At 53.6% G+C, this 57,671-nt stretch carries 43 protein-coding genes and 1 pseudogene (2 of these 44 cut by a window edge); 19 read left to right on the top strand and 25 right to left on the bottom strand.

Annotated elements, in window-relative coordinates; translation table 11 throughout:
• The 5 genes in view from CBE72_RS14590 to CBE72_RS14570 are tightly spaced (at most 9 nt apart) and all read right to left on the bottom strand, a layout consistent with a single transcriptional unit that may run on beyond the window.
• A protein-coding gene (locus tag CBE72_RS14590; protein ID WP_100144490.1) for a bifunctional molybdopterin-guanine dinucleotide biosynthesis adaptor protein MobB/molybdopterin molybdotransferase MoeA crosses the window boundary here: on the bottom strand, window positions 1-936 show its 5' portion. The gene continues 870 nt to the left of window position 1, outside the view; 936 of the gene's 1,806 nt are visible here — the first part of the coding sequence; its start codon is at window positions 934-936; its stop codon lies beyond the left edge, outside the window.
• Window positions 937-945: 9 nt separating this feature from the next.
• Window positions 946-1,539, bottom strand: coding sequence for a molybdenum cofactor guanylyltransferase MobA (gene mobA / locus CBE72_RS14585; RefSeq protein WP_100144488.1), 594 nt, complete (start codon window positions 1,537-1,539; stop codon window positions 946-948).
• Entirely contained in the window at window positions 1,523-2,230 is a 708-nt protein-coding gene (locus CBE72_RS14580) for an ABC transporter ATP-binding protein (RefSeq protein WP_100144486.1), read from the bottom strand. Before CBE72_RS14580 ends, mobA begins: the two co-directional genes overlap by 17 nt.
• Before the next feature lie 8 nt (window positions 2,231-2,238).
• Window positions 2,239-2,946: an ABC transporter permease gene (locus CBE72_RS14575; protein ID WP_100144484.1), complete on the bottom strand. Its 708-nt coding sequence runs from the start codon at window positions 2,944-2,946 to the stop codon at window positions 2,239-2,241.
• On the bottom strand, window positions 2,943-3,755 hold the full coding sequence (locus tag CBE72_RS14570) for an ABC transporter substrate-binding protein (RefSeq protein WP_100144482.1): 813 nt from the start codon (window positions 3,753-3,755) through the stop codon (window positions 2,943-2,945). The genes CBE72_RS14575 and CBE72_RS14570 overlap by 4 nt, the downstream gene beginning before the upstream one ends.
• 280 nt (window positions 3,756-4,035) lie before the next feature.
• Here CBE72_RS14570 and CBE72_RS14565 point away from each other — a divergent pair, with 280 nt between their 5' ends.
• Window positions 4,036-5,418, top strand: a complete 1,383-nt coding sequence (locus CBE72_RS14565; protein ID WP_373289283.1) for a sigma-54-dependent transcriptional regulator — start codon at window positions 4,036-4,038, stop codon at window positions 5,416-5,418.
• A gap of 2 nt (window positions 5,419-5,420) precedes the next feature.
• Entirely contained in the window at window positions 5,421-7,529 is a 2,109-nt protein-coding gene (locus tag CBE72_RS14560; RefSeq protein ID WP_100144560.1) for a sensor histidine kinase, read from the top strand.
• 663 nt (window positions 7,530-8,192) lie between these two features.
• Here the strand turns inward: CBE72_RS14560 and CBE72_RS14555 are convergent.
• Both CBE72_RS14555 and CBE72_RS14550 read right to left on the bottom strand, forming a co-directional pair.
• Window positions 8,193-8,882, bottom strand: coding sequence for a DNA-3-methyladenine glycosylase I (locus tag CBE72_RS14555; RefSeq protein WP_025889011.1), 690 nt, complete (start codon window positions 8,880-8,882; stop codon window positions 8,193-8,195).
• A gap of 140 nt (window positions 8,883-9,022) precedes the next feature.
• Window positions 9,023-9,892 (bottom strand): NAD(P)H-binding protein, encoded by an 870-nt coding sequence (locus CBE72_RS14550; protein WP_100144478.1) that lies wholly within the window; start codon window positions 9,890-9,892, stop codon window positions 9,023-9,025.
• A gap of 106 nt (window positions 9,893-9,998) precedes the next feature.
• Between CBE72_RS14550 and CBE72_RS14545 the strand changes: the two genes are divergently transcribed.
• Window positions 9,999-10,904: a LysR family transcriptional regulator gene (locus tag CBE72_RS14545; RefSeq protein WP_100144476.1), complete on the top strand. Its 906-nt coding sequence runs from the start codon at window positions 9,999-10,001 to the stop codon at window positions 10,902-10,904.
• Window positions 10,905-10,996: 92 nt separating this feature from the next.
• The gene (locus tag CBE72_RS14540; RefSeq protein ID WP_025009091.1) at window positions 10,997-11,650 is read left to right on the top strand and encodes a glutathione S-transferase family protein; all 654 of its coding nucleotides are present in this window, start codon (window positions 10,997-10,999) and stop codon (window positions 11,648-11,650) included.
• An 8-nt stretch (window positions 11,651-11,658) separates the two neighbouring features.
• On the opposite strand, the gene CBE72_RS14535 is transcribed toward CBE72_RS14540, so the two are convergent.
• Both CBE72_RS14535 and prlC read right to left on the bottom strand, forming a co-directional pair.
• Complete coding sequence (locus tag CBE72_RS14535) at window positions 11,659-12,189, bottom strand: thioesterase family protein (RefSeq protein ID WP_025009092.1); 531 nt, start codon at window positions 12,187-12,189, stop codon at window positions 11,659-11,661.
• Window positions 12,190-12,303: 114 nt separating this feature from the next.
• Window positions 12,304-14,343 carry an oligopeptidase A gene (prlC, locus tag CBE72_RS14530; protein ID WP_100144474.1) on the bottom strand — a complete coding sequence of 680 codons (2,040 nt, stop codon included), beginning with the start codon at window positions 14,341-14,343 and terminating at the stop codon, window positions 12,304-12,306.
• A 318-nt stretch (window positions 14,344-14,661) separates the two neighbouring features.
• On the opposite strand from prlC, the gene CBE72_RS14525 reads away from it, so the two are divergent.
• From CBE72_RS14525 to CBE72_RS14495, 6 genes are all read left to right on the top strand, one after another.
• A complete protein-coding gene (locus CBE72_RS14525; protein WP_100144472.1) occupies window positions 14,662-15,369 on the top strand; it encodes a hypothetical protein in 708 nt (235 codons plus the stop codon).
• A gap of 80 nt (window positions 15,370-15,449) precedes the next feature.
• Complete coding sequence (locus CBE72_RS14520; RefSeq protein ID WP_100144470.1) at window positions 15,450-15,986, top strand: hypothetical protein; 537 nt, start codon at window positions 15,450-15,452, stop codon at window positions 15,984-15,986.
• A 128-nt stretch (window positions 15,987-16,114) separates the two neighbouring features.
• Entirely contained in the window at window positions 16,115-17,473 is a 1,359-nt protein-coding gene (gene gorA, locus CBE72_RS14515; protein ID WP_100144468.1) for a glutathione-disulfide reductase, read from the top strand.
• A 223-nt stretch (window positions 17,474-17,696) separates the two neighbouring features.
• Window positions 17,697-19,685, top strand: a complete 1,989-nt coding sequence (locus tag CBE72_RS14510; RefSeq protein ID WP_100144466.1) for an ATP-dependent nuclease — start codon at window positions 17,697-17,699, stop codon at window positions 19,683-19,685.
• Window positions 19,682-21,439, top strand: coding sequence for a UvrD-helicase domain-containing protein (locus CBE72_RS14505; protein WP_100144464.1), 1,758 nt, complete (start codon window positions 19,682-19,684; stop codon window positions 21,437-21,439). The genes CBE72_RS14510 and CBE72_RS14505 overlap by 4 nt, the downstream gene beginning before the upstream one ends.
• 543 nt (window positions 21,440-21,982) lie before the next feature.
• Window positions 21,983-24,079: a M13 family metallopeptidase gene (locus CBE72_RS14495; protein ID WP_100144460.1), complete on the top strand. Its 2,097-nt coding sequence runs from the start codon at window positions 21,983-21,985 to the stop codon at window positions 24,077-24,079.
• Between the two features lie 83 nt (window positions 24,080-24,162).
• Here CBE72_RS14495 and CBE72_RS14490 read toward each other — a convergent pair whose 3' ends face one another.
• The 3 genes from CBE72_RS14490 to CBE72_RS14480 form a co-directional block, all read right to left on the bottom strand.
• Complete coding sequence (locus tag CBE72_RS14490) at window positions 24,163-31,089, bottom strand: Ig-like domain-containing protein (RefSeq protein WP_167387682.1); 6,927 nt, start codon at window positions 31,087-31,089, stop codon at window positions 24,163-24,165.
• Window positions 31,090-31,210: 121 nt separating this feature from the next.
• Window positions 31,211-31,792 (bottom strand): phage tail protein, encoded by a 582-nt coding sequence (locus CBE72_RS14485; protein ID WP_100144456.1) that lies wholly within the window; start codon window positions 31,790-31,792, stop codon window positions 31,211-31,213.
• 226 nt (window positions 31,793-32,018) lie between these two features.
• Window positions 32,019-32,510, bottom strand: coding sequence for a GNAT family N-acetyltransferase (locus CBE72_RS14480; RefSeq protein WP_100144454.1), 492 nt, complete (start codon window positions 32,508-32,510; stop codon window positions 32,019-32,021).
• A gap of 129 nt (window positions 32,511-32,639) precedes the next feature.
• Between CBE72_RS14480 and CBE72_RS14475 the strand changes: the two genes are divergently transcribed.
• From CBE72_RS14475 to mog, 3 genes are all read left to right on the top strand, one after another.
• Window positions 32,640-33,155 carry an NlpC/P60 family protein gene (locus CBE72_RS14475; protein ID WP_100144452.1) on the top strand — a complete coding sequence of 172 codons (516 nt, stop codon included), beginning with the start codon at window positions 32,640-32,642 and terminating at the stop codon, window positions 33,153-33,155.
• Window positions 33,156-33,171: 16 nt separating this feature from the next.
• The gene (locus tag CBE72_RS14470; RefSeq protein WP_181317059.1) at window positions 33,172-34,011 is read left to right on the top strand and encodes a hypothetical protein; all 840 of its coding nucleotides are present in this window, start codon (window positions 33,172-33,174) and stop codon (window positions 34,009-34,011) included.
• Window positions 34,012-34,084: 73 nt separating this feature from the next.
• Window positions 34,085-34,618, top strand: a complete 534-nt coding sequence (mog, locus tag CBE72_RS14465) for a molybdopterin adenylyltransferase (protein WP_025009110.1) — start codon at window positions 34,085-34,087, stop codon at window positions 34,616-34,618.
• Between the two features lie 126 nt (window positions 34,619-34,744).
• Here the strand turns inward: mog and CBE72_RS14460 are convergent, their stop codons facing one another.
• Genes CBE72_RS14460 through CBE72_RS14450 form a run of 3 tightly spaced genes read right to left on the bottom strand, consistent with a single transcriptional unit; the run spans window position 34,745 to window position 38,051 of the window.
• On the bottom strand, window positions 34,745-35,881 hold the full coding sequence (locus CBE72_RS14460; RefSeq protein ID WP_372584299.1) for an ABC transporter permease: 1,137 nt from the start codon (window positions 35,879-35,881) through the stop codon (window positions 34,745-34,747).
• Window positions 35,878-36,612 carry an ABC transporter ATP-binding protein gene (locus tag CBE72_RS14455; RefSeq protein WP_028780402.1) on the bottom strand — a complete coding sequence of 245 codons (735 nt, stop codon included), beginning with the start codon at window positions 36,610-36,612 and terminating at the stop codon, window positions 35,878-35,880. Before CBE72_RS14455 ends, CBE72_RS14460 begins: the two co-directional genes overlap by 4 nt.
• Complete coding sequence (locus CBE72_RS14450) at window positions 36,609-38,051, bottom strand: alpha/beta hydrolase (RefSeq protein WP_229672026.1); 1,443 nt, start codon at window positions 38,049-38,051, stop codon at window positions 36,609-36,611. Before CBE72_RS14450 ends, CBE72_RS14455 begins: the two co-directional genes overlap by 4 nt.
• Before the next feature lie 131 nt (window positions 38,052-38,182).
• Here CBE72_RS14450 and CBE72_RS14445 point away from each other — a divergent pair.
• The 6 genes and pseudogenes from CBE72_RS14445 (at window position 38,183) to CBE72_RS14420 (ending at window position 45,348) form a co-directional block, all read left to right on the top strand.
• Window positions 38,183-38,566, top strand: a pseudogene (locus CBE72_RS14445) (GntR family transcriptional regulator).
• 12 nt (window positions 38,567-38,578) lie between these two features.
• Window positions 38,579-39,430 carry an ABC transporter ATP-binding protein gene (locus CBE72_RS14440; RefSeq protein WP_100144449.1) on the top strand — a complete coding sequence of 284 codons (852 nt, stop codon included), beginning with the start codon at window positions 38,579-38,581 and terminating at the stop codon, window positions 39,428-39,430.
• Entirely contained in the window at window positions 39,427-40,659 is a 1,233-nt protein-coding gene (locus CBE72_RS14435) for a hypothetical protein (RefSeq protein WP_100144447.1), read from the top strand. Before CBE72_RS14440 ends, CBE72_RS14435 begins: the two co-directional genes overlap by 4 nt.
• Before the next feature lie 137 nt (window positions 40,660-40,796).
• Window positions 40,797-42,590 carry an AMP-dependent synthetase/ligase gene (locus CBE72_RS14430; RefSeq protein WP_100144445.1) on the top strand — a complete coding sequence of 598 codons (1,794 nt, stop codon included), beginning with the start codon at window positions 40,797-40,799 and terminating at the stop codon, window positions 42,588-42,590.
• 127 nt (window positions 42,591-42,717) lie between these two features.
• On the top strand, window positions 42,718-44,922 hold the full coding sequence (locus tag CBE72_RS14425; protein ID WP_100144443.1) for a toxin-antitoxin system YwqK family antitoxin: 2,205 nt from the start codon (window positions 42,718-42,720) through the stop codon (window positions 44,920-44,922).
• Between the two features lie 27 nt (window positions 44,923-44,949).
• Window positions 44,950-45,348, top strand: a complete 399-nt coding sequence (locus CBE72_RS14420) for an acyl-CoA thioesterase (protein WP_100144441.1) — start codon at window positions 44,950-44,952, stop codon at window positions 45,346-45,348.
• A 244-nt stretch (window positions 45,349-45,592) separates the two neighbouring features.
• Here the strand turns inward: CBE72_RS14420 and CBE72_RS14415 are convergent, their stop codons facing one another.
• The 10 genes from CBE72_RS14415 to CBE72_RS14370 form a co-directional block, all read right to left on the bottom strand.
• Window positions 45,593-47,086 carry a hypothetical protein gene (locus CBE72_RS14415; protein ID WP_100144439.1) on the bottom strand — a complete coding sequence of 498 codons (1,494 nt, stop codon included), beginning with the start codon at window positions 47,084-47,086 and terminating at the stop codon, window positions 45,593-45,595.
• A gap of 169 nt (window positions 47,087-47,255) precedes the next feature.
• Complete coding sequence (locus tag CBE72_RS14410) at window positions 47,256-50,750, bottom strand: hypothetical protein (RefSeq protein WP_100144437.1); 3,495 nt, start codon at window positions 50,748-50,750, stop codon at window positions 47,256-47,258.
• 125 nt (window positions 50,751-50,875) lie between these two features.
• Window positions 50,876-51,781 (bottom strand): D-alanyl-D-alanine endopeptidase, encoded by a 906-nt coding sequence (gene pbpG / locus CBE72_RS14405; RefSeq protein WP_100144435.1) that lies wholly within the window; start codon window positions 51,779-51,781, stop codon window positions 50,876-50,878.
• A 90-nt stretch (window positions 51,782-51,871) separates the two neighbouring features.
• Window positions 51,872-53,950, bottom strand: coding sequence for a flagellar biosynthesis protein FlhA (gene flhA, locus CBE72_RS14400; protein ID WP_100144433.1), 2,079 nt, complete (start codon window positions 53,948-53,950; stop codon window positions 51,872-51,874).
• An 11-nt stretch (window positions 53,951-53,961) separates the two neighbouring features.
• Entirely contained in the window at window positions 53,962-55,092 is a 1,131-nt protein-coding gene (gene flhB / locus CBE72_RS14395) for a flagellar biosynthesis protein FlhB (protein ID WP_100144431.1), read from the bottom strand.
• Window positions 55,089-55,868, bottom strand: a complete 780-nt coding sequence (gene fliR, locus CBE72_RS14390) for a flagellar biosynthetic protein FliR (RefSeq protein ID WP_100144429.1) — start codon at window positions 55,866-55,868, stop codon at window positions 55,089-55,091. The genes flhB and fliR overlap by 4 nt, the downstream gene beginning before the upstream one ends.
• A 2-nt stretch (window positions 55,869-55,870) precedes the next feature.
• The gene (locus tag CBE72_RS14385; RefSeq protein ID WP_100144427.1) at window positions 55,871-56,140 is read right to left on the bottom strand and encodes a flagellar biosynthetic protein FliQ; all 270 of its coding nucleotides are present in this window, start codon (window positions 56,138-56,140) and stop codon (window positions 55,871-55,873) included.
• Window positions 56,141-56,144: 4 nt separating this feature from the next.
• Entirely contained in the window at window positions 56,145-56,810 is a 666-nt protein-coding gene (gene fliP / locus CBE72_RS14380; protein WP_229672027.1) for a flagellar type III secretion system pore protein FliP, read from the bottom strand.
• Window positions 56,811-56,877: 67 nt separating this feature from the next.
• On the bottom strand, window positions 56,878-57,231 hold the full coding sequence (gene fliN / locus CBE72_RS14375) for a flagellar motor switch protein FliN (protein ID WP_229672024.1): 354 nt from the start codon (window positions 57,229-57,231) through the stop codon (window positions 56,878-56,880).
• On the bottom strand, window positions 57,197-57,671 hold the 3' portion of the coding sequence (locus CBE72_RS14370; RefSeq protein ID WP_157929093.1) for a FliM/FliN family flagellar motor switch protein. It continues 242 nt past the right edge of the window; the window shows 475 of its 717 coding nt (coding positions 243-717); the start codon falls outside the window, past its right edge — the gene reads right to left on this strand; its stop codon occupies window positions 57,197-57,199. Before CBE72_RS14370 ends, fliN begins: the two co-directional genes overlap by 35 nt.

The raw sequence follows: 57,671 nt of genomic DNA, 5'->3' as shown, positions 1-57,671 counted from the left end.
GGTGGCAAGCTCTCTGGGTTGAATGGTATCTGCACCCAGAGGAACCGGCGCACCTGTCATAATTCGCACCGCTTCACCCGGCTGCAACTGGCCAGAATATTGATGACCGGCAAGCACTTCTCCTTTCAGCTCAAAGGGTTGTGACATGTTGTCTTGAAACGCGAAGGCGTAACCATCCATTGCCGAGTTGGTCTGCTGTGGCACATTCACAGGTGATATTGCATCCTGGGCCAGAATACGGTTGTCGGCCTCATCGAGCGTCAACAGCTCTGTCTCTGTGACGGGTTTGACTTGCTCCAGGATATGGTCAATGCCTTGACGTACCGACAGATTCTGTTCACTGCCGAGCTCACAGGCGCTTAAGGGCAGGGCTCTTGCTGAAGAGGGCTTGGATTCGGGGCGATAATCGCGAACATACTGCTGCACAAAATCAGCAATTTGCGCCACATTGTTGAGATCCAGGCGGCGGATCTCCCCTGGCAGCTTGGTTTCGTCACAGCAGGCGATTGCGAGGATATTGGGATCCTCGGTATGGATAAAGGGTTTGCCGTGGGCGGATCGATGTAATTCAATCTTGGGCAGCGCCAGTTTCTTGAAGCCTTCCACCAACACCAGATCGGCCTTGTCCTGTTCCAGCTGGCCGAGTAGATGCAGCAGATCCGGATCTCTGTCCAGCGGATCTTCTGTCATCAAGGCCCAACGTACATGGGAGGCCACCAACATCTGTCTGGCACCGGCTTTGCGCATCTCATAGCTGTCTTTACCCGGCTCATCGATATCAAAGTTGTGATGGGCGTGTTTGATCACTGCCAGTCTCAAACCACGACGATTCAGCTCAGGGATCAACTGTTTCAACAGTGTGGTCTTGCCTGTGCCGCTATAGGCACAGAAGCCCAACACGGGAATGGACAGGGGATTGGTAAAGACAGTGCTCATAGAAACCTCTTAAGCTTGGGATATTTCCGCCGCGAGTTGTTGTTTTTGTTCGCTGGTATTGATGTTAATAAAGGCGTTGGGTTGATCGGCGAACGACTCGACCACCACAGGGTGCTCGCTGTACCAGAGATCGATTCGGCGCCTGCCTGAATCGAGAAACGCCTGCATCGAATCCCTCACCGTTGGTTTGAGCAGCATAACCACCGGCTGCTCCCGCTCGCCATCGGATGCCACGGCGAGATCCGCCTCTGACGCCAGCAGCTTTTGCGTCATGCGCTCAACCAGATCTTTGGGTAGCAAAGGGCAGTCGCAAGGCACCACCAACAGCAGCTCGGCGTCTGTCTTATCCAGGGCGCTGATCATCCCGGCCAACGGCCCGGGATAGCCTTGTTCCAGGTCGGCAATGACCGGAAAACCGAACTCAGCATAACGTGTTTGATTGCGGTTGGCGTTGATCAGGATCTGATTCACCTGAGGTTTTACCCTGTCGATAACATGGGCAATCATGGGACGCCCCAGCAGATCCACCAGGCCTTTGTCTTCTCCGCCCATGCGTCTGGCCATGCCTCCGGCGAGGATTACCGCATCAATGCGCTGCGACATAACTTTTCTCCTGCAATTCCTCGGTCGCTAAACTCAAATTGGCCGAGGGTGTCAGTTGTTGTGATTCTATGTGCCAATGTTGATGGCAAAGGGTTGTCAGTTCTGAGTGCTGGTGGCTGCTGATCAGCAGCCCTGTACCTTGTTGCTTCAACTCGGCAATCATAGCAAAAACGGTTTGCTGCGAGGCTCTGTCCATATTGGATATGGGTTCATCGAGCATGAGTAATTTGGGTTTCAACAGCCAGGCTCTGGCCAGTGCCAGTCGCTGTCGCTCACCGCCGGACAGCGTTGAGGCGTTGGCCGTCAGCAACTCGCCAAGTTGAGCATGTTCTATCGCGCTCTGCATTCTAACGCGTTGTTCTGTCTTATCCAGGCTGCTGTATCTCTGCGCCAGTTGCAGATTGTAGCTGACATTGCCCTCAAACAGATATGGGTGTTGATGCAGGTAGATGGCCTTGCCGAGCAAGGTATCACCTCGCCACCAGGGGGAAGGTGTAAATCCTTGGGTATAGATGGTGCCAGCGCTGGGTTTGAGTAAACCGGCCAGCAGCTTCATCAGAGTCGTTTTGCCGCAGCCATTGTCACCCTGAAGATAGATGACTTCGCCCTGACAAAACTCCAGTTGCCGGGCGCGAAATAATAGGCGTTCACCAAAACGCATCTCAAGATCCTGGGCTATCAGCTTTATCATCACGCGTCCTAATGGCTTCTGGGATTGGCCCTGCCACGCAGAGTCCCCAGAGCAAAATTCAGTATCAGTGCCAGCACCAGCAGCACCAAGCCAAGGGCTATCGCCTGGGCAAAGTTGCCTTTACTGGTTTCCAGTGAAATCGCGGTGGGAATGTTACGGGTGACATGGGCTATGTTGCCACCAACCATCATGGAACAGCCAACTTCGGTAATGATGCGGGAAAACGCCGCGATAATCGCCAGTAACAGTGGCACTCTCAGTTCGCGACAAACTACCCAGATGGCCGAGGTCCAGCTGGCACCCAGAGTGCGGCAGGTTTCCCAGGCTCGGCGATCGACACTGGTGAAGGCGGCATGGCTCATGGCTATCAGTACTGGGGCGCAGATCATCATCTGCCCGAGGATCATCCCCTTCTGGGTAAAGAGCCAGCGCAGGTCGCCCAGGGCGCCGTTACGGGTCAGCAGTAGATAGGCCAGCAGGCCGACTACCACGGTGGGAATAGATTGCAGGGTTTGTACCAGATTGGTCACCAGCCAGCGGCCGGGGAATTGCACAAACGCCAGGGCGAACCCCAGTATCATGGACGGCAGCAAGGTAATCAGCAGTGCCGCGAAAGATACCGAGAAAGAGACGGAGATAATAGACCAGACTTCGGGGTCTCTGGAAAACAGCAGGCCGAGGGCCTGCTGTATAAGGGCTAACCAGCCTTCACTCATTTGCCGTAAGTTGCCTTGAACAGTTGTTCACCTTGAACTTTATAGCTGTTGATCATGCTTTGTGCTTCTTTGCTAATCAACCAATCACTGAAGGCGCGTGCACCTTTGTGATTCAGATCCGGGTATTTGGCAGGGTTGATCAGGATAACCTGGTAAGGATTGGCCAAGGTGGCACCGCCGTCGAAGTCGATACCCAGGTCCAGTTTGGCCTTGTAAGCCACGAAAGTACCACGGTCAGACAGGGTATAACCTTGCAGTTCGTTGGCCATCAGCAGAGTTTTGCCCATGCCCTGGCCTACAGAGGTGTAACCTTTGAAGTCTGGAGTCACGTTGGCGGCTTTCCAGATCAACAGTTCTTTCTTGTGAGTACCAGAGTCGTCACCGCGAGATACGAAAGGAACGCCTGACTTGGCGATCTTGGCGAAGGCTTCTTCGGCATTTTTGCTGTCACGGGCCTTGGCTGGGTCGTTCTTGGGGCCAAGGATAACAAAGTCGTTTTCCATGATGCCGCGAGGCTCAACACCGAAACCGTCGGCAACGAACTTGGCTTCTGCACCAGGAGCGTGAGTCATCACCAGATCCACGTCACCTTGGGTACCCAGTTTCAGAGCCTTGCCTGTACCTGTGGCAATCACTTGTACTTTATAGCCTGATTCAGATTCAAATTTTGGCAGCAGGTAACCCAGCAGACCTGAGTTTTCAGTACTGGTGGTAGTGGCCAGCTTGATGGTTTCCTGAGCGGAAGCCGGGGCAGAGATCATCAGGCCTGCCGCAATGGCAAGACCCAGCAGTTGTTTCAAGTTCAACATTATTGCTCCTTGGCATGATTTTATAAGTGTGCCGAACCCATAACCCAGCGGGCTGCGGCCTGGTACTCGTTTCCAATAAAGCAATTTAGGTGCCAAAAACGAATGTTTGCCTCAAACTGATATTGTTGGATCCAATATGTGAGCTGGATCCCAAGCTTGGTAAATAAGTATCAGACAAATTGTCCCAGTAACACTTTTCTCTGGTTCATAGTGACCAGTTTTTACCATCTCAGTGATAGAATCTATAGCAATTGAGTCAAAATGTCCTGAAGCCGACAATATGAGCCAGATAGAAAAGTCACTTAAGTCTAAGCCAATGCCTTCTGCCGTGTCCGTGTTGATCGTCGACGATGAGCCCGGTATGCGTAGTTTCCTCAACAAGGCATTGGCCAAGAAATTTGCCCTGGTAGAAACCGCTTCCAGCATAGAAGAAGCTGAACAACTGCGCAGCCGTTGTCACTTCGATCTGCTGATTGTGGATATACGTCTGCCCGGTCGCTCAGGCATTGAATGGCATGAGGCGCTCGATGATCAAGAGCGGCGCTCCGATATCATCTTTATGACAGGCTATGCCGACATGGAAGTGGCGATTCAGGCTCTCAGGGCTGGCGCCTCAGACTTTATACTCAAGCCTTTCCATCTGGAGCAGATGATGAAAGCGGTTGACCGCTGCATCGAGCGGCGCTTGTTGAAGCGGGAAAACCTGATGCTACGCCGGGAAGTGTCCAGTGGCTATTCCTCCACCATCATAGGCAACAGTGATGCCATGATGGAAGTCAAACGGGTGATAGAGAGGGTGGCGCCGACTAATGCTGTGGTGCTTATCGAAGGTGAATCCGGCACGGGTAAAGAGCTGGTGGCCAGACAGTTGCATCTGCTTAGCGGTCGTCAGGGGCCCTTTGTGCCGGTTAACTGCGGCGCCATCGCCCCCGAGCTGCTGGAGAGTGAACTCTTTGGTCATACGGCTGGTTCCTTTACTGGCGCCAAAGGCAATCGCGAAGGCTTATTCAGCTTTGCGTCTGGTGGCACCATCTTCCTCGATGAAATTGGGGAGATGCCGCTGAAAATGCAGACGGCATTGCTGCGGGTGCTGGAACAAAAGGCGATTCGTCCGGTTGGCAGCGAAAAAGAAGTCAATATTGATGTCCGGGTGATCGCGGCAACCAACCGTAAACTGGCCGAAGAGGTTGAAGCCGGACATTTCCGCCGCGATCTCTTCTACCGTCTCAATGTGCTCGACATAGTGATCCCGCCATTGCGGGAAAGGCCAGATGATGTAGTGGAATTAACCCATCACTTTACCCGCCAGTTGGCCGCAGAGCTCGGGGTTAAAGAGGTGGTCTGGAGCCATGAGGATCTGCTCAAACTGCAACAACATCAATGGCCAGGGAATATTCGCGAGCTGCGTAATATGATAGAGCGCTGCATTCTACTGGGTAAGCCTCCGGCGGAATACTGGAAAGAACAACCCAAGGCCGAACTGAACGCCCAGCCGGGCTATCCCCACGACTGGGCGCTCAAGGATGTGGAAAAAGACCATGTCACAGCTGTTGTCGATACCCATGGCGGTAATAAGTCGGCGGCAGCCAGGGTGCTGGGCGTGTCTCGCAAGACACTGGATCGTAAGTATAAAGAGTGGTTTGACTGCGAGTCGGAGGTTTGAGCTTGTCACTGTTTAAACGACTCTTTGGCCTGAGCTGGCAGCAGCTGCAGGCCAAGGTGCGTTATCGCATCCTGATCCTGACTCTGTTGCCCATCTTGCTGACACTGGTGAGTCTGGTATTTATCACCATTTACTGGAATATCAGCTACACAGGCAAGCAGTTGTTTATGAAGGTCAAGGCCGACCTGACTGTGGCCAATAACACCTTGGATGCCGTGCAGGAACGTCAGGAAAAGCAGCTGGAACATGTGATGCAGTCCTTCGACTTCCAGACTCATTTCCGCTCAATACTCGAAGGTGAACGGCAGAAACAGGCAGAACTGGACGATTTTCTGGAACAACAACGCAAGGCGTTGGACCTCGACTTTCTGCGTCTGGTCAGAATCGCCGATGCCGCGGCCGATCCGGACTTGCGACAGATGCTGCCTTTGGTTCAGGGACAAAGGGCCTATTCCGGGCTGATGGTATTGTCCTCTTCGCGGCTGGCACGAATCGATCCCGAGTTGGCCGAACGAGCCAAGATCCCGGTGATCATGACTCTGAGAGCGCAAAATCCCGATAGAGAAGTAGAAGAGCGGGGCATGCTCAGTCGCAGCCTGCTACCGGTAGCCGATGAAAACGGCAAGGTTGGCTGGTATCTGGATGGCGGGATCCTGTTTAACCGCAACACTCGCATCGTCGACCATATTCGCGATCTGGTTTATGACAAGGGCACGCTGCCGGAACGCTCCATAGGCACTGTGACCATCTTCCTCGACAATATCCGCATCAGCACCAATGTGCCTCTGCATTTCTTCCCCAAAGGGGATGAAAATCGGGGCCGGGCATTGGGTACTCTGGTGTCTGAAGAGGTGCGCCAACAGGTGTTGGTTAAGGGCCAACTCTGGGTCGACAGGGCCTTTGTCTATAATGACTGGTTTATTTCGGCCTATGCGCCGCTGACCGATATCCGTGGCCAGCGGATAGGTATGATCTATTCCGGGTTTTCCGAGTCGCCCTTCATTCACAACTATCTTCTTAATATCATAGAGTTGGGCACCATTTTGATGCTGGTGCTGTTGGTCTCAGGACTCTTGGTTTATCGCGGTGCTTACAGTTTGTTACAGCCGATAGAACGTATTCACCAAGTGGTTAAGGCGGTGCAGTCCGGGCGCAATCTGCGCATCGGTGAGCTGGGACTGGATAGAGACAATGAGCTGGCCAACTTGGCTGAGCAGTTCGACCGCATGCTCGACTTGTTGCAGCGTCGCAATGCACAAATTCAAGCGGCGGCCGAGCAGCTGGAGATGAAGGTCGAGGAACGTACTCGTAGTCTGCAGGAAAAAACCGAAGAGCTGCAGCGCAACGTACAATTGCTGAACGAAACCCGTCAGCAGTTGGTGACCAATGAAAAACTGACCGCCCTCGGGGAATTGACCGCTGGCATTGCCCATGAGATTAACAACCCTACTGCAGTTATCCTCGGCAACATGGAACTGCTGCGGGTGGAGCTTGGCGACAATGCCGAGCAGGTAGAAGAGGAGATAGATCTGATCATCCAGCAGGTGGGGCGTATCAGCACCATTATCCGCAGCTTGCTGCAGTACAGCCGTCCCGGCGAGTTCAATGCGCCGTTGGAGATGCATCAAATTACGCCGATTATCGAAGAGATGCAGCTGTTGGTGCGTCATTCACTGGGTAAGCAGGAAGTGGTGTTGCTGCCTGAGCTGAACGCCAGTTATCCGGTGCAGGTGAATCGGCCGCAACTGCTGCAGGTGCTGATCAATCTGGTGGTCAACGCCGCTCATGCTATGGATGGTAAGGGGCGGATCTGGATCCGCACCTATGACTGGGTGGAGCAGGGTGAACCTGTGGGGATCAAGATAGAGATTGAAGATGAAGGTTCGGGGATCCCGCAAGAACAGTTGGGACGAATATTCGATCCTTTCTATACCACCCGCAAGGATGGTACCGGGCTGGGCTTATCGCTGAGCTACGGCATTATCAAACGCATAGGCGGCACCATAGAGGTTAGTTCGACTGTGGGTAAGGGGACACTGTTCACTGTCAGTATTTACCATCTGGCTAAAGAAGAGCAATCGGGCCCCTATGATGGTTTGCTGTTCGGGTAGGCTTTGGCTTGGCGTGCAGACAAAAAAATAGCCGGGTTATTAACCCGGCCACAAAGAGTGTGTGAGCAATGTCGTGCTTTGCAAACTCAGGAACACCATAACTCTCAGCGGGTAATGCGGGCTTAAAGCTAAGGATGAGTTTTGGAACGCAAGTTAACGATAATGGTTCTCATTTATGTTTGCAACTGTTTTTTGACCTTTGTCGATAAAATTTTCCAGTGCTATTGTTTCTGCCTTGGATGTTCAATTAAAAAAATTAAGTAACATACTAATTTTCAATGTATTTTGTCCTATCCTCTCAGGCCGAGAGATCATTGATCTTTTTAAGGCTACATCCAGATGGCAGTACTTTCGGTTTTGGTACGCCAAAATGCCGACCGGCACGAATGGAGTTAGCCGTGAGGGATAACACAGCTGCTGACTATGAGACGGAGGGGCTCGGACAATGAGGATTAGCCAAAAAAAGAGCCGGGTAATTAACCCGGCCTAAAAGAGTGTGTGAGCAATGTCGTGCTTTGCAAACTCAGGAACACCATAACTCTCAGCGGATACTGTGGGCTTAAAGCTAAGGATGAGTTTTGGAACGCGAAACAAATGATAATAGTTATCATTTGTGTTGGCAACCATTTTTTGTCTATATTCAAGACAAATTTATCTCAGGCCTCAGATACGATTGTCCCCGGTGCTACAAGCCAGGATGCGGCTGATGGCGGCCATGCTCCTGCCACTGCTCTGTTGCCAATGATTGAATACAGCTTGTACCTGGGCCAAGCCGCTCTTTGAGCTGAAGCCTGCGTCCACCAGTTTGTGACTCTTGAGATAGTTTTGAACATCAGCGGTCAACAGGAAGCTGTCTTTACCTATGCCACGCAGAAAATAGGGGCCGGTATTGCCACCCAAGCGTGCACCACGGCGTTTGAGTTCCTGCCACAGTGAGGTGATCTCCTCCACCGGCCAGAGGGCGATATATCGGGCCAGGCTGCCGTGTTCTCTGGCAATATCCTGCACCATGAGCGCGTTATCATAAATGGCCTGGGTCTTTTTCTGGTGGCGAATGAGGCGACTGTCCTCGCCTCTGGCTTGCAACTGCTCGGGGGAGAGCATCAACACTTTCATGGGTTCAAAGCCAAAGAAGGCCTCTTCATAGGCCGGCCATTTGTGTTCCACTACCTTCCAGACAAAGCCGCTCTGAAATACCTGTTTGCTGAGTGCTGACAGTAACTCGGCATCGGTATATTCCAGCAATTCTTCCGTGGAACAGACCCTAGGTAACAGGCTCTCCAGTCGCTCGGCGCCGCCTTTGCGCTCGCAGGCTCTGGCATAGATGGTGGCAAAATCTTCCGGCTTGCTCATATGCTTTCCCTTTTGATTGGCTCAATTATTGCTGCACCAGTGTAATACCAATCGGGATAAAGATGGGAGTGATCAATGATGATTAACAATCACAGTCCCTCACAAGCAAAGGAGGGGACTGTGGCACGTGATATCGGGTATCAGGATTGAGTGAGGCTCTGTTCAAACAGGGCCTTAAGTGAACGCCCTGGGCGCCCCAGCAGACGCTCCAGATCTGTGCTTTGCTGCTGATATTCATCATCGGCTATCGCCTTGGAGTTGTTGGCAAACGCTTTGGCCATATAACCGGGGAGGCCGATCCCGAGGAAAATTTGCTCCAGCTCTGCGACTGAAATGTTTTGCAGCCGAATGTTTTTGCCACTTACCTGCGACAGGTATTGTGCCACCTGGGCCTGGTTCAACAGCTCCGGTCCTGTCAGGGTATAGGTTTGCCCAAGATGGCTGTTGACAGGCGATACTGATGAGAGAATGCCGGCGATGGCCTCTGCCAGATCGGCCTTCCACACAGGGGCAAACAGACCGTTTTCACCGGCATTGAGCATGGTTTCTGTTGCCAGAGTGTGTTCCAACCCGGCCAACTGCAATTCGGCATAGGGACCGTTACGTACCAAGGTGTAAGGCACACCTGAGTGAACTATTGCAGTTTCTGTTGCCGCATGGGGGCGGGCAAAGTCGAATGCCGAGTCCAGGGTCGCCAATTGGAAACTGGTATAAACCAATTGTTCGACAGCAACGGCCTTGGCGGCGCTGAGCACATTCATGTGCTGCTGCAGTCTCTGATCATTGGGTGCATCACCCGAGATCAATAACAGGCGTTTGACGCCCTGCATGGCTTTCGAGAGTGAAGCCGGATCACTGTAATCGGCAAAGACTTTCTCTACATCAGCAAACTCGTTCAATTGTTCAGGGTGGCGACTTGCCAATCTCAACTGTTTGGCAGGAACCTTTGCCAATAAGGCTTGGCTGACCAGACGGCCCAATTGGCCGGATGCACCTAAGATAAGGATCATGTTTTTACTCCAGTAGGTTTATGGCATCAGTGTATCCCCGTGGCGAAAGTTGATAATGAGTGCTTTACTTATCACTTTGGTTATTGAAATTAAACAAAGGTGAGAGATGGATGCGGCACAACTCTATCGTATGTTGGTATTCGCCACTGTAGTGGAGCAGGGATCGTTAACGGCGGCCGCAGAAGTGCTGGGGATCAGCCGCTCCATGGTGAGTCAACATTTGAAGAAACTGGAACAGCGTCTTGGCAGCCGTTTATTGCACAGAACCACGCGCAAGATAGGCTTGAGTGAAGATGGCCAGCAGTTCTATCACTATTGTGCCGAGTTGTTGCAGCTGGCCAAGCAAGCCGAGGCCGTGACTCGCCCCAGTGATCAACAGCTACATGGCAGCTTGCGGATCACGGCACCGGTAGGGATAGGTGAGCTGTCATTGCTGCCCTTGATGGGGGAGTTTCACCAGCGCTTCCCCCATATCCGGCTGACACTGCTGCTGGAGGACAATAAGCTCAATCTGCTGGAGCATAAGATAGATATTGCCATTCAGGCCGGCTGGCCGGAAGACTCTGAATTCAAGGCGATAAAATTGGGCGACTTCGAAGAGTATCTGGTGGCTTCACCCGAGTATCTCAGTCGCCACGGCAAGCCGCTGCATCCGGATAACCTGCATCATCACCAATGGCTGATGCATGCATCGAGTCATTTGCCTCGCAGCTGTACTTTGCACAATAGTCAGGGCGAGCAGTTTCGTATTCGGGTTACCCCCTTTATCAGCTGCAACAGTACCAATGCCATCGCGGCTCTGGCTGCTCAGGGGCTTGGCATAGCCACCTTGCCGGATCATCTTTTGCAAAGGCAATTGGACTCGGGGGAGCTGGAACGTCTGTTACCGGATTATCATCTGCGTGAGGGCGGTATCTATGCCATTCACCCTTACCGTGAGGGGATGCCACCCAGAGTCCGGGTCATGTTGGACTTTCTCAAGCAGAAGTTGGGTCAAACAGAGGGGGGATAATGCCTCGCGGCACTCATGGTACCTGTTCACGCCTTCCCTAAGCGGTAGCCAGCAACTAAAGTTAAAGTTGGTAACCATGGGGATCCCTGTCTATGGAGCTTTACTACCATCCATTGTCGCGTTATTCGCAAAAGGTGCTGCTGGCACTTTATGAAAAGCAGGCAAACTTCTTTCCCCGGGTAACGGATCTGCAGGATCCATTGGAGCGCCAACACTATCTGCATTTCTATCCATCCGGTAAGCTGCCACTCTTGGTGTGTCAGGACGGCAGCCTGTTGCCTGAATCCAGCATTATCATAGAGTATCTGGACAATAAAATGGACGCCGGCACCCGGCTGTTGCCCAAGGAGCCCGAGCTCAATCTGCAAGTGCGTCTCTATGACAGAATTGCCGATAACGACCTCAACAACAGTCTCTATCAGCTGGAGCAGCAATATAGCTTACCGGAAGAACAGCAACTTCCTCTGGTGCAGCGTCAAATTGAAAACCGTCTCAGACTTTGCCTGCGGGCGTTGGACTTACGCCTGGTTGAGCATCATTGGCTGTGCGGAGATGGGTTCACTTTGGCCGATTGTGCCTTAATCCCTTGTCTTGGTTACCTGCAGCGCAGTTTCAACTTGCTGGACTACCAGCATTTGGGGCGCTACTGGCTGCAGGCGCAATTGCGAGGTTCCTGGATGTTAGTGCAGGATGAAGTAACTCTGGCTCAGGAGGAGGCCAGCAGCGGGCTCAGACCCATCCCCTGAACAAGAATTCAGCTGTTGCGGGCCTTTTTGAGATCCAGGAACGACTTCCACTTGATGATCTCCGCCGGTAACTCGGGCGTGGTCTCATCGAACCCGGCTTCCGTCAACAGGTTTTCCGTGGGTACAGGTTTGCGTTTGCAGACGAACAAACCTCTGACATGCACTATGGCATGCAGGCCTCTGTCCGACAGGAAACGTTGCTCTATGTAAAAATACTTTTCATCCCAGCCAACCACGCGAGAAGCAATTTCAAACTGTTGTAATGGCCTGATATCCCTTACATAAGTGAACTCGGCGGCATTGACTATCGGCATCCATTTCAGTTTTAGAAAGCGCTTCAGCAAGCCCATTTCGGCCATCATATAGGTGCGGGCCAGATCCATAAATGCCGGGTAGCGGGAGTTGGTCAGGTGCAGGTTGATGTCACAGTCACTCGGTAAAGCCCGATAACGGATGCGGCTGGTGCCGAGAAAACCGATATCGTTTGCCCGGCGCACTCGCCAGAGCAGCAGCCAAAACAGGCGAAAGTAGAGGTTCATCAAAGGGTCCAAGAGTTGAGAGGCATTAAAGGCTACCAAAGGTCATACCAGACGGCAAGCGAGAACTGGCTCACAAAAAAGGCGCCCTAAGGCGCCTAATCAATTGCTTCAGTCTCAGGCTTGGATCCCTGAGTGACGCAGCAGTGCGTCTATGCTGGGCTCGCGGCCACGGAAGCGGGTAAATAGCACCATCGGCTCTTCACTGCCGCCCATCTCAAGTATGTTGTGCAGGAAGTCGCGTCCTGTGCTCTCGTTGAAAATACCTTCCTCCTCGAAACGGGAGAAGGCATCGGCAGACAACACCTCGGCCCACTTGTAGCTGTAGTAGCCGGCGGCATAACCTCCGGCAAAGATATGGGCGAAACCGTTCTGGAAGCGGTTGAACTCAGGCGGTGTGACCACGGCCACCTGGCGTCGAACCTCATCCAACATCTGCTGAATATGGGCGCCCTTGGCCGGATCAAACTCCTGATGCAGGCGGAAGTCGAACAGGGAGAACTCCAGTTGCCGCAGCATCATCATGCCGGACTGGAAGTTCTTGGCGGCCAGCATCTTGTCCAGCATCGCCTTGGGCAGCGGCTCCCCGGTCTGATAATGGCCGGAGATCTCCGCCAGCGCCTCTTCGGCCCAGCACCAGTTCTCCATAAACTGGCTTGGCAGCTCCACGGCATCCCAAGGTACGCCGTTGATGCCGGAAACCCCGCCGACATCGATGCGGGTCAGCATATGGTGAATACCATGACCAAATTCGTGGAACAGGGTAGTGACTTCGTCATGGGTAAACAGCGCCGGCTTGTCACCCACAGGGCGATTGAAGTTACAGGTGAGGTAGGCTACCGGCTTTTGCAGGCCTGTGGCCGTCATCCTCCGGGTTCGGCAATCATTCATCCAGGCGCCGCCCCGCTTGCCTTCACGGGCATAGAGGTCCAGATAGAAGCTGCCTCTGTGTTCGCCCTCGGCATCCAAGATGTGGAAAAAGCGCACATCTTTATGCCACTTGTCGAAATCCTGCTGCTCTTTGACATCCATGCCGAACAAGCGCTTGATGGTGTAGAACAGGCCGCTGAGCACCTTGTCTTCGGGGAAGAAGGGACGTAGCTCTTCCTGAGATATCTCATACTTGTGCTGCTTGAGTTTTTCGCCGTAGTAACCCAGATCCCAGGCCGCCAACTCGGTTACACCATAATGCTCCTTGGCAAACTCCTTGAGTTCGGCCAACTCGGCTTTGGCCTGAGACTTGGAGCGCAGCGCCAGCTCATTGAGGAAGGCGATAACCTGCTCGGGCGATTGCGCCATCTTGGTGGCCAGGGACTTATCGGCATAGGTATCAAAGCCCAGTAACTGTGCCAACTCATGGCGCAGGCTCAGGATCTCGTCCATCAGCGGGCCGTTGTCGAACTCACCGGCATTGGGGCCTTGATCCGAAGCGCGGGTAACAAAGGCGCGGTAACACTCTTCACGCAGACTGCGGTTGTCGCTATAGGTCATGACCGGCAGATAGGATGGAAAATCCAGGGTGAATAGCCAACCTTGCTGCTCTTTGGCCTCGGCCATCGCCTTGGCGGCGGCAATGGCTGACTCTGGCAGACCGGCCAATTCGGCTTCATCGGTAACCAGCTTGCTCCACGCATGTGTGGCATCCAGCAGTTGGTTGGAATAGGTGCTGCTGAGTTCGGACAGGCGCTTTACAATCTCTCCATAGCGGGCTTTTTGTTCATCATTGAGGCCTATTCCCGACAGTTCGAAGTCTCTCAGGCTATGTTCTATCACAGTCTGTTGTGCCTGGCTGAGCTGGGCAAATTCCGCCGAGGCCTTGAGCTCTTTATAGGCCTGATACAGGCCCTGATGTTGGCCGACAAAGGTGCTGTACTCAGACAACAATGGCAGACAGGCATCGTGGGCAGCGCGCCATTCTTCATTGCTGAGTACTGAATTCATATGGGAAATCGGCGACCAGATCTGACTCAGCTCATCGTCCACCTGCTCCAGGGGGGCCACCAGGTTCTCCCAAGTGAAGGGGCCTCCTGCGGCCAGCACGGCTTCTATTTTATCGCGGCACTTGGCTATGGCCTGTTCGACCGCCGGTTGAATGTGCTCGGCCTTGATACTGGAAAAGGGTGGCAGCTCCTGTGCTGTCAGCAGCGGATTGGTCATTGTCTGTCCTCTCTTTGGGCGTGGGCCATAGGGCCTGCATTGGGTGCCTGGTCTTGCCGCCATGGCGGCGAATATTCAGGGGCGTGGCTAATAGATAAGGGTTCCGCTTTGATTTATCAAGGTGATCAAAGCGATTGGTGCCATCGCATGAGTCATGCCGTTGTGAAATTGAGCTATGGCCGACAGTAAACTGAATGCTCACTATCAATGCACAAAAAAGAGATAAATGATAACTGGATCTAAAACACGATTCGTTATCGTTTATCTCTAGGGGAGGTTGTTTAAAATGGGCTTTACTTTGTAAGTTTGGCAAGTTTTATGCGTTATCCCCTCTCATTGCTGGCACTCCTGTGCTGCAATCCAACATTGGCCGATGAGGCCACCGCAACTCAACTCACACTGGGTTGGGACAATCACTATGTTACTCAAGGGCGTGACAACCTGTCATCGGGTGGGATTGCCTGGAGTGGTCTTTACCATAGCCGTGGTGGATTGAGTGCCTTTGCCTTGTTCGGCCGCGCCGACAGTGTTAACTATGCTGAACTCGATGTCGGCCTTGAGTATGGCTTCAACTTATTTGAGTCTTTGGAAGCCAATATTGGTATTCAAAGGCTGGAATTTTACGGTGATGAGCGTGCCCATGACAATGAAGTGTATGCCTATCTCGCCTATCAGGGGCTGAGTTGGCTGACACCATCGATTAACTATACCTATGCCACAGAAGCCTCTGGTTATTTTGTTGAGTTGAGTCTGCACAGCCATTGGCAAGTGAACGAGCAACTGACTCTGACCCCCTATGTGACCCAGGGATTCGACTTTGGCTATGCCAGCCAGACCCATGATGGCCCCAATCATCTGCAGTTTGGTGTAGAGGCATGCTACTCATTAACCTCTTCTTTGGTGGCTTCCTTGCATTTGAGTCACAGCATAGCGGAGGATGATATCAAGCAGCAGGCGCAAGAGGAGGATTGGCATGGTGACCTGGATCAGTCTTATGCCGGCTTGCATCTGCAGTGGCAGTTTTAAACTGGCTAACATTCACCGCAGCTTCTAGACTCTGATGTGAAGACAAACAGCGTCGAAGGATCGATGCGGGAGTACAGGGAATGTTAACCTACAGAATTGGCGGGCTTTGCTGCCTGCTCCTTTGGTTGGGAGTCGCCCCATTGGCTGAATCCCAGGCCGAATCAAGCTCAGACCTGAATCCAGACCTGAAGCTAGTGTCGAGTTCAGAGCCCTCAATAGATAAGCAACTCAGCAACCCGGACAAAGAGTCTGGTTCGCTCCCTCTGGGGTTAGTGCTCGACAGCGAGGGCAATCCTATTGCCATTCCACAGCAGTTTGAAGCCGCACTTGAATATGAGTCTGCGCCCTTGCCCAAGGCCTCGCGCGACAGTAAACCAACGAAATCCCGAAAAAAGAAGCCATCCAAGCCTCGCCGCCAAGTCGCCGATGATCCCAGTTGTCGCTGGTTGGATAAGCGAATGACAGAGCTGGAGCGGCGCCTCAGGCAGAAAGATTCCCACACTGCCAGATTTTTGCAGGCTGAACTCGGCGAGCATCAACAGCAGTTTCGTTGCCTCAAGTGCTCAGGTTCAGGACCAGATACTCAGGATTATTCGCGCTGCACCTTGTATCACTGAAATTTTTACCGGCAGACTCTGGTCTGGTCACTTGATCTGAATCCCCCTACAATGGCTTAAAAATATCCCGCCACGCGGGAGGTCGCCCTGCTGGGCGAAAGAATCTGTATCAATCGACGGAGATAAACATGGCACAACATTTTGACTATATCTGCCTGGGTGCGGGCAGCGGTGGTATTGCGTCAGCCAACAGAGCCGCCATGCGTGGCGCCAAGGTGTTGCTGATTGAAGCCAAACACCTGGGTGGTACCTGCGTCAACGTCGGCTGTGTGCCCAAGAAGGTCATGTGGTATGGTGCCCAAGTGGCCGAAGCCATGCATCTCTATGCCAAAGATTATGGTTTTGATGTCAGCGTCAACCAGTTTGACTGGAACACCCTGGTGGCCAGTCGTGAAGCCTATATCGAACGGATCCATGGCTCCTATGAACGCGGTCTGGCCAACAACAAGGTCACTGTGGTTAACGGCTATGGCCGCTTTGTTGATAACCACACCATTGAGGTCGACGGCGAACACTACAGTGCCGAGCATATTCTGATCGCGACCGGTGGCGAGCCCAGCATTCCCGACATTCCCGGGGCAGAACATGGCATAGACTCGGACGGTTTCTTTGCCCTGCGTGAACAGCCCAAGCGGGTAGCTGTCGTGGGTGCCGGTTATATCGCGGTGGAAATTGCCGGTGTATTGCATGCCTTGGGCAGTGAAACCCATCTGTTTGTACGCAAACATGCGCCGCTGCGTAACTTCGACCCCATGCTCTATGAAACACTGATGGAGTCCATGGCCAGCGAAGGGCCTTCGCTGCATACCCAGAGTATTCCCAAGGAAGTGCGTAAAAATGCCGATGGCAGCCTGACTCTGGTGCTGGAAAACGCTGAAGAGTACACAGTGGACTGCCTGATCTGGGCCATAGGTCGGGCACCGGCCACAGGCAATATCGGCCTTGAAAATACCGATGTGCAGTTGGATCCCAAGGGATATGTGATAACTGATGCCCAGCAAAACACCAGCGCCAAAGGGGTTTACTGTGTCGGTGACATCATGGCGGGCGGAGTGGAGCTGACACCGGTTGCCGTAAAGGCGGGTCGCTTGCTGTCAGAGCGTCTCTTTGGCGCCATGCCGGATGCCAAGATGGACTATGACTGCATCCCGACTGTGGTCTTCAGCCACCCGCCAATTGGCACCATGGGGCTGACAGAGCCTGAGGCCAAAGAGCGCTTCGGTGAGGATCAGGTTAAGGTCTACACTTCATCCTTTACCTCCATGTACACTGCGGTTACTGCGCACCGTCAGGCTTGTAAGATGAAGCTGGTTTGTGCCGGCGCCGATGAAAAAGTCGTCGGGATCCATGGTATCGGCTTTGGCATGGATGAAATCCTTCAGGGCTTTGGCGTTGCCATCAAGATGGGCGCCACCAAGGCTGACTTTGATGCCGTGGTCGCTATCCATCCAACGGGCGCAGAAGAGTTTGTTACTATGAGGAGTTAATGTAGAAAGCCTACCTACACACGTTCGTACTGTAGAAAAACTGAGAGGCCAGAGCATCGTTCTCTGGCCTTTATTGGCTCATCGATACTAAAACGTTTATGCCCAAAAGTGATTTAGTAGCGTGACTTTAGGCTCACTCTGAAACGCAACGATTTGACCCAATTTTAGTAATGCTACAAAGTAGCTTGTTAATATCGGATAAAATTTGAGTCAGGGATTAAAAGTGAAAATAAAAAACGTACGAATTAAAAACTATCGTCTGCTCAAAGATGTGTCATTTTCGATTGATGAAAAAACAACTCTTATTGTTGGACGTAACAATACTGGGAAAACTTCATTTGCGGAGGCTTTTCGCAGTTTTCTGAATCCTGCCGGTCCCAAGGTGCGTTATGAGGATTTCAATCAATCCTGTCTGACAGGTTTCGAATATGCACTGAATGCTCTGCAATGCGGTGCTGAAGATGACGTTGTGAGGCCGATGCTTCCAACAATCGAGCTAGAGTTACTCATTAATTATGAAGAAAATGCAGATGAATATGGTGTTCTGGGCGATTTTATTATCGATTTTGACGACCAATTATTTGAAACAATTATCCTGATTTCTTATCAATTAAAAGATGGCAAGATCAGCGATTTTTTTAATGAGCTCGATAGCGTCAACAGAAAGCAATATTTCTTGGATCTTAGAGCTAGGATAGAGCATTACTACGAGGCTACTGTTTACGCGGTCGAGCCTACAAACCTGCACAACAAAGCTCGGCTTGAGTTTGCGTCATTTAAAAAATTGCTGCTGTCGGGACTGATAAATGCGCAACGTGGTTTAGATGACGAAACGCACAATGAACGTGATGTGCTTGGTAAATCGTTAGGTAATATTTTCAAAAGTGCGAGTAGCGTTGGAGCGCCTGAAGCTTTTAAGGCGCAATCAGCTGAAATCAATACTGTCGTTGAAGGATTGCAGGAAATCGTTGATACTGATTTTCAACAGAGAGTTCAAGCATTACTGCCGACTTTGAATATTTTTGGATATCCGGGCTTGCATGATCCAAATTTAAGCGCCGCAACAGAACTCAATGTGAAATCACTGCTGGAAAGTCATACCCGAGTTTATTATCAACGAGATGATCATTTCACATTGCCTGAAACCTATAACGGGCTGGGAATGCGGAATCTAATTTTTATCCTCTTCCGAATTTATGAATATTTCCGTGAGTTTCAAAGCCATCAAACGCCACCGAAAGGGCATGTGATTTTCATAGAAGAACCCGAAGCACATCTTCATCCGCAGATGCAGGAAGTATTTATTCGACAACTGGAACAAATCGTCGAACAGTTCCAGCGCGAGCTAAATTCTCAGCAGGTGTGGCCTGTACAATTTATCGTGAGTACTCATTCCTCGCATATTGCCAACGAAGCTGATTTTAGCAAAGTTCGTTACTTCCTTTCCAAAAATGGAAACGAGACCAAAGTTAAGGATCTAGGCGTTGCCTTCCAAAGTGACGAGGCAGCTGGCGACAGAGAGTTTTTGCATAAGTACCTGACGCTCACAAAATGCGACCTGTATTTCGCGGACCGAGCGATCCTCGTTGAAGGGGCGACTGAAAGGATATTGTTGCCTCAAATGATTAAAAAAATTGACGCAGCTTTAGGCACTAACTTAAGGCAGAAATACCTGTCAGTCGTCGAAATTGGTGGCGCTTATGCTCACCACTTCTACAAATTCATAGATTTCCTTGAACTTAAAACCCTCTTTATTACTGATCTAGACGCAGTTGATTCAAAACAGCATCATGCCGCTGTAATGGTGAGTCAAGGTGATAGGTCGAGTAACGTTGGCATTTCAAGATGGTTTGGCGGGAATGGTTATTCTGACTTAGCGACTGTTAGAGCTAAAGATTCAGGTTCTAAAATTTTTGGATGTCGGCGACTTGCATTTCAGGTAGATGAAGATGTTAGTGGTTTATGCGGCCGTAGCTTTGAAGATGCATTTATCTTGGTTAATAGTCAGTTATTCGAGCTAAATAACTTAACTGGTCCCGATCTTGAAAAAGCTGCTTTTGACAAGGCAAAAGATATCGGCAAAAGTAGCAAAGCTGATTTTGCTATTAAATATTGTATGAGTAATACGGATTGGCTCGTCCCCAAGTATATCCAAGAAGGGTGCGCATGGTTAGACGAAGCTCCGGCAGTTGCTGCAGGAGTTCAATCATGACTGTACTGAGCCCCGCAGCACAGGCGTCAGCAGAGACGCTTGAAAGCTTGAGAGGTTGTATTGATCAAGGGCAGTGTTTCAGATTGGAAGCCGGTGCCGGAGCGGGAAAAACCTATTCGTTGATTGAGTCGCTCAAATATCTGATTTCTTTACGTACGAATGAGTTTATCGTATCTGGAAAACAGGTTGCATGTATCACTTATACAAATGTGGCCAAAGACGAGATTAAGGCAAGAACCGATAACAATCCGGTCATTTTTGCGGATACGATTCATGCTTTCAGTTGGAGTATTTTGCAAAACTACCAGGAGCAGTTGAGACAACTTATCCCTACGCTGGGAGCAAAGTGGCAAGAGAAAATTGCAGAATCTGCAGGGATTAGTCATCAAACGGTTAAGTACGATTTAGGTTTTGCGTCGATTAAAGAACATGAAATTTCTCTCCATCATGACGACGTTGTCGCGTTAATGGCTCGCATGTTGGCGTTTCCCAAATTCCAGAAATTACTGAAAAGTAAATTCCCAATTATCTTTATTGATGAATATCAAGACACTGATAGCGCACTTGCCGAGAGTATCGTCCAAAACCTCATTGATAATGAATCGGGGGTTGTGGTTGGTCTTTTTGGTGATCACTGGCAAAAAATATACGGCTCGACAGCCTGCGGATTGATTAGCAGTCCTGCAGGAAAAATCATCGAAATTGGCAAAAGAGCCAATTTCCGTTCTGATAAAAATATCGTTGAATGCTTGAATCGTATGCGCCCAAAATTACCGCAAGCCGAATCCGACCCAAGCTCTGTTGGAATCATAAAGGTTTATCATTCAAATGATTGGCAAGGTCACCGACAAACTGGCACCCATTGGAAAGACGACCTTCCAGAGGAAGAAACTAGACGATTTATCCAGCAAACTAAATCATTAATGGTTGAGCATGGTTGGGATATGTCGTTATCTAAAACAAAAATACTGTTCTTGACGAATAACCTGATAGCTACCGAACAAAAATTTAAGAATTTGGCGGATTGCTTCAAGTATCCAGAAGACTATCTGAAAAAAAATGATAAATACATTGAGTTTTTTGTTGATACGGTCGAGTTGACGGCGCTAGCTTACCAGCGACGTAAGTATGGTGATTTGCTTCAGATTAAAAAGAAAAACCGCTCCTACTTAACGTCACAAGCTGACAAAACCGCTTGGAATGAGAATCTAGCCAGGTTAATGCAACTTAGAAACACGGCTACAATCGGTGATGTTTTAGATCTGTTGATAACTACGAGTATGCCAAGAGTGCCGACAAAAGTCGTGGATTCCGAAGTCCGTTATCAAACACTCTCTGCGCGCGACCAAGATTCATTGGAACCAGATGAATTGAGTTTTGTCGAGAACATTAGGCGTCTTCGAGCTGTGCGTTACTCTGAAGTCACAAGTTTGGCTGAGTACATAAATGATAAAACCCCTTTTTCTACCAAGCATGGAGTAAAAGGCGCCCAGTTTGATAACGTACTAGTAGTTTGCGGCCGCGGTTGGAATCACTACAACTGGAATCAAATGCTTGAATGGATGGAAGACGGTGTTCCAAGAGGAAAAGACGCGACTTTTGAACGAAATAGAAACTTGTTTTATGTCAGCTGTTCAAGGGCGAAACACAATCTGACTCTTCTTTTTACACAGCGCCTCTCTGATAAATCAATAGCGACCCTTGGTAGAATCTTTGGGCATGAAAATATCAAAGGCTGGCCATTTAAGGTTTGAAATAAATCACACAAGATTTGAGTTTTGTGATTCAGGAGTATACCGAGCTTTTTGATGTATATACATCACATGGCGAAATTGAACTGGCTGAGTCTCCGTTCGGTGAAGAAAGTCACTTAAACGTATGTGAAATACCATATGAACCAATTTCACCGCACATACAAGCGTTTAAGGTTTCAAGATACTTTTTATTATCTGAACGGATGCCACTAAGTCATTTTCGCTAAGAAGCTTTTGTCCAGAAAGGTGTTTCATTGGATGGTCAAGACAACCAGCATGATACTTTGTTCCTCTCCCACCGCTTAAGCCAGTTTTACTTGACCACTATACTGAACAGCTTCTCCACAATAAGCCAGAAATCCGCCTTTGCCTATCGCCTTTTGGGTGGGAATTACCTCAGACGCTTTTGAGGTTAAGGGGTGCGCAGGGGGCAATCTGCCTCATATCTTGTGACAGTTTTCTGCTTGGCCGCCAAGCGGTGAAATGAGATAGACTCGAAGATCAAACGCCTGAAAACCCATAAATAAGATCAAGGAAATTTGCATGTTCAAGCCCAATGCAATCGCGCTGTTTACCGCCGCGGCCCTGCTCGGCGGCCTGGCCGCTTGCCAGTCTCAAGAGACTGCTTCAACCAAGGTGCAGTCTGTGGCTTCCCGTCAGGGAGAGGCCAATATAGGCATCAGTCTGGTGGCCATGGATACCAGTATTAAACCAGGAGATGACTTCTACAATTACGCCAATGGTCAATGGATGCGGGATACCAAGATACCTGCCGACCGAGCCTCAACTGGGTCTTTTTTGGTGGCCTTTGAATCGACCGAGCAGCACAAGGCCGAATTGATTGCTGAGCTGGTGGCCAAGCCCCATGCTGCCGGTAGTGATGAAGCGCGAATTGCCGATTTTTATCTGGCCTATACCAATACTGATGCCATCGAAAAAGCCGGCCTGCAGCCATTGGCGAATTACCAAAAGCAGATAGTAGCCCTGCAAACCAAACAGGCGCTATCGGCGGCCTTGGGAGCCAGTTTACGGGCCGATGTTGACCCGCTCAATGCCACTGACTATCACACTGAGAATCTTCTGGGGGTATTTGTCACCCAAGGGCTGGCGACTCCGGGAGAGGTATTGCCCTATCTGTTGCAGGGCGGGCTGGGATTGCCGGAGCGGGAATACTATCTGTCGGGCGATCCCAAGATGCAGCAACTGCGGCAGGCTTATCGCCACTATGTCGAGACCTTGTTGCAAACCGCTGGCATAGACAATGCCGGTGAACGGGCCGAGCGAATATTCGCGCTGGAGCTGAAAATAGCTGCCGCCCACGTCAGCCGTGAAGACAGTGAAGACTTTGCCAAATCATCCGCAGTTTGGAGCCGGGCTGACTTTGACACCAAGGCCCCGGGTATCGACTGGCAGGCATTCTTTGAGGCCGCGCAACTTGGCCAGCAGCCACGCTTTGCCGCTTATCATGGCCCCGCCATCCGCGCACTCTCGGCCTTGGTAGCTTCCGAGCCGCTGGCGAGTTGGCAAGATTGGTTGCTGTTCCACCAGATCAATAGCCACACAGATGTCTTGCCTTCGGCGCTGGATCAGGCGCACTTTGCCTTCTATGGCACGACTTTGTCAGGCACGCCTATGCAACGTAGCCGCGATAAGCGCGCCTTGGAGGCGTTGGATAATTATCTGGGAGATGCTGTTGGCCGCGCCTATGTGAGCCGTTATTTCCCGGCGTCGGCCAAGGCCAAGGTCAGCGAGTTGGTGGATAACATAGTCGATGCCTTCCATGGCCGGGTTGAGGCGATTGATTGGCTGGCACCGGCCACCAAACAGGAAGCTCTGGCCAAGGTTGATACTCTGGTGGTGAGTGTGGGCTATCCGGATAATTGGCGTGATTACAGCCATTATCAGGTGGGGCAGAGTGCTTATGCCAATGCCGTGGCCGGTGAACAGGCCGAATACGCTCATCAATTGGCCAAAATAGGCAAGCCCCAAGATAAAGGGGAATGGTGGATGAACGCCCAGATAGTCAATGCGGTAAACCTGCCGGTGCAAAACGCGCTCAACTTCCCGGCCGGGATACTGCAACCGCCGTTTTTTGATGCCTCGGCCGACGATGCCTATAACTATGGTGCCATAGGGGCGGTCATCGGCCATGAGATCAGCCACAGCTTTGATAATAATGGTGCGGCTTTCGATTCCAGCGGCGCTATGCGCAATTGGTGGACTCAGGCGGACTTTGAGCATTTCGCCGCCCAAGGGGACGCCCTGGCCAAGCAGTTTGACAAATATGTGCCTTTCCCCGACTTGCATGTCAACGGCAAACTGACTCTGGGGGAGAATATTGCTGATGTAGCCGGATTGGCTACCGCTTACGATGCTTACCGGGCGTCACTCAAGGGCAAAGAAGCACCTGTTATTGCCGGTTTTAGCGGTGATCAACGTTTCTTTATCGGTTATGCCCAAACTTGGGCAACCAAGATGCGAGATCAGGCCATGCGCCAACGTATTGCCACCGATGGTCATGCCCCCGGTAACTACAGGGCCCTGACTGTCCGCAATCTGGATGCCTGGTATAGCGCCTTTGATGTCAAACCCACAGATGCGCTCTATTTGGCGCCAGAGGACAGAGTCAGGATCTGGTAAGCCTACCGATAAGAAGACCGCCGTCAGGCGGTCTTCTTACATCTTGGCGGATCGCTTAAGCCCAATCCTGCGCTAATCCAAACTCAGAAAAAGAACTCCAGACCAAGAAAGACACCGTCTACCTGATTTCTGTCCAACATATAACGGCGGTAATCGGCTCTGATCGCCCACTGTTCGGAGAGTTGATATTGGCCGCCCAGACCCCAGTAGAAGTCGACGCCAGAGTCGTCATAACGCAACTCTTGCTGTAGCCTCTGGCTGCTGAAGTCGCTCTCCCAGATAAATATCCCGCCGTTGAGGCTGAAAGACCAGTCGTGGTATCGCCAAAAGCGGTATTCGGCTCCGGCAGTTACCCCGGAGGCCAGTTGCGGCCCAAGGTTGGCAAGTGATTGCTGCAAGGCCTGTGGGTCGAGTGTGCTGCCGGCCAGCATGAGTGAGGTTTCGCCCAAATCAAGATAGCCAAACTGCAGCGCCCAGGCATCATTAGCCTGGTAGTTCAGCGCCACAGACCAGGCGAAATCATCTTTGTCCAACTCCGTCAGTTTGACCTCTGCCGGTAAGGCCTGGTTGATATCCGACTCCGAGAGGCGGGCATGGCTGTAACCCAAGTTGAGGTTCACAGACCAGCGCGCCTGGGCATTGAAACTGACCCCAATTGCCAGTAGCAGCAACAGCGGCAGGCTTGCCAAACGCAGGCTTAAGCGCCTGAATCCTGCCATTAACAGCATTAGTGCCAAGGCCCAGGGGGCGACCGCCCCGCCGGAAGAGCGGTTTTCCACCACAACCTCTTGATAGGCTGTGACCGTCACCACTACCTGAGCGGTTGCCGAGGCGCCGTTGCCATCACTGACACTGAAGCTGATGATGTCTGTGCCCGCAAAGCCGGTCTTAGGTTGATAGCTCAGCGTCTGTGATGTTGTGATGCTGACGCTACCGGATTGAGCCACAGCGCTTTCCAGCGTCAGGCTGTCGCCATCCGGGTCACTGGCAGTGCTCAATACATCCAGCTCTATCGCCGTCCTGTCGTCCGTGCTGGCGCTGCTGTCATTAACCACTGGTGCCCTGTTGTAAAAGACAACCAGCTCTGCATGGCTCATTGCCGTACCACCCATGCCATCGCTGACGGTATAACTCAGCTGTGCGTTGCCGATAAAGTCTTCCGGCGGCGTGTACATCAGACTGAGCTTGTCGTCACTGACACTGATCTCACCGATAGAGACACTGGCCTGCACCAGATAGAGGCTGTCGTTATCGGCATCATTATCGTTGGCCAGTACGTCCAGCAGATGTTGCTGATTCCATGGCAAACTAAAGCTGTCAGCCTGGGCGATGGGGGCTTGGTTGGCTGACAGCTTCACGGCAACGCCGCCCGGGTCGACTATGGTGCCATTGGCTTGGCCGTCACCGTCGTTGGGGCCACCATCCTGAATAAGCAGTTGCACACACCAATGACCTTCAGTGAGGCCACTCTGCCAGCTGGCATCGCCCATTGGTGGACAATATCCGGGTTCTCCCGCGCTGCTAAATACCTGATTGTTGGCATCTGTTACAAACTCCTGCCAGCCGGAAGCGACATATTTACGGTATTGAGCTTGTGCCGGTATCGCCTGAACTTGCGGGATCACTATGCTGACACTGCCGCCATACTCGCTGCCCTCGAGTTCGAAGTCGAATAAACCTCCGACAATTTTCCCTTCACTGTCATCTGGCAACATTGAGCCATCTTCCAGCTCAATACCCTTATCCAGCCGCTGCAGACCTAGCAGCCCCTTACGGGAGCAGATGCCGGGTTGCGCCTCGGCCAGGTAGCTATTGGGGCGGCTGAGCTGTTCGGGGATCACATTACAGGGGTGATCGCCCTGCAGATAGGCCGGAATACCATTGCCGTCCGGATCGCCATAGCCTTCGGCACTATCCGGTAAACGGTTGTTGTTGGCGTCTGTTTCCCCAAGAGTCGGTAGCTGTGCCAGCAGCAATAGCTTGAGACTCTTGCTGCTTCCCAGTTGGGGGGAACCATCGTCCATGGCGTTCAATGTCAGCGTCACAATCCCTGGAGCCAGCACTGCGGGGTCAAAGGTGAACTCGTTTGTTGAGGTCGAGAGGTTTGTCATCGCTGGCTCGCTGGACCAACTGAGGCTGATGTTGTCTGCCGGGTTGGGGGCAGCGACTTCTGCCGTTACCGTTACCAAGCCATCCGAGCTGCTGACACTGGAGCGCATTTCACCCTGTTGACTGGCGCTCAAGCTGAGGTTGGGCGCCAGATTATTGTTACTGATGCGTATTTCAGTAGCGGCGTTGTGCCCGGGGTTTTGGCCGTCGTCCAGGGTGATTGTCAGCGATTTTTGTTGCCCGGCGGTCAAGTCGGCAAAAACATTGAACTCCAGGCTGGTGGACATTCCCTGACTCAAGAGCAGGCTTCCGCTTGCAAGGTCATGGTCTTGACCTGCAATCGCATCGCCGCTGACACTGTAGCGGATTTCCATCGGATACTCGGGGGCCGAGCCGTTGAGTAAAACCGGCACCTGCACTTGAGTGAAGTTGGCGACAGTTTTCGAGGCTCCCAGGTTAATCCTGGGGTACACGGTAACCAACTGCGACGCTGTGGCACTTACCCCCTTGCCATCTGTGGTTTTCCAGTAAGCCAAATGTTGGCCGGGAGCAAAAAACGGGAAGCCGTTCAACAAGGATACCGGAATGGGGTTGTCATCGCTGTCGATGGCGCCGACCCGACCCAAGTTTACCCGGGTAAACAGACCTGTGGCGTTGGCTGTGACATCGGCCGGGATATTGATGACGGGGGCTTCTGGATTACTGCCTTCTATGCTGAAGCTCACCTTGGCTCTGTCATAAAACTCTCCGTCCGTGATGCTGTAGCTGAGTCGCACCTGACCATTGAAGTTTTCCGGCACTGTCAGTTGCAGCTTATCTCCCAGTACAGTTGCAGTGCCCAGGCTGGTGCTGATATCCACAATCGTCAGCGGATCGTCATCCGGGTCACTGTCGTTGGCCAGTACATCGAGCAAATAACTATTTTCCTGGCTGAAGGCTTGGGTTATCCGGTCGTGGTTGGCCTGTGGCGCTTGATTGACAGCCTTGACTTCCACACTAAAGGGCGCCAAATCTGTGCTGAGCGCACCATCCGAGACTCGAATAATGATGTTGTTACTCATGCCTACATGCTCCCGCAGTGGAGTACCACTGAGCTCGCCGCTTGCCGTGTTGAAACTGGCCCAGGCCGGTTTGTTGCTGATGCTGAACGTCAGAGGATCTTGATCCGGATCTGTGGCGGTGGGGATAAAGCTGTAATAACTATCCTGATCTACGCTGCCGACTGGAGTGCCTGAAATACTGGGGGCCTTGTTATCCGGCTCCGGGGTTACAGTATTGGAGGGGCTCGAGGCCGGGCCTGTGCCTGCTATGTTGCTGGCGCTGACGGTAAAGCTGTAGCCGGTGCCGTTGCTCAGGCCGCTAACTGTCAGCGGTGAGGCGGCGCCGCTGGCGGTGAAACCACCCGGGCTTGAGGTGACAGTGTAGCTGCTGATCGCCGCGCCGCCGGTACTTGCCGGGGCGCTGAAGCTGACCGTGGCGCTGGCATCGGCCGCGACAGCACTGACAGACGTCGGCACACCCGGCACCACAGCATTAACTGTAAAGCTCTGAGTCACTGTTGGCGCCGCATTGTAGCTGCTGTCTCCGGGCTGATCGGCATCGATACTGCAACTGCCCGTGGTGACAAAGGTTAAGGTGCCGGCGGCCGTGATGGTACAGACCCCAGTGGTCGTGGAGCTGAACACAGGCGTCAGCCCTGAACTGGCGGTGGCGGTAAGGGTTGGCGCGCTGCCAAAGCTCTGCGCCCCCGGGTTGCTGAAGCTGATGCTCTGGCTTGCCTTGGGGGTCACAGTATTGGAGGGGCTTGAGGCCGGGCCCGTGCCTGCAGTGTTGCTGGCGCTGACGGTAAAACTGTAGTCGGTGCCGTTGCTCAGGCCAATGACCGTCAGGGGCGATCCGGCGCCGCTGGCGGTGAGGCCGCCTGGGCTTGAGGTGACGGTATAGCTGCTGATCGCGGCGCCGCCACTGCTGACGGGGGCTGCGAAACTGACTGTGGCGCTGGCATCAGAGGCAACGGCGTTGACGGACGTGGGCGCTCCTGGCACCACGGCATTGACCGTAAAGCTCTGGGTCACAGTTGGCGCCGCATTGTAGCTGCTGTCTCCGGGCTGATCGGCATCGATACTGCAATTACCCGTGGTGACAAAGGTTAAGGTGCCGGAGGCCGTGATGGTACAGACCCCAGTGGTCGAGGAGCTGAACACAGGCGTCAGTCCTGAGCTGGCGGTGGCGGTAAGGGTTGGCGTGGTGCCAAAGCTCTGCGCCCCCGGGTTGTTGAAGCTGATGCTCTGGTTGGCCTTGGGGGTCACAGTATTGGAGGCGCTCGAGGCCGGGCCCGTACCCGCTGTGTTGCTGGCGCTGACGGTAAAGCTATAGTCGGTGCCGTTGCTCAGGCCAGTGACCGTCAGTGGCGAACCGGCGCCGCTGGCGGTAAGGCCACCCGGGCTTGAGGTGACGGTATAACTGCTGATCGCCGCGCCGCCGGTACTTGCCGGGGCACTGAAACTGACCGTGGCGCTGGCATCAGAGGCAACGGCGTTGACGGACGTGGGCGCTCCGGGCACCACGGCATTGACCGTAAAGCTCTGGGTCACTGTGGGCGCCGCATTGTAGCTGCTGTCCCCGGCTTGGTCGGCGTTAATGCTGCAACTGCCCGCACTGACAAAGCTGAGTGTGCCGGTAGTTGTGATGCTACAGACCCCTGTGGTCGTGGAGCTGAACACAGGCGCCAACCCTGAACTGGCGGTGGCGGTAAGGGTTGGCGCGCTGCCAAAGTCCTGCGCCCCCGGGTTGCTGAAGCTAATGGTCTGGTTTGCCTTTGGAACTACCGAGTTGGATGGTGCGGATGGCGAGCTTGTACCCACGGCATTGATGGCCTGCACAGTAAAGGTATAACTTGTGCCGTTGGTCAGGCCTGTAACCCCTATCGGCGAGTTGGCGCCACTGGCGGTGATCCCGCCTGGAGATGAAGTCACTTGGTATGAGGTAATCACAGAACCACCATCACTTGCCGGCGCCGAGAAGTTGACCACGGCTTGGCCATCCAAGGCCGAAGCCGTGCCTATGATGGGGGCGCCGGGAACAGTTGGGACGGCAACAGTATGAACATCGCCAGAGGTGTAGGCAGCCGGACCTGTGTTGGCCTGAGCATCGCTGATGTTGGTTGCTGCTTTCAGATCCAGGCGCAGCGAACCATTCCCGCTGATATTGTTGATAGTGACAGTAACGCTGGTGCCTGAGCTGGCGGATACCGACGCAATGTTACCGGCCGCGCTAGCTGTAGTGGTCAGGCTGAAATCGTCGGTCGAGATATTACTGGCCAATTCATTGAAACTAACTGTGTAACTGATGCTGGTTGCGGTATCTGCGGGTGAGCCATCGACAGTCATGCCGGTCACTTCCGGAGCAAGGTCATCTACCACTGTGATGCTAAAGGCTTTTTCAAATGTGGCATTGCCTGAATCTGTCGTCTGCACCCGGATGCTGTAACTGCCGCCGGTCAAAGTAGAGGCATTGTTGGCCCTGAGGGAGTCACCACTGAGATTGAAGCTGCTATTGTTGGTGTCACCACTACCGGCAATCAAGGCATAACTGAAACTGTCACCAACATCGGCATCCGTGGTTGTCAGGGTGCCCACCACAGCATTGCTGCCGCCGCTTTGGCTGACTGAGTTGTTGGAAAGCGAGATATCTGTTGGGCTTTGATTGACGCTAAAGGCCCCGGCGACAGCTAATGTAACACCACTGCTGCTTCCCTGGAGTATGGAACCATTGGTTTGGCTGTCATTGACAACTGTGCCGCTGGTTTCGTTGAGTTTCCAGTAGCCAATCAAGCCGGTTTCATTGCCCGCCAGCTCGAGCTGGCGGTTATTTTGAATTTCGGTTTGAGTCCGCGCCGTGCTCCAAAGGCGGATGTCATCTATTTTGCCGGTAAAGTTGTTTACCGAACCATGATTTTGAAGACCGGCGACCAGGTTGTTGACGTTTGCCGCTTGATAATCCGGCACTGTGTTATTGCCACCATTGTCTGGGATGCCACTACCATAGGATTGGCCATTGACATAAAAACTCCATTGACCGCTGTCGAAGACAAAGGCGAAGTGATACCAAGTGTTGATACTGAGCGGAATAGGATTGCTCTGGGTTAAATTACCGAAATCGTTAATTAAATCCACCGTCAATAGGCCATTGACGAGAACAAAGCCGCCCGCGTCGGCAGTACCGGTAATATCCATCAGATTGATAACGCCGGAAACGCTGGGAAGGTTGGCCCACAACTCTAGGGTGAAAGTGTTGTCATTCGATAGCGCGGCGGCGGCATTGGTGAGGGTAACCGCATCCCCATCGGAGAATTCGTAAGCTGTGTTGGACAATAGTGTATTAAACCCTCTCACGTCACCGGAAAACAATGTCCTGGCTGCAATGGCCGAGGATGTGGAGTATTCGAGTTGCCAATCACCGCCAAGACGCTTGTTGCCTGTGGCGTTGATTGAGGCCAATACGGGCCGGGCTAAAATCGAGGCCAGATTATCGACAAAGGCTTGACCCTTTGGATCCTGAGCCAAGTTACAGGCGTACAGATAGAGGGGGGCACCCGGTAATAGCAGTTGATCCAACTGGGTGGCCAGTTCCCGTGGCGCCAACTTGTGACCCGCCAACAGTATTTCGCCGCTTTGACCGTGAGTGATCAAGTGTAAACCCGAGTACTTCTTGTCTTGGGCTATCAAGGCGTTGAGTTCGGTCAATTTGGTAATGGGTCTAGAGGTGAGGGCCGTGGTAGATGCCTGTTCCAGCAAGGTTTGATATTGAGAGATTGTGGCATCGACCAAGATGAGCTCAGCCTTTGCCCCTAGTTCTGTGACACTCTTTGCTTGTACAAATGGTAAAAGCAACAATGTCACCAGGCTTAATATCCGTATTAAAGAGTTCATGGTTTTGGCAGCCCTGAATAGTCTGGTGTTAGCTTGAGCAATTCAACGGCAGCGGGAAAGCACACTTCCAACTGCCGTTGATTGTGATGCTTTATGTTCTGGGAGGGTAAATGCCTTCCAAAGCTATGATGAAGTTCACCACGGTTAACGGCTGGCGCAAGTCGACAGTGTCACTGTTGCCCGTTGTGTTTGTGTTGCCATTTAAGCTGACTGGTGACGGTTTCGTACTGGTGTTCGCCGTGGTGCTGTATGCTTCCAGCGCATTGAGGCCGCTGGCAATCTTTGCCGGTACCGTATTGGGACCAGGCTCATCAGTGGTGCCGCTGACGGTGGATGCCAGTGGGCTGACACTGGCATTGATCTGGTTTGAGTCAATGGCGTGGTTATGGGCGGGCAACTGGGCTGTTGTCAGATTGGTCCCCTCGGCTCCAAGCATCTGCCCTTGATTGTAGAAACTGGTGCCTGGACTCTGGCCAAAGCTGACGGGTACCCGGCCGCGAAGATCCGGCAGCTTAAAGGTGCTTACTCCATCACCGCCATACATAGTGCCTAATAAAGAGAATAAAGCCGTATTACTGGCAATGCTCATTGTCTGTCCGTCGCACAGTGCCCAACCTGGCGGAGCATAGTTGAAGCCCACCATACGAATTTCGCCGATAAAGTTGTCTGCCATGATATTCACTCCTTGAAAATGAAGGCTTGGCTTGAGCAAGCCCTCTTGATGAAGTCCATTTACCTAGAGGTGTCGCTGCGAGGCAGTGATAGGTCTTCATAAACACTGGTACACAAGTCCGGAAATAACAAGTTGGTCACTGCGTTTTAATGAGAGGTGGATAGAAGTTTGCCGGAGTGGAGTTAATAGCAAAGGTATGGTGTCTTTGGTGGTCGTAAGTCGATAGTTAGTGAGGTGCCCAACGCATCAATTCGTGAGTCTCGGTAACATCCTGGGTAACAAAACCTTGGTTTAAGTACAGTTTTTTCGCTTGCGGATTGTCCTTGGCGACCATCAGGGACACCGCCAGTTGGTTTAGCTGGGCCAGAGATTGAATGGCGTTCAGCAATTCGCTGCCCAGGCCTTGTCCCCGATACTCAGGTAACAAAGCCATATCCAGAATATGCAGTGCTTCAGTACCTGTGTTTAGGGTGAGTATTCCTGCCGCTTGCTCTTGCACCCGGAGTATTTGGGTAATGGCATTGGGATAGTGATTCTGGAACCAGGCTTGTTGCAGCTGAAACTGTTGTAACAACAGCACCTGAGCCATCTCCTCGGGTAGGCCCAGGTGCAGAAAATAACAGCGGCAGGAGTTGAAGACTTTTTGGATAAAAGCTGTGTCGGCGGCCGTGGCCATTGAGGCCGACAATGGGGACTGAGGTGTGAATTCAAGCATCATAGTTTGCTCATCCTTGAGTCATGAGGTTGCTGACCAGAGGATAGCCTGGAGCAGGTGTCCGATTTTTGCAAATAGCGGCGGCTTATTGCACATTAGGGGTTCTTCAATGGCATCTGAGTTGGAAAGTGCATGCAGCTGTGGCAGATATTGGCGACATTCCTGTTGTTGGGCGCCCTGAGTGGCTGTTCCGGTCGTCCCGATCCTGTTTCCGCTCCGGCTACAGTGGCTAAGCCCCAAGTGGGCACTGAGTCCGAAGCCAAGCGCTCTGAGCAAGCGCCCTTGTCACAGCAGCGGCTGCTGACGATGCAGCGAGAATGGCATGGGGTTCCCTATCGTTTGGGAGGCATGAGCAAGCGAGGTGTCGACTGTTCGGGCTTTGTCAGCCTGACTTACCGGCGATTGAGCGACATCATGCTGCCGCGCACCGTGGATGAACAGCGCAAGCTGGGGTTTGCGGTCAAGAAAAGTCAGCTCAAGGTGGGCGATCTCCTGTTCTTCAAGACTGGCTGGAGTAGCCGCCATGTGGGGATCTACATAGGTAACAATGAGTTTATGCACGCCTCTACCAGTCAGGGGGTGATGATCTCATCGCTGGATAACAGCTACTGGAAGCAAAAGTATTGGCAGGCCAGGCGCCTGCTCTAGTGTCGGGAGAAGGGAGATGGATAGCCTGTTACTCGCCAAAATAGCTACCGCCATCATAGCCGTGGTGGGCCTGTCGCTGGTGGCCGAGCGGGTCAGCCCCAGAGTGGCGGGTATTTTGTCCGGCTATCCGCTTGGTACGGCTATCGCACTGTTTTTTATCGGCATTGAATTGGGTGAGCCCTTTGCTGCCGCCAGTGCCACCGCGGCCTTGTCCGGTTTTATCGCTTCGTTGCTGCTGATTTGTGGTTATGCCCTGGGTATTCGTCTCGGCGGCGAGCGGCCACTGCCGTTAGTCGCACTGCTGGGTTCAGGGCTGGGATTGCTGGCCTTTGGCCTCAGTGGCTATCTTCTGAGTCTGTTGAATCTTAATCTCCTCGGTGGAAGCCTGGCGCTGCTGCTGGCGATTGTGCTTGTGGGTTTGGTGCTTGCCAAAATACCGGACGCTACAGTAGCCAAGCCCGTTCGACTCAGCCCACTGGTATTGCTGCTTAGGGCTGCGGCGGCCGCCATGATAGTGCTGTTGGTCACGGCGGCTGCCAAACTGCTGACGCCGGCTCAGGCCGGTATTCTGGCCGCCTTCCCCATTACGCTTTATCCGTTTTTGTTGATCATTCATCTGGCCTATGGTGCGCCGCAGGCACAAACCATTATCAAGCATTATCCCAGAGGCCTGGGGTCACTCATGTGTTATGTGATTGCGGTGAGCTGGCTCTATCCGCTGCTCGGCATTGCCTGGGGAACTGTGCTGGCGTTTGTGGTGGCGACCCTGTATCTGTTGGCGTTGAGCGCCTGGCACCGCTTGAAAACCAAGCCACTTGAGACTCCCGCCCCCGAGACGACAAAATGCTCCCGCTGATGGGGGCAGCAAAGCCTAATTGTGGTATGTTAGGCGCCACTGCAACACAAGTATTTTTGCCAAGGGGAACAGCATGGCCAAAGCCAAAATCGGGATAGTAACCGTTAGTGACCGTGCCAGCGCCGGAGTCTATGAAGACATTTCCGGTAAGGCGATCATAGAGACTCTCAATGCTTATCTCACCAGTGAGTGGGAAAGTGTTTATGAAGTGATCCCGGACGAGAGGGCGGTGATTGAAGCCACCCTCAAGCGGATGGCCGATGAAGACGGCTGTTGTCTGGTGGTGACCACAGGGGGCACAGGGCCAGCCAAGCGCGATGTTACGCCCGAGGCGACCGAAGCCGTGTGCGATCGTATGATGCCTGGCTTTGGCGAGCTGATGCGCGCCGAGTCACTCAAGTTTGTTCCGACAGCGATTTTGTCACGGCAAACCGCCGGGTTGAGAGATGACACCCTGATAGTCAACTTACCGGGTAAGCCCAAGTCGATTCGTGAGTGCCTGGATGCGGTATTCCCGGCGATTCCTTACTGTATCGATTTGATGGAAGGCCCCTTCCTCGAATGTGACGAGACAGTGATCAAGCCATTTCGTCCCAAGGCGAAATAAGCCAACCCGGTTTTTACCCGGCCGATACCCTTGGGTTTCGGGGGACGGGTTTCGGGGTTTCGGCAATCGAAAGGCAAGCCAATATTGAATCTCGGCTTGCCTTTTCTTTTGCGGCTTGGGAGGGAATCAGAGGCCGAACACCACCTTTTCGCTCTTGAGTGAGCGTTCCAGTCCCAGCACCAGGGCGGCGGCGATGGCCAACGTCAGCAAGCTGGATACCAATAGCTGCAGCAGCGGCAACTCCTTACCCTTGATAAAAGCCATCAGTGCCTGTTGCTGCCCCGAGACCGGCAACCACTGCAAGGTGTCCGGCGCTATGTCGTAGCTGGCGGTCATTGCCAGGGCCAAGGGCACGAACAGTACTATGGTCAGATAGGACTGGGCTTCCTTGAAGGTCTTGGCCAGGAAGGACACAAACAGCTGCATGCTGGCGGCCAGCAGGGCGACCGGCAAGCCTATCAACAGCATCAGGGCAATAAACTCGGCGCTGATACTGATGCTGAAGCCTAGCTCCTGCCAGGGCACCATGGGATAGGCAAACTTGGAGATCAGCAAAATCAGCATCAAGCCCAGCATGGCAAACACAGTTACCGCCAACAGCTTGGAGATCACCAATTGCCTCGGAGTGACAGGGTGACTCAGTAGCAGCGCCAATGAGTTGCGTTCACGTTCGCCGGCACTGGTATCTATCGCCAGATTCATCCCGGAAATAAATACCGAGTAGATCATGGTGAAAATGGCGATCCCGAGGATCATTCCGCCCTTGGAGTCTGGCGTGGCCTGATCCTGCAATTGCACCTTAATCGGCTGCATTATCCTGGGATCTATACCGCGGGCCAGTAGGCGCAGGCTGCCCATTTCGGAGGAATAACCCTGCAGCGCCCGCTCCAGACGGCGAATCGATTTCTGCAGCTTTTCATCCGAGTTGTCGGCTATCAGGATCACCTCGGCCCTTTCGCCTTTGGCCATCTGCGCCCGATATTGCTCGCTTATCTGCAGTATCAGAGCGCCTGCCTGCTCGCCGCTGTCCTGATTGATCCCCTTCTGGCCGAGATAGCGCACCAGATCCGGCGCCTGTTCGGCGTTGTCTATGCGAATTTGCAGATCATCCGGGCTGGAGAGCTGACCAATCAGCACCACAAACAGACCGCACATGATCAACGGCGTGCCTATGGCATAGTAGAGACCTGCCATTACAGAACGCTTGTCGCGGGCGGCATCCAGCAGTTCCTTGCGAACCAGTGTCAAGAGTCGACTCATCATGCGGCTATCCCCTCATCCGTGCCTATCAGTTGTATAAAGGCATCTTCCAATGACTCCTTACCGGTTTGACGGCATAGATCGGCCGGGCTGCCAACGGCCACCACGCGTCCCTGGGTCATGACTATCACCTTGTCACAGAGGGCGGCGACCTCCTGCATCACATGGCTGGAGAACAACACACAGTGGCCCTGGCGTTTGAGATCCAACAGCAGCTCCCGCAGAACCCGGGTGCTCATCACATCCAGCCCGCGGGTGGGTTCGTCGAGAATAATATTGGTAGGTTGATGCACTATGGCCTGAGCCAGTGCCGTCTTCATCCGCTGCCCCTGGGAAAAGCCCTTGCAGTGGCGGTCGGCAATATCGTCCATCTTGAGTTTGCCGAGCACATCGGCGGTTGCCTGCTTGGCGGCCTTACTCGGCATGCCGCTGAGTTCGGCGAAGAAACGAATATATTCCCTCGGACTCAGGCGTTCATAGAGGCCGAAGGGATCCGGAAACAACCCCAGTTGCTGCTTGGCCGCCAGCGGATTGCGACCGACATCTATGCCGTCGACTTCGGCTATGCCTTCGTCCGGTTTCAACAGGCCAAACACAGTGCGCAGGCAGGTAGTCTTGCCTGCGCCATTGGGGCCGAGCAGGCCGGTAATCATGCCATCTTCGGCGCTGAAACTCAGGCCATCCAGGGCTTGAACCTTGCCAATGCGCTTACTCAGATTGGTCACCTTGATCATTTTGTTCCTCCTGGAATGGCTTCCACTGTGCTGGCGTTGAGATAGAAACTGCGACGCACATCTTTGTTGAGACACTCGCCATCCAACTTGTCCGGCGCCGTGCCCTTGACCAGCTCGGCGATCAACTCATTGGCGCAGGACTGGGCGGCAACACCATGGGTGGCATAGGGGGAGATCAAGTGTCTGGCGTTGCTCAACTGGGCCATGGCCAGCTCGCCCCAGGAAGGCGGCGTGGCGGGGTCCTTGGCTCCGGAAAGCAGCAGGGTGGGGATATCGCTGGTTATCGGCTCGGCAAAGGTGGCCGCCGCGGCAGGGACATTCCAGATGGGGCAGCTTCTGTCGAGGCTGCTGAGCATCTCTTTGCCTATGACGCTGGCCTCGGCCTGTTGGCGCTCGGCGGCGGTCAATCTGGGCCAATCTTCACCGCAAACCACTGCGGCGTGCATGCCCATGGCGATACCTGTGCTATCGACACTGAGAGCCATCAGCCCCAGCAGAGGTTGATATTCCTCCATGGCCGCCCGGTGGATGGCGTAGGGCAGCAAGGCTCTGACCGAGGGGCTGTAGAGCGCCATTCTCAGGCTGCCGAGCAGCTTGCTACGGGTCAGGGTCAGCATGGCGATATCGCCGGTTACCGGATGAGGCACCTTCTTCATCACCGCATGTTGCCCCAGGCGCTCGGCCAGTTGGTTCAGTTCCTGACGCAACTGTGGGTAGGTTTGAGCGCACAAAGCGTCCTGCTCACAATCGCTCAGCAGCAGATCCTGGGCCCGGCTAATGGCGGCACCTATGGCCAGCACACTCTGCTGCATAGGCACGACGCCATCCAGGGTCACTGTCTTGAGTGCCTCGGGATAGTGGCGCATATAGAGCTGAGCCATGCGGCTGCCGTAGGAGATGCCATAAAGGTGCAGTTTCTGATAACCCAGATGCCGGCGAACTGCCTCGAAGTCGTGCAATGCCTGCTCGCTACCGTATTGGCTGATATCGGCATCCAACTTGCTCAGGCAGTTGCGGGTTTCCTGTTCGACATCGAGCGCTTCGTCGTTATAGGCCAGGGTTTGTTCAAGATCCAACGCCGCACACTCAAGGGCGTTGGACTGGCCGGTGCCGCGCTGATCTATCAGCAATATGTCCCGGTTTTGACGCACTTTGCTTAAGATCAGGTTGAAGGTTGCGGCATTTTCGATGGCCGACTGTCCCGGCCCACCAGCGATGGCTAGTACGGCTTCATCGGGAGCGGTATTTTTGATGGCCGGCAAGACGGCATAGTGGATTGCCAACTGGCGGCCATCGGGTTTTTGCGGATCCTCCGCGACTCGAATTGTGCCGCAACGCAGACGCTCAGATAGACCGTCGATATAACAGCCCGTGCTTTCGGAAGCTGTCTGTGCCTGACTCAGCGGCGTCCAACAGAGCCCCAGTGCCAACAACAGCATGCTGGTTACGGCAGGCCAGTATTGTTGGCCAAAGTTCCTTTGCTTCATGCTTGTGTCCCTTTTTGGCATTCCTGCCGGATTGTGTTAGTTTAATTACTGTATCAATGTATTAATACAGTGTTTCAAGGCTAATGTTAGAACTATTGAATGTCAACCCCAGCAGCGGCGACCCCATCTACCGCCAATTGAGCGAGCAGATTATTCATCTGATCGTCGGCGGTCAGCTGCCCGAGGAAACCGTATTGCCCTCGGTGCGGCAGATGGCTGAGCATCTGGCTGTAAACCCCATGACAGTTTCCAGGGCGGTGCAGCAGTTGGTGGAGCAGTGATGGCTGGAGCGGCGACGCGGCCAGGCAACCCGGGTAGCCCTGCGTCAGGCTCATCAGAGTCTATCGGCCGAGGCCATAATAACGCCGCAGCTTGAAGACTTGTTGGTGACGGCGCAACAGTTGGGGTTGTCGCAGCAGGGGCTGCAGCAGCTGGTAGTCAAATATTGGCCCCAAACCAAGGAATAACAGGGAAAAAGTATGGAACAGCCAGCCGGGTCATTATTGTGTTTCACTAAGGTCGACAAGAGCTTCGACGGCAAATCTGTTTTAACCGCGGTAGATCTGCAGTTGGAGCCAGGGATGGTGGTAGGGCTGCTTGGTGCCAATGGCGCCGGTAAATCGACCCTGATGCGTATTGCGCTTGGGATCATTCCCTGTGACAGTGGCCTGGTGACGACTCTGGGACAGGCGCCGCAGCAGCTGGATTCAGGCCGTAAGCAGCGTTTGGGCTATGTGCCGCAGCAGCCCTTCGGTTATGAGGGGTTCAGTGTCGAGCGGGCGCTGGCCATGCACAGCAGTTTCTATCCTCAGTGGGACATGGAGTTGCAGCAACAATGGTTGCAGCGTTTCGGTCTGGATCTCAAAGCTCAGGTGCAACGGCTTTCAGGGGGACAACGTCAGTCTCTGGCGCTCATTATGGCAATGGCCTATCGACCTCAGTTGCTGGTGTTGGATGAGCCTGTGGCCAGTCTGGATCCCGTTGCCAGACGTCGTTTTATGGCTGATCTGTTCGAGCTGGCGTTGGAATCAGGTTCCGCCGTACTGTTTTCATCACATATCACTTCAGATCTGGAACGGGTCGCCAGTCATCTGGCGTTGCTGAAAGCAGGGGAATTACTGCTGTTTAAGGAGATAGATGCGCTCAGGGAGGAGGTGCGTTTGCTGAAGTTCGCTGCAGACAGTGACATCCAGTTGCCTGAATCCATGCGGCTGTTGGCGACAACCCGTGCCGGCTGTGTGGTGGATGGTTATCGGGGGCAGGCCTTGCCCGGCATGATAGATGCCCGCAGCCTGAATCTGGAGCAGCTGTTTATGGAGCTGCATCCATGAGGCTGGCTTTTTTCCCTGCCTTATGGCTTAAAGATATCGGCAGTGTCAGCTTCCTGATAACGGCCGGACTGGGCTTGTTTTTGGCCCTGGTGATACAGTTGAGTGGGGATAGCGACAAGACCGGGATGCTCCAGGCAATGGCAATTCTTTCTGGATGTGCCGCCTTTGCCTGGCAATCCAATCGTCTGGCCGCCTGTGAATGGCTGGTATTGGTGCCGGGTTTTAAAAAGGCGCTACTGCTGCAGGCCACAGTGCTGGCGATACTGGTTCAGCTTATTTGTTTGGCGATTTCACCTGCGAATTTGGCTATTCAAGGTGTTGCCTGGAGTCTGGGGCTGGCGTTTGTACTGGCATGTTTGCGCTATCCCAAGTGTTTTTACTGGTCGGTACTGCTGTTCTTGGTCTTGCCAATCAGCGAGTCCATTGCCCGTCTGTTACCCGCCTGGAGCTGGTGGTTGGCAACGACAGTGTTATTGGTCATGCTCGCCAGACAGTTACGCTTGCTTTGCTGGCACCCACAGGCGCGTAGCATCTATCTCAATGGGCTGGAGGCGGGTTGGGTTTTAGGCCCAAGGCTGGGGATATGGCAGCCGCTGCTGAGGTTGGAAGCCTGGCTGCATCCGGTCAATTTTTTCATCGGCCCCACCTTGAGCTGGTTGCTGATCCTGCTGCCGGGCAGCAGTCTGCTGTTGATACTTGTTAATTTAGGTTGGCATAAACAATTGCCGGTGATTTATATCGCCGGCCAGTTAGCCATGCTCATCTGCTTCCTGGTGCACTGGAGTCGGCTGCAACGCTGGCGAGGGGCTGAGTTATTGCTGTTGCTGCCCGGGCATACTGGACTTGCTGGGTTGACGGCCGCATTTGCCCGCGGCCAAACCCGATTGCTGGCGTTGTTGGGGCTGATGTTAACCTTGATCCTGATGTTGGATTGGTTCGTCGGCGAAACCCAAGGCTTAGCTGGAGTGCACCAATTGCTGGCGGCTCTCTGGGGCTCGGCGCTGCTCCTGGCGCTGGGAAGTATCAGCCACCAGAAAGGCTATCTGGCTGGCGTCATGCTGCTGTTTATTGTCAATTCTACTTGGAGTTCCGGCCTGGCACGGGGGTTACAACAAGGTTCGGGCAGCGTTGTTTGGCTGAGCCTTGACCTGATTATGCTGGTATTGGCGCTAGTAGTGTTTCATCGTTGTAGCCGTAGATTATGGCGTACAGGAGTCGTTGAACCTTGATACCACAACTGGTCTGATCTCTATGGGGGAAGCGTGATACTGTACGAAACTAGAGCAAAAGCTCTTATGTTTACTTGAGCCTTGGGGTAGAATCGCAAAAAGCGGAACAGCTGTAAGCTAAAAAGGTAAACTGAGTTATGTCTCTAGAGCAGTACAGAATCACCCATCTCTTGCGTCAGCAGCTTGAAGCGCGTGCAGAGCATATCGCCCTGGAAGGCTTCGAAATGGCTGCGCCTTGGGATAAGGTCAGCTGGAATGAATTTAATCGTATCAGTGCTGCTATTGCCGGAACTCTGATCGCCAACGGCTTTGAAGTTCAGGATCGCGCCGTGATCTTGTCCCACAACTGCCCGCAATGGACCTGCGTGGATGTCGGTGTCGTCCGCGCCCGCGGTGTCGTGGTGCCGGTTTATCCTACTTCCACCCTGGAACAAGCCGCCTATATCATCAATGATGCCGGTGCCAAGCTGTTGTTTGTCGCCAATCAGGCTCAGTATGAATTGGCCTGCGAACTGGAATCCTTGTGCCCGACGCTGGCAAACGTGGTGGTGTTCGATAAGCAAGTTGCCCTCAAGCAACCTCATCACCAACATCTGGATACCCTGCTTGAACAGACAGTATCCGAAGAGGCTCGCGCCGAGCTGGATGCTAGAGAGCAGAGTGCCACGCTGGACGATCTGCTGACTCTGATCTACACCTCTGGCACTACAGGTGAACCCAAGGGGGTGATGCTGGATCAGCGCAATTTCGCTTCGGCCATGCGTCAACATTTTCAACTGATCCCTTTTGACGCGGATCAGGTTTCCCTGGTGTTTCTGCCGCTGAGCCACGTCTATGAGCGCGGTTGGACCTTCTATGTACTCAGTCGTGGTGGGCGGAATGTCTATCTTACTGACACCCATAGAGTGAAAGAAGCCATTGCCGCCGTGCGTCCTCATACCCTGTGTGTGGTGCCCAGATTTCTGGAGAAGGTATACAGCGCAGTGCAGGACAAGGTCGGGCGTGCCTCTGCCACCCGTCGTAAACTGTTTGCCTGGGCGTTGGCTGTGGGCGAGCGTCAATTTGAAGTGCGTCAGGGGCGCGCCCAACCCAGCGCTTGGTTGTCGTTGCAATGGCGCCTGGCCGACAAACTGGTCTATGGCAAACTCAGGGCGGCTCTCGGCGGTCGTCTGCGGTTGATGCCCTGCGGTGGTGCGGCTTTGGATGCCAAGGTCGCGGCGTTTTTCTCGGCCATCAATCTGCCGGTGCTTTGTGGTTACGGCATGACTGAAACCACGGCAACAGTTACCTGTAATACATTGGAGAGCATAGTGACGGGCTCCAATGGTCGTTGTATGCCCGAAGTGGAAATTCGTCTCGGGGCCGAGAACGAGATTTTGGTTCGCGGCGATACCGTGATGCGTGGTTATTTCAACCGGCCCGAAGATACCGCCGAGGCCTTCGAAGATGGTTGGCTCAAGACTGGAGATGCCGGTTACCTGGATGAACAGGGCAATCTGTTTATCACCGACAGGATCAAAGAGTTGATGAAGACCTCTAACGGTAAATACATTGCGCCGCAACGGGTTGAAGGTAAAGTAGGCTGCTGCCCCTTCATCGAACAGGTGGCGGTAATCGCCGATGCCCGTAACTATGTGACGGCGCTAATCGTTCCAGCCTTTGAAGCCTTGGAAGCCTGGGCTAAAGAGAAGGGACTCAGTTATGATTCCCCCATGGAGCTGATACGTCATAGCCATGTGGTTGAGCACTTTGAAGAGCGTTTGAAACAGTTACAGCAGGAGCTGGCGGGTTTTGAACAGATCAAGAAGTTTACCTTGTTGCCGGAAGCCTTCTCTATGGAGGCGGGTTTGATTACCCCGACACTCAAGCTCAGACGCAAGATGATCTATCACAAATATTCCCGCGAAATTAACGCCATGTATGGTGGTTAATTCTGAAAAAGGCTGCCTGGGCAGCCTTTTTTAATGTCCTGATTCCTTTAGATTTAATCTTGGCTGTTGTAGTATTGGCGCCCAAACTTGGCCCGGTTGCCAAGGTTATTTCTCAAGGAAGCAGTATATGGAACGACTATTCCAACCAAGCTTGCTCACAGGCTTGTTCCTCCTGATATTCTCATCGTTTTCTTCAGCCTCTGAATTGGCTCACGGCCCTTTGACACTGCCGGCAGGAGACAATGAGCAGTTGTCTTTCTTCCGGGATGGCGAGCAGCTGCTGGCCCAGATAAAGGGTGACAATGACAGTGAAACACTGGACAGCTTCCCGGCAGCGACTCAGGTGGTCGCCGTGTTCTATCAGGATCTCGATGGTGATGAACAGCGCGAAGTGCTGGTGATGCTCAAGAGCGGCTCAGAACTTTCCATCAGGGGATATGGCCGGGACTACAGCAATTGGCAGTGGCTGCAGCGCCTGCAGCCTAGGCTTGACCGGCTGACACCTTCCCTCAAACACTTCACCGTGGCCGAAGTGCGTAAACAGTTGAAGCGCTGGCCGCCGCAACAATACTTGATGACTTACGACATTGACGCCACTGATGACGCCAATATCAGGGCCTTGCTACAAGGCACACTGGAGAGTGACGGGCAACTCTTGGGTTACCGGGATGAAGAGGGGCAAGTGGTGATGCGTGCCGAGCAGGCGTACTCCTATCGGCTCAAGTATCCCGTCAGTATTAAAGAGGGACAGACAGCATTCTTCCTGACCGCCAGCTTGGAGCGGCTCAGCTTTGGTATTGGTGAAGCGGAAGGCTTTATGGTGACCGAAGTGGCTTATCAGCGCGATGATATCGAGGGGGAGGCTGGTCGCAGTGGCCCGCTGCTGGGGTTTACTCCTTCCGGTAGTACCTGGGGCAGCGTGACACTGAGCGCCCATTATCAAGGTGGTAAGCTGCATGGTAGTTGGGCCAGTTACAATCCGCGTAATGGCCGTATCAACGCCGCTGGTGACTATCAAAATGGTTTGCAGCAGGGCGAGTGGATAGAGGCTGACTTCGATGCCAGGTTCTGGCGGGGGCAGTATGTTGACGGCAAGCAACAGGGCCTGTGGAAGCTGGAATCTGACTATGACGAAACCCTGTCGCTGGGGTTTGCGAACTACAAAGATGGCTTATTGCATGGTGAATACGAGGAGCTTCTGGCCGATTTTGGCAGTGACGCCAACCCGACACCCACAAAAATCTGGCTCAAGGGCGTGTACCTTGACAACAAACGCCATGGCTCCTGGATTGAAGATGGCAACAGGGTGACTTATGACCACGGCTTGAAAGATGGCCTCTGGGTTGAGATGGATGGCGAATCTGAGCTGCGGACCCATTACCATCAAGGCAAGAAACAGGGGCTACAGCAGCGACTGGATAACAGTGGCAAACTGTTGCTGGAAGAAAATTATCTTGCCGATCAGCTTGATGGCCAGAGCCGTTACTTCTATGCCAATGGTCAGTTGAAAAAGCTGGCGCAGTTCAAGCAGGGTAAGCGAGACGGCCAACAGCTGTATTTCCATGAAAATGGTCAACTGAGCCGTTTGTATGATTATCAGGCCTACCAAGATAAAGAGGGTCGTTGGTATGAGATCCTTCAGGGACAGGTTCTGCGATACAGCGAGCAGGGGCAACTGCTGGAGGTGCAGCAGTATCGTGATGCTCGCGCCGAAGGGCGCTGGTATCGCTTCGATAAACAGGGGCAACTGGAGCGCCTGCAAAACTTCAGTCAAGGGTTGGATCAGGGAATGCAGGCCAGTTTCAGTCCTCATGGGATCTCCTCTTTTCGAACCACAGAAAAAGGGATATCCATAGGCGATGGCTATCGTTTTCACCGCAACGGCCAGTTGCAGGAGATCAACTTCTATTGCGATTATGACGGCGCGGCAACCACCAATAACTTGTGCGGTTGGCAACACAGCTTCTATGAAGATGGTCAGGATGCTTGCTTCAGACGCCTCAGCTACGGTTATGAACAGGAATATATCTGTTATGACCGGGAGGGACGGCTGCTCAAGAGCCAGGAGCTAACGGCGGCCAACAAGATGGTTGAACGCCGTTACATCAATGGCAAGCTCCATAAGGAGGAGCCGAGGATCTCTGTATACAACCGGATGATCAATGGTGAACAGGTTTACAACTTCAATGGTGCCCGTTTCGATGGCGTGGTCATCGGCATCTATCACGATGGCCGCTATGAAACCCTGTATCGGGACGGCAAGAAAATTTGCGGCAAACAGTTTGACCCTCAAGGTAAGCTGAAGCCCGGCAAAGACAAGTGCGAGTTTTAATCAACAATAATAACAATAGGATACCCTATGGAAGCGTTAAGCCTGGATATTCAACCCAGATTCAATGAAACCGATGGCCTGGGCCATATCAATAACACTGTGCTGCCCGTGTGGTTTGAAGCCGCCAGAGAGCCTGTGTTCGAAATCTTTAACCCAGGTCTGGATCTGACCAACTGGAACCTGATTGTGGCCGGATTCACCATCGCCTTTAAGGCGCCCACCTATTACGGTAAGAAAGTCAGAGTATTGACCTCGGTCAGCCGCATAGGCAACAGCTCGTTCGAAGTATTGCAACAGAGTTGGCAGGGAGAGCTGCTGACCGCCGAAGCCAAGACCACCCTGGTGCACTACGACTACAGCTGTGAGCAGAGTCGACCTATTCCTGATGAGATCCGCCAGCGTCTGCAGCCTTTGCTACGGGAGTGAGTCGGCGTTTTCCAAGTACAGATTAAGCCAGCGTCTTCTACGTTGGCCTATTCTGGCTGCGGTATTGGTGAGGTGTTTGGTTAAAGAGTCCTTTGAGGGAACAAGTAAGGAAGAGTCGAACTGATACCCCGGAAGAGATCCGCCAGCGTCTGCTGCCTTTGCTGCGGAAGTGAGCCCGGCGCCGCTATCACCGGGAGTTAGTTTTAAGCTCAGCGTCCCTCAAGAGGAACGCTCAAGCGCTTTGCTAAGAATGATTGCCGAAGCGTTGGAAATACTGCTGTTGGTCGAGCAGTTGCAGTTTATCGACCACTTGCTCACGTATATCCTCCAGCTCTGGTTTGCCAAGCCAAGTAAACCAGATATCCAACCAGCGTAAGTACTGCTGTTGTCTTTGCTGTGGGGTCGCTGATGGCAAAATATCGGCAAAGTCGGCGGCGTCTTCGTCATCACTGTCGAGTAGCTCGTTGGCCATTTCATAAGTCAGTAACCAAAAGTCATGGATTATCTGTTGGTTGGATTCAACCCAAACGCAGTAATCCACTATATGCTGATGTAACAGAGGGGCATGGGCCTGACTGGCGGCGAGTATCTCCAGCGGCCGTTGTGCCTCCAGAGCCTGAGGGTGACTGCCATCTTGCAGATATTGCCACAAGGCTTCTCCCTGGGGTTGCGCTAATACCAGAGGCTTGAATTGGCGTAGCATCTGTCCGGGGCGATAATCCTCATTGTCGTCGGCATCTTGCTGCCACCCCTCGGCCGGGCAAGCCAGAGGGCCATCTGCCTGGCGTTCAAGTGATGCGCGTAGCGTATCTATTTCATCTTTGAGCCGAGCCTGAATAAAGTGGCTCTGTAATAGCGTCTCCAGACCTTCACTCTCCTGGACGTCAAACCAGTCGATAGCGGCAGGGAACATGCTGATAAAAAAGAGTTGCACCGGATCGTCAGTCTCCGTTGTGCGCCACTCGGTTGCCAGCAGTTTGGGACAACTCAGTAAACGTTCACTCAGCAGTTGTTTGAATTGGAGATATCGCTGCGGATTTTGCTTGAGGAAGTCGGCCAGAGCCTGATGGCTTTGTATGCCGGTTTCATCCGAGTAGAAAAAGCCCTGGCGCAAACGGTCACTGTCACACCAGACAAAGGCTCGCAACATCTCCTCACTCCAGCCATTGAGGTTGAGCAGCCTCGCCATGAATTGCTCATAACCATTGCTGTCTTCATTATCCCAGTTGGCAACCAGAAAGTGCGCCAACCGCCAGGCCTGTTCAGGGGCTCGCCGAGCCAGCAGGAATAGGGCCTCAACGCCAAAGATCCGGGTTTCATCCAACCACATGTTGTACACATCGTTGTGCCAACGGGCGAAGGCTATCATGGCATCGGCGGTGGCCAGCAGTTCGGGGGTCAGGTGAGGGTGTTGCATGGCAATAGCGAACAGCAAAGGTTCAGAGAGGTAGAGGTCACACTCGTCACTGATGAGTGGCGGCAGCGTGAATACTTCGCCATCCGGGCCCAGACTCAGGGCTTCCTGCAGCAGGCTGCGCAGTCCTGAATCTTGCAGATCATCGATCTGCAGGCGGCGGTTGCCGCTGTCTGTCGCGGCGACAAATTCGATATCGAACATCCCTTTACGCAGAATAGTGCTTTGCTGTAATTGATGTCGGTATTGAGTCAGGGCTTGCGCTATGGAGAGGGGATCTTGGGGATCCAGCGGGATAAGTGTGTGCTTTTTAAATGACTGCATCTTCCTGACTCAGTTACTGTGCGGGCTAGACCCTTGAAATAGTGGCGGCGATGATAACAAGCCTGTTTGCCGGATACATGCTCTCATATTCAGAAGTTTGAAGGGGAGCGGCAGAGACCATTCGATGCAGAGTCTCTGCGCGCCCTTCACTGTTTACCATGGGTGACAGTTAGACTAGTCCTGCCATGGCATCTCTGACCCGGCGGGAGCCATCGTTGGCCAGCGCCGAGAGCAACTCGGCCGCGTCGGGATAGTCGCCTTCCAGGCAATCGATCAGCTCGATTTTCTCATTGACAGTCAACTGAGTAATAAGGGGCGTCAGCGTGCCGTTTCTCAGTTGAGCGACTAGCCAGTCACAGGGAGCCTCATATTCCCCCTTGCCGAGGCAAAAACGCAGCAGTTTCATCGGCTCAAGCCGCAGCGGCTCCAAGGTTTGCAGCAGCCAGCTCAGCGCGGCTTCCTGCAGCTCATCGCTGTCCTGGTATCTCCTGTCTATGTATCGCGTTGCTGGCCAGTCGCCGCGCTGCACCTTGTTGGCCATAAAGGCCTGCAATAGTTGCTTATCGAACAGTTCAAACCCTAATTGGTAGCCAAGCAGGAGCTGCAGCAGTCGCTGTCGGGTTGGGGTGGGAAGCAGCCACAGGCACTGCTTGAGGTCATAACGCTCGAAGGATGAGTAGATACTCAGCTCATCAATGGCGAACAGGCGTTGCAGGCAGGCTTGCATGGCTGCCAGCGGCAGTTCATCACTCAGGTATGCTTGCAGTCGAGCATTGACCAAGGCGACCCTGACATCGACCGAGTACAGGGCCTTGAATGCAGCCAAGATCTCCTCGGCGCTGACACTCTCGTCAAACAGCAGCACCTCGCCCGCAACACCTTGGGGCATGCCCTCCGGCGGTATCGCTTGGGTCAGCAATAATGCCTGCAACTCTTCACCCTGACGCCGAAGCAGGCTGACGTTGAGCCAGTCATATCTGTCATCTTGGGCCTGCTCGCAAACCACAAGTTGCGGTGCGGCAACCACAGGCTGCGTTATGCCCCGCTCCAGCAACTGGCAGCGGCCATCAAAGTCTTGAGCCAGTACCCGCTGCCAACTCTTTAGGTTGTCGCGAATAAAATACTCGAGGCAGAGTGACCACTCCCGCTGCAGCTCGGGGTGTTGGATAAAGCCTTGTCCGGGGTATTGCAGCTCGAGCAGTTCGAAGGCATTGAGCTTCTCTCTATCCGGCAGTCGTCTCAGTGCCTGCAGCAGTGGATCTGCCTGGCTCGATGAGGCCTGGGCCAATGGGCTCAGCTGCGCTAGCGCGCGCAGTGTGTTATCGCCATCGCCGCTGCTCAGCGACAGTTGGAAGTCAAACACTGTCAGTAGGGCTTCACTGACGCCGAGTGATTGCATGCTGCTGACAAAGCCCAGGCGCTCGGTATCAGAGTCAAACTCAGGGTCGAAATTATCGTCACTGTAAGGCATGGCGGTATAATGCAAGAGCTTGAGTGGCGCTAGTTCCAGCAGCCATTGCCATAGGCGCCGGGCCAGTATGAGAGCCGGTGCCTGCGGCTCATTTGGCTGAGCCGAGGAGTGAGTGAAAGCCTGCTGCGAGGCCAGCAGGAAATAGCACAGCATGGCACCGCGGCGAAAACCGTCTTGTTTGTCGAACAATAGGTATTTGGGCTGGAAGTCACTGATGGGTTCCAGGGTCAATTGGCGGCCAACATCATCACGCCCTCTTCGATAGAGCTGGTCTTGTGCCAGCTGCAGCGCCTCAAGCTCACAAAGAGAGGGCTCGGGCCGACAGATAAACGCCTTGAGCGGCTTGGCACCGTCTGCGGCTTGCTTGAGTACTTGCCCGGCAAGCAGTTCCCAAGGACTATTAGCGTTTAATCTCTCGCTCAGCGCCTGGCTGGTGGCGTCATGGCACCCGGCCAGACAGTCCTGTTGCCAAAGGAAGGCCAGTAACACATAGTGGCCGAGCTCCATTTGGCTCAGCGGCCAGTTATCCGGGTTAGCAAGCTGGCGGTGTTGCCGGAATAAGGCCAGGGTCTTGTTCAACAAGGGGCGGTTGTAGACCTGGCGCTTGTCGTTCCATTGCTGCAGCAGTTTAGCCAGTTGCGCCTCGAGCAGCGCCTGCTCACTGGTGTCACTGAGGTTGCCGTAGCGCTGCAGATATTGGACATCATCGAGCAGTCCTTCATCGTCGACCAGGTTTTCGCGGATCTCTTCCAGCTCGGGTTTGCCAAGCCAAGCGAACCAGATATCCAGCAGGCGTAAATACTGCTGTTGCCTTTGCGGTAGACTCTTTGATGGTAAAATATCGGCAAAGGCTTCGACATCTTCTTCATCACCATAGAGCAGTTCATAACGGCTATCGCTGAGAATACTGCTCAGCTCTTCGGCAATATGTCGATTGGATTCTGCCGTAACGCAGTAGTCGACTATATAGTGATAGAGCCCCAGGGCTTTGGCCTTACAGGCGGGAATTAATGCTATTGGTTGCTGAGCCGCCAGCGCCTGGGGTTGGCTGCCATCATGCAGATATTGCCACAATGCCGCGCCTTGGGGTTGCGCCAGTACCAATGGCTTTAACTGACGCAGCAGCCTGCCCGGCCGCTCATCGTCCTCATCCTGATAGCTGCCTTCTTGTTCATCTGCGTCGGTTTCAACACTCTCGGTTATGCCGCATCTGTAACAGGCCAGCGCGCCACTGGCCTGGCTCTCTATGGCGGCGCGCAGGTCGCTTATCTCCTCTTCGAGGCTGGCGCGGATAAACTGGCTTTCAAGCAGGGTATCCAGCCCCTCGCTCTGTTCAACTTCAAACCAGGCAAACTCAATCGGGTACATGCTGACAAAGAAATGCAGCACGGCATCGACTCTGCCGAGTGGGCGGTCTTCGGCGGCGAGCAGTTTCGGGCTATTGAGTAAACGCTCGCTCAACAGCTGTTTGAACAGAGGATATTGCTGTGGATTTTGCTTGAGGAAGTCGGCCAGAGGCTGATGACTCTGAATGCCGGTTTCGCCGCTGTAGAAGAAGCCCTGGCGCAGATGGTCACTGTCGCACCAGACAAAGGCCCGCAGCATATCCGGGCTCCAGCCATTGAGCTCGAGCAGCCGTGCCATATATTGCTCATAGCCATTGCTGTAGACATTGTCCCAGGCGGGGATCAGAAAGCGTGCCAATAGCCAGGCCAGTTCGGGTGTGCGCCGGGCCAGCAGAAACAGGGCCTCGACCCCGAAAATGCGGCTGTCGTCCAGCCACATGCGCTGCAGATCATTGTGCCTGCGGGCGAAGGCTATCATGGCCTCGGCGGTTGCTAGCAGTTCGGCTGTCAGGCGAGAGTGTTGCATGGCAATGGCGAACAGCAAGGGTTCAGAGAGGTAGAGATCACACTCGTCACTGATGAGTGGCGGCAGCATGAACCCTTCGCCATCCGGTCCTAGGCTCAGGGCTTCCTGCAGTAGGGCGCGCAGTCCTGAGTCTTGCAGGTCGTCGATCTGCATACGGCGGTTGCCGCTGTCGGTCACGGCGACAAATTCAATATCGAACATGCCCTGGCGCAGAATAGTACCTTGCTGCAGTTGTTGCCGGTATTGAGCCAGTGCTTGGCTGATGGAGAGCGGATCCCGGGGATCCAGCGGGATAAGGGTGTGCTTTTTAAATGACTGCATCTTCCTGACTCAGTAACGGCTAAGGCCAAAGGCCTTTAAAGGGGGGAGAATGATAACAAAACTTGTTGCGGGTGCGGCTACGCAAGCGTGAAAACCTGCGCTGAGTCACCGCGGTTTACTGAATATTAACGAGAGGCGGCCAGGGCCTGACGTTCTGTTTGCTTTTGCTGTTTATAGTCCAGTGCTTCTTGGGGAACTGGACTGATTTTGCCGGTTTCCAGCCACTTCTTTAAGCGGCTGGCATCGGCCAGATGGCTCAGCTTGCCAAAGGCGTCCAGCACCACAAATGCGACTTCCCGCTTGGCCATTTGGGTCAGCATTACCAGACAGCGACCGGCGTCATCGGTATAACCTGTCTTGGAGAGAGAGATCTGCCAGTTTGGTTTATTTACCAGTCGGTTGGTGTTGTAAAACGCCAGATTATATCTGGGTTTACGAAACGCAACGCTGAGATTGGGCGCCGAGCTCAGCTCGCCTATCAAGGGATACTTTTTAGTCTCCTGCAACAGTTTGACCAGGTCTCTGGCGCTGGAGACATTCTGCTCCGATAGTCCTGTGGGTTCGACAAAGTGGCTGTCTGTCATCCCCAGCTCTGCCGCCTTGGCATTCATCGCTTGGATAAAGGCTTGATAGCCGCCGGGATAGTGATGTGCCAGGGTTGCGGCGGCGCGATTTTCAGAAGACATCAACGCCAGCGCCAGCGCTTCTTTGCGTTTCAGTTCACTGCCGATACGAAGCCTAGACACCACGTTTTGCATGATTTCGGCCTGACTAACATCCACGGTAATCCGCTCGTTGAGCGGCAACTTGGCATCGAGAGTGACTAAGGCCGTCATCAGTTTGGTGATCGAGGCGATGGGTTGCACCTGTTGCGGGTTATCGGAATAGAGGAGTTCCCCGGTTTCCAGATCCACTAGCATGGCGCTGGCCGAAGCCAGCTCCTGAATGCCTTTTTCTGCCTGTGGCCGCTCAGTTGCCCAAAGCGGAAAGCTGCAGCATATCAATATTAGTAAACCGGCAAATCTTCTCATCAGCTGAACTTTCCCCACAGTTATTTCGTAGGAATTTAGTATAAGTTCAAGGTAAATGACAACGATTTAGTGGTTACCGATACTGGCTATTTATCCCAACTGACCGGCGACCATAATGTCTTTATTCTCAGAAATCTCATTATAAGACAATACATTAAGACCTCTTGAAAACGCCAGAGCATAGCGTCCCAGCAGCGGCCGCAATTGAGGCGGCACTAGTAGGATAGGATGGTGTCCGGCGGCCTTGGCCTCGGCCAACAGCTGCGGCATTTTTTGCTGCAGTTGTGCCAATAGCTGCGGATCCACCGGGAAACCGTCCAGCGACACACTACCTTGCTGCTGAGCGGTACTCAGGGCGCTCATCAGTTGCCGCTCAAGCTCTGGAGTCAGGGTCATTACCTTGAGCTGCGGCGCATCACCACAGATACCCTGTACTATCGCCTGCCTCAAGGCGCAGCGAACATCGGCCGCCAACAGCACGGGATCTTTACTGTTTTCACTGCAGTCCAGCAGTGTGGTGCCTATGGTCAAAATATCCCGCAAAGAAACCTGCTCCCTGAGCAGTAGCCGGTAGACCTTGAGCTGCTGGATCGGCGACAACGCCTGGCTCAGAGACTCGGCTAGCTTGGGTGCCTGACGTGCCAGACGTTCATTGAGCGAAATCACATCATCGTGCTGCAATAGCTCGGCCATGCGCTCCCGTAGCAACTTGGCGACATGGGTGGCGATGACGGTGGCGTTGTCCACGACGGAGTAGCCCAGGTTCAGCGCATTGGCCTTCTTGTCCTGCTCTATCCAGACCGCCTCCATGTTATAGGCAGGATCCCGGGTGATGATACCGTCCAGTTCACCGAAGACATTGCTGCCGCGAATCGCCAGCAGCCGCTCCGGATCCAACTCTGCCGTGGCCACTAGCGTGCCCATGATGCTGATTTGATAGTGAGTCGGACTCAGCGCCAGATTATCTCTGACCCTAACCTCCGGCAGCAGATAACCCGCCTGCTCCGACAGAGTGCGGCGAATGCCGGTCAAACGCTTCATCAATTCGGCGCCGCGCTCTTTCTCCACCAGAGACACCAGACGATAGCCCAGCTTGACCTCTATCGCATCGACATAGGGCAGGCTGTCCCAACTGGGGGCAGGCGGTTCACTCAGCGCCTCTCCCGCCTGTTTGGCCTGTGGCGGCGGCAGTATTTCTGGTTTGGCGTGATACTGCTTGTAGGCGACAAAGCCCAAGAGTACGGCGGCACAGAGAAATACCCAAGTGGGCATGCCGGGCACCAGACCCATGATCAGCATCACCAGTGATGCCGTCGCCAGGGTCCTGGGATTGGCCAACAGTTGTTCGTTGAGCTGGGCCGGCATCTCTTCGGCATCAGACACCCGGGTGACCACTATCGCCGCGGCGGTTGCCAGCAGCAGCGATGGGATCTGTGCTACCAGGCCGTCACCTATGGTCAACAGGGCATAGGTCTTGAACGCCTCGGTGCCGCTGAGATCATGCATAAAGATGCCGATACAGATACCGCCTATGATGTTGATCGCCAGGATCAACAGGCCGGCAATGGCATCGCCGCGAACAAATTTGGAGGCGCCGTCCATCGAGCCATAGAAGTCGGCTTCTGCGGCGACCTCTTTACGCCGATCCCGGGCTTGCTCTTGAGTCAGCAGACCGGCATTGAGATCGGCATCTATCGCCATCTGTTTGCCGGGCAGCGCATCCAGGGTAAAGCGGGCCGACACTTCGGAGATCCGCTCGCCCCCCTTGGTGATCACCACAAAGTTGATGATCATCAGGATCAGGAATACCACGGCGCCGACCACATAGTTGCCGCCAATCACCACTTCACCGAACGCCTGGATCACCTTACCGGCAGAATCACCGCCTTCATGGCCGCGGATCAGTACCACCCGGGTCGAGGCCACGTTGAGCGTGAGCCGTAGCAGGGTCGCCAGCAACAAGAGGGTCGGAAAGATGGAGAAGTCCAGCGGCCGCCGAATCGACACGCTCACCAGCAACACCATGATGGCCAACACTATGTTGAAGGTGAACATCACATCCAGCAGCCAAGGTGGCAGCGGCAGAATGATCATCGCCATCAGGGTCAGCAGCAGCAATGGCACCATGGCATGGGACTTATTGGCAGTCAGTAATCGCAGCCAGTTCATTGGGTTATCCTTTAGTCATGTCGCAAGTGAGGTGGAATATGGAATTCCGGCAATGGTGCCGGCATGGGTTTGCGTCCGGCGCGAGCGGCCTGGATCTGCAACACATAATTGAGTACATGGGCCACAGCCTTGAACAGCGCCGCCGGGATCTGTTGCTCGACCGCCGTCGAGTGGAAGATGGCGCGGGTCAGCGGTGGGATCCTTAAGATTTCAACGCTGTGTTGTTTGGCTATTTTCTGCATATAGAGGGCGACTTCATCGCGGCCCTTACAGAGCACAAAGGGCGCCTCGGCCCGGGTCGGGTCATACTTGAGTGCCACGGCATAGTGGCTGGGGTTGACCATCAACACATCGGCCTGAGGCACGGCGACCGAGGCGCGGGAGCGGGCAAACTGCTGTTGCAGTTGCCGTATTCTGGCCTTGATTTCCGGCTTACCCTCCATCTGTTTATGTTCATCCTTGACCTCCTGCTTGCTCATCCTCAGCTCTTTGTAGTGCTGCCATAGCTGATACGGCACATCGACCAGGGCGATCAGTAACATCCCGAGCCCGAGGTAGAGGATATAGTCGCTGAGCAGTTGCAGCCCCGTGGTGGCGCCTTGCAACAGGTCTTGTTGACTCAGATGGAGCAAGTGGTCGAAATCATGCTTTAAAAACAGCAACATGATCCCGATGAGCAGACTGACTTTCAGGCAAGATTTCCCCAGCTCTACCAGAGAGCGGGTGCCGCACATTCGCTTGAGACCACTCAAAGGGGCAATACGACTCCACTTGAAGCCCGCATTGCCTAGGTTGAAGACATGGCCACCGGGCAAACCGCCCACTATGGCGGCCAGCAGCAGTATCATCAAAAACAGTGGCCCCAGTAATTCGAGTGTTCCCAATAGGGCGGCCGCCAGATGGTTTTGCATCATTCCCGGGGTATCCAGGCTCTCGCGGCTGACCAGCATATGCAGCTCTGCCTGTTGCATCAGTTGCTGCGCCAGCCAATCTCCGCTGCTACTCAGCAGCATGGAGCCGGCAATCATCAACACGCAGGCGCCGAGATCTTTCGAGCGCGGCGTCTGGCCTTTTTCCCTGGCCTTGCGCAGCTTGTGACTACTGGCCTTTTCGGTTTTATCCTGGGAGGAGGATTGACTCATTGGCTCCCTCCCAAAAACTGATGCATGGCAAACAACGCATCGAGGCAAAAGTCACTGTATTTGTCCGGCAGAGTCGAGAACGACAGCAGGACACAGAAAAGCCCCATGATCATGGTCATGGGAAAACCCAGGGCGAAGATATTCAAAGAGGGCGCCGAGCGGCTGAGCACCCCGAATGTCAGGTTGACCACCAACATCGCCATTACAGCTGGTAGCGCCAGCATCAAGGCTGCGGCAAACATCCAGCCAAACTGGCCGATGAGTTGCATTAAGGGCAGGCCAAACAGGCCATTGCCTATGGGCCAGAGGCGAAAACTGTCCACTATGATGCCGATGGCAACCAGATGGCCATCCAGTGCCAGAAACAGCAGGGTGCCATACATCACCAACATCTGCCCGAGCAGAGGCTGACTGCTACTGCTGCCGGGGTCGTTGGCCAGCGCCATGGAGAGCCCCATCTGCATCGACAAAATGGTACTCAGCAGGCTGAGGATATGCAGCATGATGCTGAGAAACAGCCCCAACATCATGCCCAGCAGCAGTTGCTCCAGCGCCAGCAATACGGCACTGAAGGAGAGGGCATCGAGAATGGGTACCGCCGGTAGTATCGGAATGATCAACGCCGCCAACAGCAGCGCCAATAATACCCGCACCAACAAGGGAACATGGATATAACCGAGGAAGGGCATCACCAGAAAAGCCCCCAGCAGACGGCTGAAAGGCCACCAAAAAGAGCCGAGCAGTTGCTGCAGATAGTCTGTCGTCAGGCTCAGCATTCTCAGCCAATCACATGAGGGATCGAGAGAAACAACTGGTCGAACATATCGAGCAGTTTTTGGATCAACCATTGACCGGCAAACAGCACCATCAACAGGGTCAACACCAGTTTGGGCAGAAAGCTCAGGGTCTGTTCATTGACCTGGGTAGCGGCCTGAAAAATGGCGATCAACAGCCCCAGCAACAGGCCCGGGCTGATCAACACCAATACCATCAATACCGCAAGGTAGATGGCATCGGAGAAGAAGCTTGTCAGTTCACTCAGCTCCATGACGCTATCCGAAGCTGGCCGTCAGGGTACTGACCGTCATCGACCAGCCATCGGCCAACACGAAGATCAACAACTTGAACGGTAAAGAGATAATCAGCGGTGACAGCATCATCATCCCCATGGACATCAATACACTGGCGACCACAAGATCTATCACCAAAAAGGGCAGATACAACAGGAAGCCGATCTGAAAAGCGGTTTTCAGTTCGGACAGCACATAGGCCGGCAGGATCACAAAAAAGGGGATCTGTTCCTGGGTCAGGGTCAGAGGCTCCTGGGCGATTTTCAGCATCTGTTCCAGGTCGGTTTCGCGGGTTTGTGCCAGCATAAAATGCCTCAGCGGCTGCTCGGCAATCGCAATGGCCTGCGGCAGCTCTATCTGCCCTTGGTCATAGGGTAGATAGGCTTTTTGATAGATCTCCTTGCCCACGGGTTGCATGATAAACATGCTGAGCACCAAGGCGATGCCTATCAACACCTTGTTGGGCGGACTCTGTTGCAAACCCAGTGCCTGACGCAAAATCACCAGCACTATGATGATTCGGGTAAAGCTGGTCATCATCAACAGCATGGCGGGTAACAGGCTCATCACTGTCATCATCGCCAGAATTTCCAGCTTGATGTTGACCTTTTGTGCCTGTTGGCCGTCGTCCAGGGTGAAGAGTGTCATGCCATCGCTGGCAGACACGGGAAGTGCCAGCAGTGATAGCAGCAATAAACCGAGTAGGAAGAGACTGTTATTCTTTGACCAAGGTTGCACCACTGGCAACGACCTCCAGCAGCCGTACGCCGTAACGACCATTGACTTCAACGACTTCACCGCGTCCGAGTAGGGCGCCATTGACTCGAATATCCAGAGGCTCACCCACCATACGATCCAAGGCGATCACATCACCCTGTCCCATATGGGTCAGCTCGCCGAGCGTCATCTCAGTGCTGGCCAGTTCCAGGGTGACCTGTACGGGCAACTGTTTGAAGAAGCTTATGTCACGGCTGGGTTTAACCTGTGCCGTCGGTGTGGGTTCTTCAAGCAGCTCATTGTCGAGCAAAAAGTCATCACTCAGCGATGTTTGTCCATCCACTTTGGTCATCCTCATGTTGTTGTAAAGCATCTTGATTCAGGCGGGCAACCAGATTGCCCTGATGGCTGTGTACCGAGGCATAGAACAGGGTTAGACCTCCCAGCGATACCGGACAGCGTTGATGCAGGTTCAGTGGAATGATTTCACCGGGTTGCAGCTGTTCCAGAGCCTGTACCGGCAAGGGTTGCCAGCCCAGCTCCAACTTGAGCTTGACCGGGATCTGGGTCAAATGTTGTTCCAGCGCCTGTTCAAGGTTGTCTGCTTGTTGGTACTGGGGCGCGGCTTGGCCAATACGTCCCAGCAGTTCATCTGTCATGGCAAACAGCATGGGACAGGCCGGATAGCTCTCCGGAAAACTCATCGACCAGACGGCGGCAACCGAAAACTCGGTTTCGTCATTGGGGATCTCTATCTGCAGTTCGTCCGGTTTGATGGGATCAAAGGGCATG

It is taken from the genome of Shewanella carassii (genome assembly GCF_002777975.1).
Lineage (GTDB): Bacteria > Pseudomonadota > Gammaproteobacteria > Enterobacterales > Shewanellaceae > Shewanella > Shewanella carassii.
The sequence above is the reverse complement of the archived record's forward strand: the minus strand, read 5'-3'. Positions and strand labels throughout refer to the sequence as shown.

Coding starts and splice junctions, on each gene's coding strand:
- CBE72_RS14435 (WP_100144447.1), top strand. CDS start 39,427: ATGAGGCTGGCTTTTTTCCCTGCCTTATGGCTTAAAGATATCGGCAGT.
- CBE72_RS14535 (WP_025009092.1), bottom strand. CDS start 12,189: ATGAACCTCTACTTTCGCCTGTTTTGGCTGCTGCTCTGGCGAGTGCGC.
- CBE72_RS14485 (WP_100144456.1), bottom strand. CDS start 31,792: ATGGCAGACAACTTTATCGGCGAAATTCGTATGGTGGGCTTCAACTAT.
- CBE72_RS14420 (WP_100144441.1), top strand. CDS start 44,950: ATGGAAGCGTTAAGCCTGGATATTCAACCCAGATTCAATGAAACCGAT.
- CBE72_RS14495 (WP_100144460.1), top strand. CDS start 21,983: ATGTTCAAGCCCAATGCAATCGCGCTGTTTACCGCCGCGGCCCTGCTC.
- CBE72_RS14575 (WP_100144484.1), bottom strand. CDS start 2,946: ATGAGTGAAGGCTGGTTAGCCCTTATACAGCAGGCCCTCGGCCTGCTG.
- mog (WP_025009110.1), top strand. CDS start 34,085: ATGGCCAAAGCCAAAATCGGGATAGTAACCGTTAGTGACCGTGCCAGC.
- CBE72_RS14580 (WP_100144486.1), bottom strand. CDS start 2,230: ATGATAAAGCTGATAGCCCAGGATCTTGAGATGCGTTTTGGTGAACGC.
- CBE72_RS14410 (WP_100144437.1), bottom strand. CDS start 50,750: ATGCAGTCATTTAAAAAGCACACCCTTATCCCGCTGGATCCCCGGGAT.
- fliR (WP_100144429.1), bottom strand. CDS start 55,868: ATGCTGAGCCTGACGACAGACTATCTGCAGCAACTGCTCGGCTCTTTT.
- mobA (WP_100144488.1), bottom strand. CDS start 1,539: ATGTCGCAGCGCATTGATGCGGTAATCCTCGCCGGAGGCATGGCCAGA.
- CBE72_RS14480 (WP_100144454.1), bottom strand. CDS start 32,510: ATGATGCTTGAATTCACACCTCAGTCCCCATTGTCGGCCTCAATGGCC.
- CBE72_RS14505 (WP_100144464.1), top strand. CDS start 19,682: ATGACTGTACTGAGCCCCGCAGCACAGGCGTCAGCAGAGACGCTTGAA.
- prlC (WP_100144474.1), bottom strand. CDS start 14,343: ATGACCAATCCGCTGCTGACAGCACAGGAGCTGCCACCCTTTTCCAGT.
- CBE72_RS14475 (WP_100144452.1), top strand. CDS start 32,640: ATGCAGCTGTGGCAGATATTGGCGACATTCCTGTTGTTGGGCGCCCTG.
- CBE72_RS14470 (WP_181317059.1), top strand. CDS start 33,172: ATGGATAGCCTGTTACTCGCCAAAATAGCTACCGCCATCATAGCCGTG.
- CBE72_RS14415 (WP_100144439.1), bottom strand. CDS start 47,086: ATGCAGTCATTTAAAAAGCACACACTTATCCCGCTGGATCCCCAAGAT.
- flhB (WP_100144431.1), bottom strand. CDS start 55,092: ATGAGTCAATCCTCCTCCCAGGATAAAACCGAAAAGGCCAGTAGTCAC.
- fliN (WP_229672024.1), bottom strand. CDS start 57,231: ATGACCAAAGTGGATGGACAAACATCGCTGAGTGATGACTTTTTGCTC.
- CBE72_RS14455 (WP_028780402.1), bottom strand. CDS start 36,612: ATGATCAAGGTGACCAATCTGAGTAAGCGCATTGGCAAGGTTCAAGCC.
- CBE72_RS14540 (WP_025009091.1), top strand. CDS start 10,997: ATGGAGCTTTACTACCATCCATTGTCGCGTTATTCGCAAAAGGTGCTG.
- CBE72_RS14565 (WP_373289283.1), top strand. CDS start 4,036: ATGAGCCAGATAGAAAAGTCACTTAAGTCTAAGCCAATGCCTTCTGCC.
- CBE72_RS14385 (WP_100144427.1), bottom strand. CDS start 56,140: ATGGAGCTGAGTGAACTGACAAGCTTCTTCTCCGATGCCATCTACCTT.
- CBE72_RS14570 (WP_100144482.1), bottom strand. CDS start 3,755: ATGTTGAACTTGAAACAACTGCTGGGTCTTGCCATTGCGGCAGGCCTG.
- CBE72_RS14550 (WP_100144478.1), bottom strand. CDS start 9,892: ATGATCCTTATCTTAGGTGCATCCGGCCAATTGGGCCGTCTGGTCAGC.
- CBE72_RS14425 (WP_100144443.1), top strand. CDS start 42,718: ATGGAACGACTATTCCAACCAAGCTTGCTCACAGGCTTGTTCCTCCTG.
- CBE72_RS14460 (WP_372584299.1), bottom strand. CDS start 35,881: ATGATGAGTCGACTCTTGACACTGGTTCGCAAGGAACTGCTGGATGCC.
- gorA (WP_100144468.1), top strand. CDS start 16,115: ATGGCACAACATTTTGACTATATCTGCCTGGGTGCGGGCAGCGGTGGT.
- CBE72_RS14555 (WP_025889011.1), bottom strand. CDS start 8,882: ATGAGCAAGCCGGAAGATTTTGCCACCATCTATGCCAGAGCCTGCGAG.
- CBE72_RS14440 (WP_100144449.1), top strand. CDS start 38,579: ATGGAACAGCCAGCCGGGTCATTATTGTGTTTCACTAAGGTCGACAAG.
- CBE72_RS14525 (WP_100144472.1), top strand. CDS start 14,662: ATGCGTTATCCCCTCTCATTGCTGGCACTCCTGTGCTGCAATCCAACA.
- flhA (WP_100144433.1), bottom strand. CDS start 53,950: ATGAACTGGCTGCGATTACTGACTGCCAATAAGTCCCATGCCATGGTG.
- CBE72_RS14430 (WP_100144445.1), top strand. CDS start 40,797: ATGTCTCTAGAGCAGTACAGAATCACCCATCTCTTGCGTCAGCAGCTT.
- CBE72_RS14520 (WP_100144470.1), top strand. CDS start 15,450: ATGTTAACCTACAGAATTGGCGGGCTTTGCTGCCTGCTCCTTTGGTTG.
- fliP (WP_229672027.1), bottom strand. CDS start 56,810: ATGACACTCTTCACCCTGGACGACGGCCAACAGGCACAAAAGGTCAAC.
- pbpG (WP_100144435.1), bottom strand. CDS start 51,781: ATGAGAAGATTTGCCGGTTTACTAATATTGATATGCTGCAGCTTTCCG.
- CBE72_RS14545 (WP_100144476.1), top strand. CDS start 9,999: ATGGATGCGGCACAACTCTATCGTATGTTGGTATTCGCCACTGTAGTG.
- CBE72_RS14450 (WP_229672026.1), bottom strand. CDS start 38,051: ATGCTGTTGTTGGCACTGGGGCTCTGTTGGACGCCGCTGAGTCAGGCA.